Raw genomic sequence first — 48,661 nt, forward strand, 5'->3', positions numbered from 1 at the left:
AGACCCCCAACTTCCCCGGTGCAGTCGCGGCCGAAGGCCGCCCGCCACGATCTTCCTGCAGGTACCATCAAAACTGAGTCCCGACGGAGCAAGTTAACAAATACCTGGGGTATTTGTAGCTCCTCACAGGGGTGAGGAGACCACCCGGCGGCGGGTGGGCGCTGCGCTGGGCGTCGGTGGACCGGATGCGAGAGGTGGTCGCGATGGGTGCGGAGGAGGGCACTGCGGTGCCGTCGGAGGTCGGTCTGCGGCGGGCGCAGAGCGTGTCTCGGTCGCAGCGTCGGCGGCGACGGCCGAACATCACGGGCGTCAAGCACACCGTCGAGGTGGTGCTGTCGGAGGAGGAGATGGCGGTGGTGCGCAAGCGCGCCGAGGAGGCCAACTGCACGGTGCCGTGGTTTTTGGTGCAGTGCGCGACCGATCCGGAGCCGGAGCAGGGGAAGACGTTGGACGGGGCGGAGGATCGGCTGCCGCGGATGCCGTTGGCGATGTTTCGTGCGGTGGTGCGGGCGTTGATGTCGGCGACGGCCGCGCTGGACGAGGTCCGGCGCCAGGAGCTGGCGCCGCTGGGGAACAACGTCAATCAGATGACGCGCGCGGCGAACGTCACCGGGCAGTTGGCTGAGGAGGTACTCGAGACGCTGGGCGAGGTGCGAGAGGTGACGACCGAGGTCCGCGAGCGCGCCGAGCGGATCGAGCAGATGGCGGCGCGGGTGGCGCGCCGATGAGTCCGGCGGCGGGGCGGCGGCGGTGATTCCGAAGATCCGGCGGGGCCAGCGGATGACGGGCCTGCTGGTGTATCTGCTCGGCAAGGGCGACCACAACGAGCATCGCGATCGGCACATCATCGCGGGGTCGCCGACGATCATGCGGTCGGTGTTGCTGGAGCATTTCGACGGCACCAGCAAGGAGGTGACCGAGGCCGCGCGCAAGCTGGCGCTCGAGGTGGCGCACGAGATCGACATCCCGCGCCAGCTGTACGGAACTCAGGTGCGGATGCGTGCTCGCTCGGTCGCTGTCGGTGTGGGTGCGCGGGAACTTGGCATGGACGTGGTCGAGCCTGCGAGTAAGGGCGAGGCGTCGGTGATGCGGGATGCCCCGGTGTGGCATTGCGTGCTGGCGTTGACACCAGGGGAAGAGCTGGACGACGCGAAGTGGGAACAGATCGCGAACGACTTCATGGACCGGATGGGATTCACCGGGAGCCCGGACGGGAAGCGGGCACAAGCGCGGTGGGCGGCGGTACGGCACGGTCACTCCGGTGAACAGGGCGAGGGCCAGGACCACATCCACATCGCCGCCAGCTTGGTGCGTGAGGACGGCAGCAAGGTCAGCACATTCGACTACGGACCGGGGCGAGCCAAAGGGGACTGGAAGCGCGCCCAGGAGGTCGCGGGCGAGCTGGAACACGAGTACGGGCTGCAGGTGCTGGTGTCGCGCGAGCAGGGCGGCGGCCTGTCCGGGAACTCGCGCGCCGAGATCGAGCGTGCGAAGGCAACTGGGGCGCCGGAGACCGAGCGCGAGCGGCTACGGCGGATGGTGCGCGCGGTGGCGACAGCCGCTGACAGCGAAACCGAATTCGTCGAGAGCCTGCGGGAGGCCGGCATCTCGGCCGCGCCGCGGTGGGCGGCCGGTGGCCGCGAGCAGGTGACCGGGTACAAGGTCCGGATGCGTCGCGCCGGGGAGGAGGTCGGGCCGTGGGTCGGCGGCGGGACGCTCGCCGGTGATCTGTCGCTGACCGCACTGCGGGAACAGCAGTGGGACGACACCCCAGCGGGGCGCGCCGACGCCGCCGCGGCGTGGAAGCACAGCCGTCCCGGACAGGCCCGGGACGGCCGCTCGCAGCAGGGCCGCGGCGGCGTCGAGGCGTGGCGCCAGGCGGCCGCCGACGCCGGGCAGTGGCGGGCCCGGATGGCCGAGGTTCCGCACACCGACCGCGCCCAATGGGCCTGGGCGGCAGGGCAAGCCGCCGGAGTGTTCGCGGCATGGTCGGAAAGTCTCGAGGGCGACCGGCCGGGCCCGTTCGCGCGCGCCGCGCACGAGCTGACCCGGTCCGCGCAACCGCTTCGGCGCACCGATCGCTACCGGATCCAGCGCGGGCAGCGCAGTCTCGGGGCCGCCGCCCGCGTCCTGCTGGCCAGTCGATCCCGGCCCGCCACCGGGGGGCAGGCCCGGCCCGGCGCGAGCGATCCGGCCGGGGAGATCGCGGCCGCGATCCTCGCGGCGATGCTGCTGCTGTTGCTGCTGGCCATCGCGATCGCACTGGAGATCGCGCGCGCCCACCGGTCCCGCGGAGAGCTCGCTCGCGCTGTGGCACTGGAGTATTCGCTGCAGCACCACGTGGATCCGGTGCGCGCGGCATGGGAGGCGAGCCTGGAATCGCGCCGCTACCAATGGGATCGAGACGCGGCCGACGTGGTCGCGGCCGCCGCGGGCCACACCGCGCAGCGGGTAGCCGAGCAGGAGACCTCACCGGCCGAGACCCCGCGCCCGGCGTCGACGACGGCGCGGGACACGGTGGTCGCGGCCGCCAGTGGGCCGCTCACCGCGCCGACCGCGCCCAGCAGCGCACCCAAGCGGCGGCCGTACTACAGCGAGTTGTCCGCCGAGGACAAGGCCCGGGTCCGAACGATCGCTGTCGCGAACGCGGGTTTCGCGCGCTACGACATCGCGCCGCGCAGCTGGTCGGACGAGAAACTCGAGGCCGAGCTGCGGGAGCTGCGCACCGAGGTCGATCTCCTTACCCGCGACATCGACGACCGCCGGACCCACGGCGGCCCGCACGCGCGGCAGGCCGCCGCCGACAACGCCGATCTGACAGGGCGGGCGGAGAAGATTCCGGCCGCACAGAAGGCCCGGCGCGCGGCCGCGGACCTCGCGCGCCGCGAGCGGCAGCTCACCGAGCAGCGGGATCGGTTGGCACAGCAGCTCGAACAGACACCGCGCCGCCGGATGCTGGCGCGGCAGAAGCTCACCGACCAGATCGGCGAAACCACCGGGCAGCTGGGCGATATCGCGCCGCAGCTGGCGATCGCCCGCAAAGCCGAGAAGGCGGCCACCACCGCGGCCGCCATCCCGGCGGAGGACTGGGACGACACCCTGCGCGAGGCCAGCGAGGACCGTCGGCAGCGTCGGCTCGCCGCCGCCCAGGACACCGACCGGCGCGAACTCGCCGACGACACAACCCATCTCGGGCGGCTCACCCGGGATCTGGCGAAGGTCGAGGCCGAGCACACCCACCGGGCCACCCTCACCCCGGCGCAGCGCGCCGCCCGTCAACGCAGCGGCGGGAAAGCCCAGCCCGGCCCGACCACGTCGACCGCGCGCGGGACGACACCGCCCCGGGATCCGTCCCGCGGCTCCCCGCAACCCGGGCGCGGGCCCGAACGCGGTGGGGGGCCCGAACGCTGACTGCGCGAGCGGGATCCCACGCGCAACAGGTCCTGCCGCGCCAGCTCCGCTGCCTTGCCACCGAAAGATGTGGCCGCTCCGGCGGACGGCCACCCCGCGCGGCGGTGGGCTGGATTGCGTTGAGTCCTGGGCCGTCTCGCCAATCGAGGCTTCACCGCACCCTGTGACCTGCGGCGGAGAAGTTAGTACCGAGTGGGTGGAACCGCTGCAACATGTGACGCGTCATAGCCAATATGCGGGGACCTGCCGGATGGGCTCTCACACCCGGATCTGACCGGGCCCCTCATCGCTTTTCGACGCGAAAGGACCGTGCTCGATGACCACCGATCTTCATGTCGACCCCGAAGCCGTGGCCGCCTACGTGCGCACCAGCCGGACCGTGCAAGACCAGCTGACCGCTGCAGCCGTGGCCATCCGCACCGCCGCGGATGTCGACCAGATCGACCGCCTGGCGGCCGATCTCGGCAGCGTCGGCGCAACGCTGACCAGCGCAGTCGTGACAATCCTTGAGGGGCACGCCGATGTGCTCGCGGCCGCGGCCGCACGAGTCGGCCGGTACGGGGAGGGCATATCAACACTGCAGACCACCGTGGCCGAGACCGACGCCGCGCACGCCACCGAAATCGGCAGCACGGGCCCGCAGGTGCTGGCGATATGAACCGCCCCACCGCATCCCGTGACCGGGACCCGATGCCCGTCATAGTCCGCGACGGCGCCGTCCCGCCCTCGCGCTATGCCGACCCGGCCATCCCGGACCCGGCCATGTTGACCGCCTTGATGACGCCGCTGCTGACGCTGCGCGCGTCGCTGGGCACCGGCGGTGCGACGCCGCCGCCGGAGCTGACCGGCGCACTGGAAGGTGCCGCCGAGCAGATCCAGGCCAGCGACGCCGCGCACCGGAACGGGCTGGGCGCGATCGAGTCCACCACCGTCGGTGCCACCGCCGACAGCGCGGTTCCGGCCATGCGGCTCACCGGCCGCGAGGTGTCGGTGCTCGGTGACCATCCGACCACGGTGGCGGCCGTCATCGCCGACGCCTACACCAGCGCCGCAACCGCCCGCCGCCAAATCGACCGGATCATCGAGGCGTTCCACAGCGACGCACGCGCAGCGTTGGGCAGCGCGACGGCCGCGCCCGACCATGACGCCGTGATGGCGCGCGGAGCCGACGCGCTGCAGGACGTCCTCGCTGTCGTGCGGGGCGCGCAGGGTGAACTCGACGCACACGCGCGGCGGCTGGACGCGCTGGGCCCGGGGGCCCTCACCACCACAACCGCCGACACCGACGTCGCCAGCGTGGCCGCGCGACCGGCCGGACAGCCACTGCTGGACCTCGAGGGCGAGACCCGACGCACCACGGCCGAGGAGCGAGGGCGCAGCGACGACACCGACCGCGAGCACCCGAGTTCGTCGGTGCCCACGGCTCCGGCCGGATGGACGCCCTACGCGCCCGGCATCGTCGCGCCCGGATACACGCCCGGCTGGGGCCCTGCCCCGCAGTACCAAGGGTGGAACCAGCCCAGCTGGGCGGGTGTCTGGCCGTCGTCGAACAGCAACGGTCAGCAGTCGATGGACCCGGAGCGGGCCGCGCAGGTCCAAATACAGAGCGCCGCACTGCAGGCCGGGGTGCAGCTGGGTACGACCGTGCTGCAGAGCGGCGTACAGGTCGCCACCGACGTCATCGACAAGATCGCCCAGGTGGTCACGCACACGGTCGACACCGGCGCGAAAATCGGCGAGCACGCCATCGACGTCGGGCTGCCCGCCGCCTTGGGCGACCACACCGACACCACACCGAGCGGCAGCACCACCGGCGCCCCGAACTCGCACCCGCGCGGGACGTTCGACTTCGGCGGTGGCTCCGATCAGGGGCAGCACCCCGACCCGGTGCCGGCCACTCCCGCACCTGGCCCGGCTCCCGCGCCGTCGGCGGCCGCGCCGGAACCGCCCACTCCCGCACCGGCGCAGGTGATCCCGCCTCAACCCGCGCCCGCACCACCGCCACCGGCGAATCCTTCGGGCGGTGCGCCCGAGGGGACGGTGGGCGGGGGTGTGCTGCCGCCGCCGCGACCGGCCCCGCCGACCGGTGGCGGTACCGAGCGGCATCGCGGGCAGCTCGGGGTGACTGTCACCTCCACCGCGGTTGCCGACACCGCCCCGCAGGTCCCGGCAACCGCGCCCGTGCTGGCCGAGGAGGGCAGCAACCATGAGTAGCCGCGACCCGGGCCCGTTCGACGACGAGTTGCCGCTGCTGCGGGCCGGATCCGACCCTGTCGGCGACGAGGAGGAAGAGCACGGGAGTGCGCGGGTCGATCCACCACTGCCCCCGGAGCTCGACGACGAATTCGACGACGAGCGCGACGAATTCGACAAGGCCGACGAACACGGCCGCAGCGAGGACGAGGGCCAGGCCGCCGCGGGCGAGAGCGGCGGGTGGCAGCAGTGGCTCGGGACCACCGACGCGGTGCGGAAGTCGAGCACGTGGGACGACGACGGCGATTACGACGAGAACGCGCCCGCGCTGGTCGACCGCTCCGGCGGCCGACACATCACCGTACGACGTCGGCGCCGTCGCCGAAACCGTGACGCCAAGGACGGTGAGCGGCGCAGCGGCAGCAAGGTCATGCTGTCGGTGATGATCGGCGTGGGCGTGGCCTTCATCGCCGGGGTTGTCGTCGTGAATTTCGTTATGCCACACCATCGGATCATCGCGGCCCGTCCGACGCAGGCGGCCGCTACGGGCCCGCTCACCCCCGCCGGATCGTCGACGCCGGTCTCCGCGCCGCCGACCACGGCGGCCGAGGTCGCGACGGTGGCCACGGCCGGGTGCGAGCAATCCAGCGGTGTCGACACCGCCTCGGGTACCGGGCCCGGCAACACCGACACCGCGGCTGACGCGATCATGGCGTTCGAGCACGCCTACTACGCACAAAGGTCCGGCGTCGCGGTGCGGGCGGTGGTGGCACCCGACGCCAGCGTGCCGCAGACCGCCAAAATCCAGGCCGGGATCGATCAGCTTCCAGCCGCCTTGCGCTACTGCGTGAAGGTGTCGAAGGTGCCCGCGGGTGGGGGCGCGTTGTGGGCGGTGACTCTCACCGAGCAGTGGCCCGACGAAGCGGCACCGGTGGTCTACCACCAGACCGTGACCACATCCCACCTCGGTGGCCGATATCTGATCAGCGCTGTATCCGAGGCGTAGACCGCCCAGCCTGTCCGGCAAACTATTCCGTTCAGAACCAAGGGGGATTTCTTCGATGACAGACCAGGCGAGCACGTCGTTCGCGGTGGTCCCGGCGGCCGTGCAGGACGCGGGCCGGTTCGTGCAGGCCACGGCCGAGGCGCTCGTGTCGGGAATCCACAGCGCCGACCGCGAGATCCAGGGCCTGATGGGCACGTGGCGGGGCCAAGCGGCCTCGGCCTATATGGCGGGGTGGGAGGAGACCCGCAAGGGCGCGCTCGAGGTGCTGGAGGCCCTGGACAGGATGGCCGAACTCCTGGGGGTTACCGCCGTGACGTTCACCGATACCGATCAGTCCGGCGCTACCGGCATGGCCAGCACCGGACTACTCGACATGCAATGAAAACCGGAGGGGCACAACCGCTATGACCGATGAGGGATACCAGGTCGATCTCGAGCACCTGGACACCGTGACCGCGAAAATCGCTGGCCTGCATGCCTTTGTGCAGGATTCGCTAGAGGGCGTGGACACCCGTGTAGCCGCTGCGCACCAGAGCTGGACCGGCGAGGCCGCCACCACACACGCCGAGGTGCACCGGCAATGGCGCGAGGCCGCCGAGGAGGCACGCAAGGGCATCGCGGCCATGCAGGCCGCCGCCGCTGCGGCGCACAGCCAATACTCCGACGCCCTCGCCACGAACCTGCGCATCCTGCGCAGCGGTGGCCGATGACACGACTAGCGGTGCGGCCCAACGTCTACTACGACGCCGCGACCACCCTGCACAACGCCGCCGCCAGCCTGTTTTCCGAGGTCGATGGCCGCTGGAACGCCTTGAGCGAATCGCACATGGCGGGCACCTACGACGAGGCCAAGGCGTGGGCCGCCAGCTACGACGACAAGGTGCTCGAGGTATCGAACCTCGTGGTCACCACGGCCATGACCCTCGACTCCTACGCGGCCGTGTTGCGCACCCTCGGGCACAACCACGCGATCGCCGAACACAATGCGACCATGGGCAACAACGGCCCGCCGCCGGACGCCCCGCCCGCGCCGCCGCCCGCCGTCTACACCTGCCGCATCCCGATCCCGTCGGCGGGCGGCCCGAGCAACGGGCTCGACGACGCCGTGAATTTGGCCGCGAAGATCGGGATCATCGTCCCCAACGGCGACACCGGCAAACTGTCCTCGGTCGGGGATGTGTGGGACCAACTCGCCAAGGTCGCGGCCGTCACCGCGTTGCCGGGCGATATCGAGCGGGTGGTGAACGAATTCGCCGCCGTCATCGACTCGCCCGAAACCGAGTACATCGCCGCGGATCTGGCCCAGCTCAAGGGCGCGGCCGAGGACATCGGCGCGGTGTTCGGCGCGCTGGCGGCCGCGTGCCACGACCACGCCGCTGGCTTGCATGAACTCCGTGAACAGCTGAAACAGCAGCTCGAGGAGCTGGGCAAGGAACTGCTCAAAGAGATCGCGATCACGGCCGTGATCGGCGTGGCCACCTCGGTGATCACGTTCGGGATCGGGGCGGCGGTCGCGTCGGCGCGGGTGGCCACGATCGTCGCACGTTACGCGCGGCCCATCCGCGACATTATCGACGCCTGGAAAACCCGGAAGAACATCCGCGCGGGCGTCAAAATCGAGCGCGATATCGCCAAGCGCGAGAAAGAATTACAGGATCTGGCGAAGCGCAGCGACAACACGGCGAAACGCGATTCATGGGGCAACGAATACGGTCTGACCGACGATGAGCGGTGGATACTGAATCGCGGCCCGACCGACCGCAACGGTAAGGATCTCGTCTCGGCCATTCGCGAAAACCGGCTCACCCCCCAGCAGAAAGAAGATCTCGACCTCTGGCGGCGGAGCATGGACAAGCTCCCCGCACACGAAGGCAACGTGGTGCGGCATACGACCCTCACCCCGGAGCAGCTCGCGCGGTACGAGCCGAATAAACCTTATGTCGAAGATGCCCCCCTGTTCACCTCGAAAAACCCTGCGGGCTCTCACGACGGGCTCAACGTCGGGACCTCCGACGTCGAATATCAAATCGTCAGCAAGACCGGCCGCGAAACCGAGAATTACGGCGGCATGAAAGAAGAAGTGACTTTCAAAGATCACACGCCGTTTTTCGTGCACGAGAAATACTGGGATCCGGTGAAAAAGCGGACCATCATCGTCATGGACGAAATGTAGGAGGAATCATGCCGGAACGATTCGCCGGGAAAACGTTTTACACCCGAGAAGAGGCAGAAGCACTCGGTATGAAGGTGCCGCGCGCGCTGACCGCCGAGGAACTGGCCGCCCGGCGCGCGAAATGGGCCGAATGGGAGGCCACCACCCCGCCGCCGCCCGAAGGCACCCCGGACTACCGCACGAGCAAGAACTACCGCGACGACCTGGTAGGCACCGAATTTGCGGGCTGGACCCAGGACCCCGCCACAGGCGAATGGCGCGACAAGCACGGCCGACCCGCCTACGACGCGACCGGGCAACGCATCCGATACGAGTACGAGGAGGAAGAAAGCGGCGACCACGGCGCGCAGTAGCGCCGACCAGGGGACACGCCCACAACTCCGGACGCGACGGAGCGCGGGCACAACTCAAAAGGGGCAGAACAGAATTGAGCAACAACAGCAACAACACCGATCAGACATCCGGTAGTGACGACAAGAAGCGGCGGGGCGGCATCGGTGCCGACATGACCGCGATGGATGCCGCCGGGGTGGCCATGATGAGCGGCGCCACCGCCGTGGGGGCCGAGCTCGAGGCCGTACACGCGATGATCACCGACCTGTTGACCGACTGGACCGGCCCGCAGGCCGAGGCCCTGGCCGCCGACTGGGAGACCACCTCCACCGCGGGCACCGGCTGGACCACGCACATGCACACCCTCGGCGGAATCCTGCGCCAGGGTGCCGCCGAAATGCGCCAGGTCGAAGACCAAGCGACCGCGGCGTTCCAGTCGTCGGCCGCCGATATGCGCAAGCTGCGCGCCGATTTCGCCGCCACCCGCGAGGCCCGCAAGGCCCGGAACCAGGACCCGGAGGCGACCCGATGAGCAGCCCCGACCAACTGACCGCCACCGCCGCCCGCCTCGGCCAGCTCGCCGCCGTGCTCGACACCCAGGCCAAGCACATCACCGAATGCGTCGCCGCCGCCCGCGAACACTGGGTAGGCGCGGCGGCCGACGCATTCGCCCGCCACGCCGACGCCCTCGATGACCGCACCGCGCGACTCCGAGACCAGATCACCGCACTACAGGACCGACTCACCGCGGTAAGCATCTGCTAGGAGGGGGCATCGTTCGGCAAATCAGCGCGGCGGGTACCACCCACCCGCCGCGCTGACATGATCGTAAGGAGTCCGAGTTGCTGGAGGTGGCAGTGCTGTTCGTGGATCCGCTGATGATCTATGCCGCAGGTATGGATTTCGTCGCGCTCGAGCCGGACGGGGGCTGCGCATTCGCCCGCCGCGATCCTGGACAACCGCTGTCGGTAGCGGTGGCCCAATACGTCCCGGAATGTTGCGCGGGCGCGCTGGGTGCACGGCTGCAAGTATGGTTCTCCCTCGGCGCAGCACAGTTGCCGCGAAATCCGTTGGCGGACGAGGTAATCGGCCAGCTGGGCTACCAGCACCCAGCCCCGCAGTGGCGCGGCCCGGTCGCTATTTCGATGGCCGCCGTCGGTAGCGGTGGCGACACCCCACCGATCCCGGACGAGGTGATGGCGACCCTGGTGGAGCTGACCCGCGCGGCCGCCCCGGTCGTCGGCCGGGTGTGAGAGCCTGATTCGCAGCGGGGTCACAGAGGAGCGAATGTGGACGTAGGACAGTCGACCGCGACGGATTTGCTAGGGCGGGCCCATGCGGGCACGTTCCGTATGGAACCGGGCAAGGGCCGAGAAGTGGCCGACATCTATATCCGATTCGCCGATTTTGTGGCGGACCAAATCGACGAGGCGAAGCGCTTGCATGCATTGACGGGGTTCGGTGGATTCGCCAGCGCCGGGGAACTGTCGAAGGGATTCGAGGGCAAGGCGGTAGAGATGACGGCCGCGCTGACCTCGATGCGGATTGCCGCGTTGCGCATGGCGGAGGCCTACCTGATTGCGGGCGGCATGGTGGAGGCGGCCGACGACCTGAATCGCCGCGTAATCAACGCGACCGCCAACGCCACCGGAGGGGACCGCCGACCATGACCAGGACCCAGGTATCGGGTATCGCCGCCGTGGCGCTGGCCGTGGCGCTGGCCGGATGTAGCACCGGCTCGACTCCCAGCCCCGCCACCACGCCCACGTCCGCCGCGGCCACGTCGGCGGCCCGGCCGACGCTCACCGCCGCTGCGTTGCAACCCCCCTCGCAGGACGCGACCGCGGCGACCCGGGGCGGGCGGCCGAAGGTCACCTTCGACCCGTGCACGTGGATACCCGACGACGTGATCGCCCGCGCGGGCTACGACCCCGCCTCGCGAAAGCGGGGCCGCGACATGTTGGCCGAATACACCTTCCTGACCTGCAATTTCAAATCGCCGAATCGGACGCTGCAAGTGGATTCGGGCAACGTGACCTGGTCGGAGGATCGCCAAAAATACACGGCCGCAACACTATTGAGCATCAACGGCCGAGATGCGCTGTGGACCAACGACCGCACGTACCCGGACATGTGCGAGATCCACCTGCGTACCACGGCGGGATTCGTGCGTGTCGCGGCTATCTTGACGGACAAAGTCAGTGTCACCGAGGTGAATCCGTGTGACGGCCTGCAGGACACTGCCACCGCGATAGAGCCGACCATCGGCCCGGATGCCTGAGTCCGACGAGGACACCCGCGCGACGCTGACAAATCGGACACCATGCCGCGTGCCCGGATACGATGACGGTGTCTAGTGCGGTTCGGTGAGCGACTCCCGTCCGGGTGCAACGCCGTGGTGGGTGTCCGTTGTCGGGACATCCCGCCCGGTAGGTGAGGGAGTGACCATGGAATCATCGGCCGAGATCAGCCAAGCAGAGCGGGACGGGGCCAGCGTATTCAGCCCGGGCATGCTGGCGCTGTACGACATGCGAGTGCTCTGGGGGTACTGCTCTCTCGTATGGCGTTGTCCCCCAACGCATACGCTGGCCCTGTACAACGCCAACGTGTCCGGTGACCACCTGGATATCGGGTCCGGGAGCGGCTGGCATCTGCGCCACGCCACCTACCCCGTGGATCGTCCCCAAATATCGCTGGTGGATCTCAATCCGAACTCGCTGCGGATGACCAGTCAGCGCCTGCGGCGCCGCGGCATCGACCCGGAGACGCGGATCGGGTCCGTGCTGGCGCCGTTGCCCGTCACTCGGGGCCGGTTCCGATCGGTGTCGGCCACCTATTTGATGCATTGCGTACCGGGCGGCTGGGACACCAAAGGCGCTGCGTTCCAGCACATTGCGGATGTCATGGCCCCTGATGGCGTGTTCTTCGGGGCCACGGTGCTGGCGGCGGGTGTCCCACATACCGCGCTGAGTCGCGTGCAAATGCGGCGGCTACGCGCCCAGCACATTTTCCACAACGAGGCCGATGATCTGACGGGCCTAGTGGCCGCGCTGGAACGAGCGTTCGAGTCGGTCCAGGTGAACACCCGCGGGGCCGCCGCGTTGTGGACCGCCCGCGCACCGCGACCTCGGCCGGCCGAGGACACCACGGCCCCGCAGTAGATCACTATGGAGCGGACCGGGGCGTCGTCGGCACGAGCAGCACGGTGATCAGTGTGCCGGATCGCACGGGGCCGGTGGGCGAGGCGAAAATCGCCGCCCGGAATCGGTCCCCCTCGATCGATATCATCTGCTCCACAGGGTCATTGGTGGGTGCGGCATCGATCAGCCGCGGCATGTCGAGCTGCGCGAGCACGCGGGCCATGCGGCGCTCGTCGGTCAGCAACATGTCCGCCAGATCTCCGGACGCATTCATAACCACCTGGTTGAGGGGGTCGACCATGACCAGGGTGGCCCCGGTGTAGCGAACGAGGTTGCCTAACGGTGTATCGAGGTCGCGGTGTGGGATCTGCACGGTGAGGCCGTAGACGGCGCGCTTCCGCCCCGGCGCGCCGACATTGGTTGTCGCGGCCCACATGTGGACCCATTTGTCGGCGGGCCGCATCGACCAATAGGTACCGACCAGAGCCCCCTCGGGCTCGTGCTCGGCGCCGTGGATCAGGGTGGTGAATCGCGGGGAGTCGTCCGGGGCCATGTATTGCAGCGCCTTCATGAGGGGCCGGTACTCCCCTCTCTTGCGGCCGGTGCCGTACAACTCGAGATCGTCGCCACCACCCGCGGCCGACAGGGCCTGAAGGTCGAGCATCCATGTGTTGTAGACCGGCCGCGCCGCGACCGGCGGGGGCGCGAGCCACACGACCAGCCCGACCGGGGTGTCGTCCATCGCCGTGACCCAGTGGGTTCGGCATTCGATCCCGGCTTCCCTTCGCACATGGTCGATTTGGGGTCCGGCCATGACATCGGAGACGACACCGCGAAACAATGCCTCGCCCCGGCCGTCGAACCCCAGCTTGGGCGCGACGCGCCCCAACCGCCGCGCCACCCGCCGCCCGCCAGCGGAATGGACGACGATCTCCCCGTGCAATTCCGTGCCGATGATGTCGATGCCGATCCACGCTCTCGGGAGGTCCATGACGCAGCATGCTAGTTCCGAGAAGAACGATCGAAGAACGGTTTTCGGGGCATTCGGTCGGTTGGTGGTGTTAAACTCGCCACGCGCCAGCTGGTGAGCCGATTCCCATTGCTGGAAGCGAAATCCCGTTCGCGGGACAGCGCTTTCGCTTTGTGATGGGAGGGATCACCAGCAATGCCACAGCAAGTAGAGCACCGTGCATCTGAGGCACGGTTTGCCAGCGCCACCATCCCCTGTCTCGTCGCCTCGTATCCGGCGGCACACAATCGGTACGGCCTGCCCGAAATTATTCAGCACTACGGCGTCGACGCTGTACGGACGCGGATCACGCAACTCCACGCGGCAGGCTGCCACGCGACGGCCGATTGCATTGCCGCAGAGTTGCGCACGCTAGATCCGGCCGGTGATATCCGGCGTTCGCGACTAGAATCCTTTCTCCGGCGGTTTGCTCACTGGTGGTGGGAATCGACTTCCACCGATCGGGGGGACGGGCATGCGCCGCGCGGTGCCCGGCACCGGTCGTCCAGGGTGAATCGCCAACGGTAACCACCAACGCGTCGGAGAACCGTCATGAACGACCGTTCCACGATCGTCGGTGCTACCAGCGGCACGGTTCGACCGGCCGCGGCCTGCGCGCTGCCACTGATGCCGTGTCCGCACTGGTGTGACCGACCGGCGAGGCACGACTGGAGCGACGGCGTGTGCGAGCCGCTGCGGTGTCACTGGCACACGGTCCCGGTCGCGGGTACCGCCGGCGGAAACCTGCTGCTGGTCGTCACCGATTCCCTCAGCGGCGGCGAAGGAGTGCAGCGCTCGGCCGTCAACTATGTCGTCACCCCGGGGGGTGAGGACGGCGCATTAACGGTGGACGGCATGAGGGGTCTGGCCGTCGCAGTGGCCACCGCGCTGGCACTCACCGATCAGCCGCCGCTCGAGAAGGGAGATTCTGCGGGCCTTTCTCGGTGCGGTGGCACGGAAATACGCGAAGACCCCGCCGGGCGGGACATGTCCGGCGGGGTCAAGTTGAAAGGGCAACATAAATGGTAGTCGGTAGTGCCTTTCCGCGCGACGACGCGGGAAGCTGGGTGGATAGAGCGCATTGCGCGCAAACCTATCCGGACGAGTTTTATCCCGAGCGCGGTGATTCCGTTCGGATGAGTAAGAAGATTTGCCATCGGTGCGAGGTTCGGAGTGAATGCCTCGGCTACGCGCTGGCCCGCGATGAACGCGCGGGAATCTGGGGCGGTCTGTCGGAACGGGAACGGCGACAACTGCGCCGCGGCATATCCGCGCGGGTGGCGTGATGACGATCCCGACTCCCGGCAGGATCGTGCGCAGCGAGATCATGATGGCCGCGATAGTCGCGCTCGCGGCGGTGGGCCTGGTCGTGACGCTGGTGACCGCATGATGCCCCCGTCCCGGATGACCCCGGAACAGTGCGACCGGCTGTTGTACCGCGCCGAAACCGCGTTGCGCGCCGTCGATCTCGGCCTGACCGGTGACACGGGGAACGCGCCCTTGATCGGGCAACAGATCGCGACGGCCCGATCGGCGGTGGTGATCGCGCGGGCGCTGTGCGCCGCCGACCGGGCCCGCGCCGCCCTGGCCGCACCCGTCGACTCCGAACTATTCGGGTGGCCCGGATGCGACCCCGCCGAGGCGGACGTACTGACACTCCTGGCCTGCTACGCCGACGATCCGATGTGCGGGATCAACGGGTTCGACCTCGACGACCCGGGCGAAGGAGGTGACGATCAGGCGCGGCCATGAAGCCGACGCCATACGTTTCGGCGCGTCCCGTTCCGCCCTATCAAGGTCGGGCGAGCGCGCTATCGTCCACGTGGACAACCGATTTCGTGAGAACAGGTGGTCACCATGTCAGAAGCTAACAACGTAGTAGTGAATGGTCTTGCGCTGCATCACGTCTCAATCAACGTGACCGACCTCGATCGGGCGTTGGAGTTCTATACCGGCGTGCTGGGGTTGACTCGGCGCACCGACCGTCCCGAGGTAATCGCCGGTATCAAGGGTGCCTGGTTGGACGCGGGCGGCAGCCAGCAAATCCACCTCATGGAAGCCACCGACGTGCCGCCCGCCCTCGGTCAGCATTTCGCCCTCCTGGTCGACGCCGCCGCCGACCTCGGGGACGTGGTGGCCGCGCTGCGGGCGCAGGGGCTGACCGCGGGCGATCCCTTCTCGGTAGCGCCGGGGCGGCTGCAATCAATGGTGCCTGACCCGGATGGCAACGTGGTCGAGCTACACCAGATATTGCCGTAGCACCGGGCGCGGCGGCCCGCGAGACGGCCGGACCTACGCTACCTACGCTGTGAGTGCCGTTCGATCGTCTCGAGCAGCACCCCGAAATATCAAGGCCGGGAGGCACTTCCGCTCCCGGCCTTCACTCTGCCCCCATAGCAGGGGTACCAGGTGAACATGGGGAACACCGCAAAACTTCCTTCCTGCCCTACGGTTTTGGAGTGCCGTTAAGGATCGTGTCACCAGGTACATGAAGCTGTCCTTAGTGTTGGCGACGATCAGTTCTCGCTGGAGTTCGGCGAGCACGGACAGCATCCTGGCTACATCGATGAACACCGACACTGGCGACTCTCGGCGACATGGCTGGCCCGCCCCCACCAACGTCTGCCACTCCGTGTCCGACGTTGCAGCCGTCGAGGGCTCTACTTCACGGCCGAGGACATGCTCATCAAGAACGACACGCCGCAAGCCCGGGTTGCCATGCCAGACCACGCCTCGACGGATCGGCAGAGTCTCCAATTCTGGATCCTGAGCTGGGGAAACCACGCAAGTGGTGGCGGATCGACCACAAGATCCTGCACTCCGTGGAACTGTTCGCCGGTGCAGGAGGTATTCCGTTCGGCTCTCTCCGGGCGCAACTTCGGAACGGCCCTATACCCGAATTCCGCAGCTCAGGAACCGAATCCACGTCCGCGAATTCCACAGCCGAGCCGAATTCCACAGTGAACTGCCCCACCGGTACATGCCCGAGCCGTGGCACGTTTCGGGCAGGGGTGCCGAGTAGAGTCTCTTGCTGTTCGACGTTGCCGGAGATGATCTTTCGGTCATCTCTCCAACTTGCAACTGGTCGCCCTCCGCAGCGGGGGCCCTAGATGTCCAGTGCGATCGCGGCTCCCAGAGCAGCTCCGCTTCGGTGGGGCTGTTGTGGGAGCCGCGATCGGCGGACTCGCCGCCCTCCGGGGTGGCACTTCACATCCAGTTGCGAGAAGAGAGGGCGCCCTTATGACAGAGGGCCTCCGGGAACAACCGGACAACCCCACGCCCCGACCCAAGGGTCGGAGCAAACCCGTTCCGTGGCAGGAGTATTCGGCCTGGCTACGGACCTCGGTGAATGCCGTGATGCTGGTGACGAGGTGGCGCATGTCGCACCACGAAACCGGAACCGCCAACCCGGCGGGCACGAGCCTCACCGAGTTGGCGGTCGGGGTACTGCACACGATCCTGCGCCACTTGCAGTAAGCCGGATCGAAGCAGTTGCTACACGGACTGGGCTCGGCGCCGCTGCTTCCAACAGCGGATGTCGGGCCCTTTCCGCTTCCCAGGATCTCTCCTGGCGATCTCGGGAACACGTGCGCACGACTGTCGGAAATCAAATCCGTGCGCACCGTTTTCCGACGGTAACTGTACCTCGAATCAGTAACTCAGTAGACCCCGACGCCCGCATTGCCCACAGGTAGCCCGAGGTGAATGCCGCAGGTCACAGGGTGTACGGCAGGCTCTTGTCCGCCCGGGACTCCGCCCGGACGTTCGCGCGAACAGGCGAAGTACAGGCGAATCGCAGGCGAATCGCAGGCGAAGCACACTTATATCCGAGCTACCCGGACTCCGGGGTCGGGGCGACGACGACCAAGTCGTCCTGTAGCTCCCATGTCCACCGGCCGCCCGGCCACCACACCACCAGCCAATCCAGCTTTCTCTGGGGGATCTGCCCCTGTGGCGTGATGTCGTGTCGGGGACACTCCGGCCGGGTTTTGCAACGGTTCTCTGGGGTGTGTAGCTCTGTGGCTCCGTGTCGTTCGACCAGCTGAGAACGGAGTGGTGGTGCGAGCATTTCCTGTGCGGATGCCCTCGGGCGGCCAGTACTGGACAGTGATTGACGAGAACTATGCGGTGGAGCCGGTCGCTGACCGGTGGCTGCGAGAGCTGCGGTTCGGCCGGGACCGGGCCGAGTCCACAACGAAGGCGTACGCGGAGAGTGTGGCTCTCTATCTGCGCTGGTGTGCTGGCACCGGGCGGGAATGGCGCACGGCAGCAAGGGATTTCGGCCTGTTCACGGTGTGGCTGAAGTTCACCCCGTCCCGCGGTGGCCGCGTGGTGATAGGGCCGGGAACCGACCCGGTCCGCAAGGAGAAACGGATCAACCGAGTCTTGGTGGCCACGCGCGGCTTCCTGACGTTCGCGGTGGCGGCCAAGGAGGCGCCGGGCTGGGTGATCACTCAGCTCTACGAGATCGGCGACAACCGGGACCTTCCAATCGCCGCACAGGGCGAATCGACCGAGCTGCAGTATCGGCTACGGGCCCGCCACAGCTTGCGCGAACCCGAGTCCAGAGTCGATCGCGCTAGCGACGCCGAGATCATCGCTGTGTTCCATGTCTGCTACTCGGCGCGGGACAGGTTGATCGTGTTGCTGCTGGCCCGGGTCGGGCTGCGCCGTGGTGAGGCGACGGGCTTGCGGCGCAGCGATCTGCATCTGTTGCCGGACAACGCTGTCCACGACTGTCGGATCGAGGGGGCACATCTGCATGTGGTCCGCCGGGAGAACCCGAATGGCGCTTGGGCGAAGTCGCGCTACACCCGCGCGGTTCCGCTGGACTTCTTGACCGTTCGCGCGATCGACCTCTATCTGCTCGAACGCGATGAACTGCCAGCGGCGGCGGCCTGCGACTTCCTGTTGGTCAACATGTTCCGGGAGCCGCTGGGGGCTCCGATGACGCCGGATGCTCTGAACGAACTGTTCGAAGCGCTGTGTCGGCGCGCGGGTCTGTCTCGGTCGATTTCGCCGCATCAGGGGCGACACGGCTTCGCCAGCAACCTCGCCGACTCCGGCGCGATGCTCGACGAGATTCAGGCCCTACTCGGTCACGCCGAACCGTCATCATCTCAGCCCTATCTTCATCCGTCGGCGGATCGATTGCGATCGGCTGTCGACCGAATCCCGTCCCCGCGCGAGCTGGCGGAGGAGCTGCGGTGAGCCCAATCGACGTTGCCGTCGCTCAGTGTGCGCCCGCCCTAGACGAGGCTGACAGGCTCTGGGCGGAGATCCCGGACGAGTTCCTGGCAGTTCTCGGCTGGTCGCCGGACCATCGTGTGATCACGTTTCCGCAGGACCATCCGTTGCTCGGCTGGAAGGTCTGCGAGGTGACCAACTGCGACATGCCGGCGTCGGGGGTCAAGAGGTTGTGCGGCACCTGCCAGAAACGCTGGTCCGCGGCCGGTGAACCTTCCATCGAGCGATTCACGGTCGTCGCTCGGCCGCAACATCGTGACCTGCATGTCGGGAACTGCGTTGTCCGGCACTGTCAAAGGCCTTGGCGCACAGCGAAACAAGGGTTGTGTCACGCACATCTGCGCCAGCGGAAGAGGCTGACACCCCGACCAACGCTGGACGCCTTCCTGGCTCGCAGTGACGTTCGCGGGCTTCCGGCTCACGGTCCCTGCGAAGTTGTTTCGTGTCATCGGGATCGCGATATCAGGAAGAACCCGTACTGCCGCGTTCACGCCAACCGCTGGACCAACGTCCGACGGACAGTCGGCGATGAGGCCGACGAAATGCGTTGGCGCCGCAAAGCGGCGGGCATCGGGGTTGGGGCGGTGGTCAGCCTGCGCGGCCTGCCGGACCGGGTTGTCGCAGAGCTGCTATTCGGCCTGCACGCTCGGGTCCTGCATGGATGTCGCACCATCCCGATATCAATCCGTTCGCTGGCCGACCAAGCACGAACAGATGGTGTCGATTCCTTGGAGCACTTGGATCGATCGGTCTTCGGGGTCGATGTCGGCAAGGTCTTCAGCGGCATGGTCAAGGCCCTTTCGCGCCGCAGCCTCACGCCGGAAACCGAACGGTTGAAGGATGTTTGGGACATTGTCGTGTTCGGTCACCACGGTCTGCTGCACTTCACCGGCATCTCGCAGCGCTGGTTGCGGGAGGCCACGAAGATCTGGGCCTACAACGACATTCCCCGTCGACGCGGAACCAAGGTCGCCGACGTCGTCCAGGCACAGATCCACCAGGTCGCGATGCTGTCGGACAGCCTGCGTCTCCAGCGGCAGGACGAAGGAACCGATCCAGCCCGATTGGGTCGTGTCGACATCTCCGCATTCCTGAATCGGGCCGCATTCCTTCACGAGCAAGGAGTCATCAGCTTCAAACGAAGACTGGCCATGGTTCGTGACCTGCGCCGAATGTTCAGCGCGATGCGCGGACTCGGCCTGACACGGCCGGGTCAGCCGCTGCACGGGCTACCGGACGACTTCGAATTGATGCAGCAGGACATTCCCTCTGAACCGGAGGAGAACGACGACAACGTCGGGCGCGATCTCCCGATCGAGGTCATGCGCCATCTATGCCTGCATCTGGATGTCCTCGAGCAGCAGAGCACCCGCGAGATCCGGGTGACGGTCGAGTTGCTGATCGACACGGGTCGGCGCCCGGACGAAATCTGCCAACTGCCGTTGGATTGCCTCGAGCGCGACGGCGACGGCAAACCGCTTCTGGTATTTGACAATTGGAAGAACAACCGGCCTGGGCGGCGGCTGCCCATCCAGCTAGGCACCGCCGCGCTGGTCGAGGGGCAGCAGCAGCGCGTCCGGACGCGGTTCCCGAACGAACCCGTCAGTGCATTGAAGCTGCTGCCGACTTCTGCGCGGAACCCGCACGGCAGGCGCGCGATCAGCGACGAGTGGGTGAGTGAACGTCACCGTGGCTGGGTCAACAGTCTGCCCGACGTCCTGGTCCCGCTCGCCGTCGAGGTCGACGGCGCCCTCGTGACGAAGATGCTGCCGTTCGACAAACGGAAGATCTTCCCCTATGCCTATCGGCACACCTACGCCCAGCGTCACGCGGACGCCGGCGTCGATATCGATGTTCTTCGCGAACTCATGGATCACCGGCTCTTGTCGACAACGCAGGGGTATTACCGGGTCGGAGCAGACCGCCGCCGGGCAGCTGTCGATCGGGTGACGACTATGCAGTTCGATAGGCACGGAAACCGAATCTGGCGTGCGGCGAAGGCCCTGTTGGACTCCGAGCATCTGCGTCGAGCCGTCGGCGAGATCGCGGTTCCTTACGGCAGTTGCAGCGAGCCCACCAACGTCGCCGCCAATGGACAGGATTGTCCGGTCCGGTTCAGATGCGTTGGCTGCGCCCACTTCTCCACCGACGTCTCCTACCTTCCAGATCTGGAGGCATACCTGTCGGACCTGCTGCGCAGCCGCGAATGGCTGCGCATCGCGTTCTCCGCAGCCGACGAATGGGCCAAGGCCGAAGCGATGCCGTCCGACGACGAAATAGCCCGCATCCGACGCCTGATCTCCAGCATCAAGGCCGATGTCGACGAACTGTCGGACGAGGACCGAGCCCACATCGACGACGCGGTCAGTGTCGTCCGCCGAGCCCGCAACAGCGTCGTCGGACTCGGTCTGCCGAGGATCCGGCAACCGCTTCCCGACGTCCGACCAGACAGGACCGCCTGACCATGACCAACACGATGATCCAAGGACGACAGGCCGACTCAGCCCGCCGTCGGCAGCGAGTCATCAAGGCACTCAACGCTGCCCGCAAAGACGGCAGCGAGCTCAGCGTCTCAGCGATCGCCCGCGCCGCGGGCGTCGATCGCACATTCCTCTACCGCCACCCCGACCTACTCGCCCAGGTCCACACCGCCCAAACCACCCCGACATCGGACGGAAGCATCGGCGCTCCCGTGACCATGGCGTCGCTTCGAGCCGACCTCGCGAACGCTCAGGCCCGCATCGCGCGCTTGGCCGGCCACAACAAGCAGTTGGAGACGAAGCTGTCGGGACTGCTCGGCGAGCAAGTCTGGCGGGAATCCGGACTCGGCGCACCGGCCGACGTCGATCAGCTGCAGCGGCAGATCGTCATTCTCGAGCAGCAGATTGTCGAACTGCAGGCCACCTTGGGGGAACGTGAGCAGGAACTCGACGCGGCCCGCGCCGCGAACCGGGAACTGTTCGCCAGCATGAACAAACGACACTGAACCTGGACGGTCGGCAGCGTTGCCTACCGGGAAGCGCAGGTAGGCAACGCCAGTCGAATGTCAGTGGCCTGTGCTGATGAGGTTGTCGTCGATCAGGTGCAAGCGGCGGGCGAGGTCAGAGACGAAAATCCGTTCGGGGTCGATATCGTCGCGGATGCGACGCCATTCCTTCAGCCGCGGGTACATGGCGCGGATCGTCTCGGGGGTGGTGCGGGAGTCCTTGGCGAAGTACAGGCGGCCACCAGCGTCGAGGACCCGTTGGTCGAGTTCGGCGCAGAACTCGTTCAGTCCCGGTGCAATCGGGAAGTCCAGGCTCAGCATGAACCCCGGATGCGGCCAGGACAGCGGCGCCCGGTTCCCAGGGCCCATGCGCTTGAACACGTTGAGAAACGACCGGTGCCCCGAATGCGCGATCGACCGTACCGCGTCGGCGAGCTGCTGTTCGGCACCGAACGGCATTGAGAACTGGTACTGCAGGAAACCGCGGCGGCCGTAGGCGCGATTCCACTCGCCGACCACATCGAGCGGGTGCAGGAACTGGGTGATGTTCTGGATCAGGCCACGCCCCTGTTTGCCGAACACTCGGTAGGTGACCTCGCCGCCGATCCGGGTGGTGAGGTTGTTGACCATCCCGCTGGGGAAGATATCGGGCACCGTGAGCAGTTGCGGCGCAGCGAAGTGCAGAGGGTTGCGTCGCAGCCTGGCGGGTAGCTCGTCGCGCTTAGCGAGATTTCCTCGGCTGAACATCGCTCGACCGAGTTTCGCGCCGGTGTTGATCGTGTCCGGCACCGCCACCGAGTACTCGTAGCCTTCGTCGGATCCGTCGGCCAGCAGCGCCATCGTCTCGTCGAGAGTGCTGGTGCGGTCGCAGTCGACGAGGAAGTACGCGGTCTCGGTGCGCTTCAACTGGATCCGGGCGCGCACGACGATTCCGGTCAACCCCATGCCACCGACGGTGGCCCAGAACAGGTCCGCGTCGGCACCGTCCGGGGTGAGCGTGCGGAGTGTGCCGTCGGCGGTGAGCAGATCCATCGACAGCACGTGGTTGCCGAAACTGCCCTGGGAGTGATGGTTTTTGCCGTGAACGTCGGAGGCGATCGCCCCGCCGATGGTGACCTGCCGGGTGCCCGGCAGCACTCGAACCCACAGCCCGTACGGCAGGACCGCGCGCATCAGCGCGTCGAGGCTGACGCCACCGTCGACATCGACGACACCGTTGTCCGGGTCGATCGAATGGATGCGGTCGAACGCGGTCATGTCGACGACCAGGCCGCCGCCGTTCTGTGCCGGGTCGCCGTAACTGCGGCCGAGCCCGCGAGCAATGACCCCGCGTGGTCCCGCCGTGCGGACCGCTCGGGCAACCGTGTCGAGGTCACAGGTGGAAACCACCTGCGCCACAGACGATGCAGTACGGCCCCACCCCGACAACGGGCGCTGGTCGATCATCGGTCCCCTTTGGATGAAATTCACCTCGCCACGGTAACCGCGTGCTACAGAGCCCTGCCAACACGAACCAGGAAACGAGGCCATCATCGCCTCGAACAGCCCGCACAGCGGCATAGAAAGACGTCAGTGTGGTCAATGCCTGAAGGTCCATTGCTGTTCGGGCTTCAGCAATTTCGGTCGTTTGGGTCGGACCAGGTGGGCCAAGGACGGGCTCTGGCACATAACAGTTCGCGGACAGAGCTAGGCATCGACACGGCCCCGCCGGTTCTTCCACCACACCTGTCGTGATCTGCTACGATCTTCGCGAAAGTCGCTGAGCTGCACAAACTTCCTGAGCCTCTCGCCTCACCACTCTGGGTGCCCCTAGAGAATCAGCTCCTGATCAGGCGGTGTGGCTGAACGGATTTCGACCAGCTCACCGAGCGCGTGGTCGAAATCCCAACGGACGGTGGCGGTGTAGCCGGGTGGAGCTACGTACCCAGCGGGGCTGTCGGCCGGGCGGTCACGGCGACGAACCTGGGTGCGAGCGGGTACCGGCATCGGGTCAGCTCCACGGATTTCGGCAGTGCTCGCAGGGGCACTGCGGCTGATCGAAGGGAGGCGTATAGACAACCGCACCACATTCCCGGCATTCATCCGTCCGGTGACCCGACCTGGGAGTTCCGTCCGGACCGGTGCCGATACACGGTGACCACCCAACGAGCACCCGCCCGGGCCCGAACGGGTGCCCGTTGACGCACGCGACCGGGGCGGGCTCCACCCAACCGCCGGCGCGGCGCACCAAGACGTCCGGCGACACCACCCGGTTCCCGACCATGTACTGCGGTCGATAGTTCCGCTCGCGATCGGTGGCCATGCCCTCCACTGTATCGAACACCTGTTCGGGTATTGTGACCGCGTGATCGAAATCGGTGAACTCGTCAAAACCGCACAGGGCGGCGTTTCGATCTTCCAGGTAGTCGAGATCGAAGACGACGAACACGTGCGGATCGAATCCGTCCAGGACGCACCGGGCAAGTACCCGTTCTCGTTCCCGGTGCGGTACCTCGTGCCCGTCGACTGATGGGGCCGAACAGGTTTCGACCTGATCGAGCGACTGTGCGGGTGACAATGGCAGGGTGGATGGTGAGGACCTTGTGCGGTATCGGGACATCGAGATCGAGTACGCCCTCGAGCCTGAGTGCCGGTACGGGGCGTACATGGAGTACGACGGCATCGTCGACATCGAGGAGACCTCGGTGAGCGAGCGCTGGCACACCAACCCGAACCACGGCAAGACCTACCGCCAGCTGACCCGCGAACTGCTCGAGGTTGCCACCGAGGGCCGCAAGCGGCGGGTCAACCGCAACGACACCGAGGATCAGTGGTTCCGGGCCTACTACCTGCGTGATGCCCGCGCCCAGCTCAGCTGACTGGCCCCTGCTCCTGTCCTCTGCCAGGGTCGGTGTGCCCGCTGTCGCGCGATCGGGTCAGTAGCTGGTCGTAGACCGCGACATCGGGCAGCGGGCGGGTATCGGCAGGCAGCTGCGTACGGGCTTGCCGCTGGGCGGCGCGGTCGATCCGGTCGGCCAGGTCGTCGGCGCTGGGGGTGAAAGCGCCACGGCGGGCGTCGATGTCGTCGAGGCGGCGGTGCGCGCCGTCCTTGGTGGGGTGCAGGTAGCGCTGCAGGGTGCGGCGGTCCTCGTGCCCGGACAGCAGCATCAGGTCGGCCTCGGTCGCGCCGTCCTCCCCGGCGTGGGTGAGCCGAGAATGCCTGAGGTCGTGCGGATCCCAGCCCCCAGAAGCGGCGTCGAGGCGACGCTCGACGGTCCGGTACCCCATCCGCCTGCGGCCGGTGGCCGGGTCGATATCGCGGGTGTCGACGGTGCCGTCGCGGACGACGCGGACCGACAGGAACACCGGTCCGCTGCGGCGGCCCGCGAGCAGCTGGCCGAGCAACCGGGCGGTGCGGATGTCGTACATCAGCTCATCGGCCTTGCCGCCCTTGCGGATCACGCGGGCGCGGCGGTTGGGCCGATCCAGATCCGCGATATCGAGCTGGAGGACTTCCTCGGCGCGGGCGGCGGTGGCGTAGAGCATCGCCCACAGGGTGCGGTCCTCGAGGCGGTGGCGGCGGTCGCCGATCAGGGCGTCGATCTGCTCGCGCGGCCGCACCCGCAACCCGTCCGGCTTCGGCTGCGGCTCCCGATCGAGTCCGGTCAGCACGGCGTCGGCGTCGTCGATCCAGCCTTGGTCCTCGAAGTAGGCGAGCGCCGAGGCGACCGCGGCGCGGCGCGCGTTGAACGTCGACGGCGCCCCGCCGGCCCACGCGGTGCGGACATTCAGCCGGACCCGTTCGCGGCCGACGGTGTCGTCGAGTTCGTCGAGGACACCGATTCCGGCGAAGGCGGTCGGCAGCGCCGAGGTGTAGGCGCGCACGGTCTGCGGTGAGGTGATCCGGCCCGACCGGCCGCGCTTGCCCTGCAGCCACACCAGGAACTGGGCGATGCCCACCGCCGGGGAGATCGCGCCGACCTCGTCGCCGAAAACATTCAGATGCCGGACTGTGCTCATCGGGTGAGAACCCCTCGAATGTCAGATAACACGCGGAATGTGGGGACGGGCGGCCGTCTTCCGGTGAAGGTCATCGGGCGGCGAGTCCGGGCCGGGATCCCGTCGTTGTCAGATAATACGCTGTTATCTGACATCGACGCTGCGCCGGTCAACATGTCTGGTAGCGCGACAGAAGAAGTTCGACTCCGTTCGTCACAGCGCCCCCCGAAACCGCATCTCTGTGTCAGTGGAGGAGATCCACGCGGCACCCGGATCGCCTCGCCGACCAAGGCCCGCCGCGGCGGGGCCCGCGTGACGGTCCGAGGGATGGAGAACCCGCTTCCTACTGTCGCCGTCGGCTTCATTCCACTACCGACAGGACACGTACCGTGATCGACCTCTTCTCCGGTGCAGGCGGACCGTTGGTCAAGGTGCTCGGCGGCGGGAGCCTGGTGGGCCTGATCCTGACCGCGCTCTGGGTCGTGGGCGTTCAGGCTCGCGAGCTCGCGCGCCTGGCCCTGGATCGCGACCGGCTCGCCCGATACCTCGCCGCCCGTACCGCGATGAGAACCGACGACCCGGCCAAGCGCCGCGCCGCGCTCACGGTGCTCGACAAGACCCAGCCCCCACCCGAGGATCACCCCGACTCACCGGCCGGTCTCTGATGCGCCGCCGTTACTCTTCCCGGCCTCGGGCTGCGAGACCGCCGACGATCAGCACGTACATCAGCAGCACGGAGTGCAGCAGACTGACGATCGCGAACGAGTCCAGCTCGCGGGTCCGGTCGGTGACGCGGGGTGAACGACCGTTGAGCGCGTCGGTGAGGATCTGCTTGGCCAGCGGCAACTGTGCGTACCGGTGCGGGTCTGGAGTGCTGACATGCATGTGCTCGAACGGGTCCAGCTCGCGCACGTCCCAGTCGAACACCCCGGGTCCGAAGTCGGGGTAACGGGCGGCGACGATCTCGGCGGCAACATTGACCAGGTGCTCGACTACGCCGGGCCCGAATCCGGCGGAGATGAGCTCCACCACGGTTTCCGGCGCGAGTACAGCCTCCAGGTTCATCGGCGTGCCCGGCGCCATCTCGGCCCGCTCCATGATCGTGCGGATCTTGTCCAGGATGTCGCCGAGGTTGAGCGCGACCGAGTCGCCCTCGCGCAGCACCACGGCGTTCTCGTCGTAGGGATCGATGAATCGGGCTATCTGCTCGGCCGTCGGCTTCGGTGTGCGTTTGCGTTTGGACACTTTGCGTTTGGACACGGTGGAGCTCTCCTTCCCCTGTGGCTGTCACGACCCTTGAGGCCTGCGCTGGTGGGTGGGGTCAAAACGGCTGTTTCCCCGTCTACTCCGCCGCGCTTGCCGCGGCGGCTTCGGTCGCGGGCATCGGTGACCCCAGCGGCGGTATTGGGCGGGGTTCGGGCGGCCGGGGCGACAGCACGAAGGTTGCGGCCATGATGGTCGACAGGACCAGGCAGAGCCCGGGTACGCCGTTGACGAGCACCGCGACGGCGGGGTGCAGCTGGTGCGGGTAGCCGCCGGAATACAATCCGTTGCCGAGCATCGCGAGGATAAACCCTGCCCCGGCAACGGTATTGAACAGCCAGCGGGCCTCGCTCGGGTACCAGCCGGGCACGAGCCGCACCCGGCTGTAGAGAGCCTGCGAGGTGGTGGCCGTGACAGCGATGGGCCACACCGCCGCCTCCCAGGCCGATGCGCCCGCCAGCCGGGCCCACTCGATCCCGAACGTCGCGAACGCGGCGTACGCGCTGACGCCGGTGAGGGCGAATACCACCCTCACCGGGAGTCCCGAGGTGAACTGGCGGATCATCTGTCGCCGGGCGTCCTCGCCCCGTCGACGGCGGTCTTTCAACAACTCTGCCGAGTAGTCGGTCATGTCGAATGCTCCTGGGTCCGATGGGATTTCGGACCAGTGTGGACAACAGCACCGACACCTACCGACGCCCTCGAACGCCGACCATGACGCCAGGCGTCACCAGGTAACGGCTCACCGTCATGGTCACAAACTTTTTCCCGACAACGCCGCCGGTAGTCGCGCTGACGACAGCGCGGCGAGCAGTGACGGGCATCAGCACGCAGATTCTCCCCGCCCGGATAGATCCGCCACCCACACCCCGGGCAGACGATCCCCACCTCCGGCTCCTCACCGACGACTAGGCGCCGCCCCGCGGTCACCATGCGCTCGAATACCGTCGCCGAGCGCTTGCGGGCCCGGTACGCGCGAGCCACACACGCCGGCGAACAGTAGCGGCGACGCGGATGCGCATCGACGGGAAGGGCCGTCCGGCAGGACGGACACCGACGGCGGGCAGGTCGGCGGCCCATACCCGCGATTGTCCGCGAACCTTATTGCACACACAGCGTTTTCGGATCCCGGCCGCGCTGAAAGGATCCCGCGACTCGACGCCGAAGAGATCCTTCGGCAGCTGGGATCTGACGTCATACCTATCTTCAACACCACCAATCGAGCCGGACCCATTCCCTGACCGCCGGGTTCGTTCACTTACCGGCGGTCAGGGCGTGGGTCCGGCTCTGAGTCGAGAAAACCTATCGATTCAGCGCAGGGTTGGTCAGTTCAATCGCCGTACTTGGACGGCTCGGCTCATACCGACGACAATCATCTTTCCGTTCGAGATCTCGGCCTTGGGCGTATGGGCGTAGTGGTACTCGTAGAAGTACTCGTCCTGCTGCCACTCCGAACCGTCCGAGAGTCGAACGGTCGTCTCACCGTCCCACCCCGACCATTCGCCGTCTACGTAGAGCCTCACTCGGAACTCTCCTGTCTCGATGGGAAAAGGCAGATCCTCCTCCTACCCACCGACAACGAGGAATGTCGGTGCCTCGTGCCACGATCCAACCGACCACACACCGCCGGCCGGGAGGACATATGGCCGACACCGACAGGCCCGAAGTGCGACTCGTTGCCCACTGTCGCCGCTGCCATGGCTGGCTGGTGTCGGCGGCCTCGGTCGCGCAGGGCATCGGACCCACCTGCGCCGAGCGTGAACGCGCCGACCGACGCGCGGCCGCCGCGACGCTGACCCTGTTCGACGTCGACGCCGCATGAGCGGGGATATAGTCGCTGGCATGAGCGACAAGACCTCGGCGCGAGCAGCTGAGCACAGCGAGGCGTTCCTCGAGCGCGCCCGGGCTGCGGGTCTTGCACGTCTGGCCGAGGCCCAGAACGATGCCACCGCAGTGGAATGGGCCGAGCGGACCGCCGACATGCTCGAACGTCGGCTCCGGGATCGGCAGGCCTCGTAGCCGGTGTTCGGTTACGTCTTCGACGACACCACGCTGGTGTCGCTGGGCGCCGGTGACCCCGAACCCAGCGCTCTCCTCGCCTCCCTGCACAACCGCGATATCCGGGTGTCGGTGCCCGCGGTCACCCTCGCGTACGCCTTCGCCGAACTCTCGGCCGATCAGTGCGCCGAGCTGCTGGGCATCCTCGACGCCATGAGCAACGTGGCCGTGCAGCCGCTCGGCGACAGCATCGCAGCGCTGGAACTGTCCGAGATCACCGGACTGATCCCGGACGACCCGGCGGCCGCGCACGCCGTGACCGCCGCGCGGACCCACGACCTGGAGATCCTCACCGTCGACCGGGCTCGCTGGCGGCCAGTGGAGGAGCGGTTGCCGTTCCGTGTTCCGCTGGTCGAACTGAGCAACGATTAGCGGGACGAATCCTCGGGACGCATGGTCCTGGGGACGGTGACCCGAGCCACGCAATCGGACGATAACGACCAACAAAGATCGCGATGCTGTTCCTGGGTACGCTCACACGGAGTTCAGGAGGCAGGGGAGATGGGGGACAGCATTTCTCAGCAGGTGCTTCTACGCGAGTACGACAACATCGCGGCACTGCTGCGTGATCGGGGCGAGGATGCCGCGGCCGGGCGAGTAGAGATCCTGCGCAGGGCGTATGAACAGTCACTGCGAGACAGCGAGGAAATACGCGAGGTGATCAGCGGCCAATCGCACTCGTAACGCGCCGAGCTCCTCGACCGGTAAGAGCCTCTCGCTTCCCGCAGCCGGAAATTCGGAGCAGAAGTTCACCACGCCGAAGACTCTCGCCGCCGTACCCTGGTCTGTTCGACAGGTACGGGAGGGAGGGTTCGCGGTGCGGTACCCGTGCACGAATTGGTGGTGCCTGGACAGCTGGCACTACACCCCGCGCTGCCCGCGGCGGTATCCGTCCGACGGGGTCCCGGCCCGTCGGCATTTCACGGCGACCGAGATGGCCTGGGCGCGTAAGCGCCGCGAGGCGCAGGAAGCAGGCGATTTCGATCTGCGCCGGACCCCGGTCTATATGCGGGAGCGGCGCGAGGCCGAGGACGCGCAGGGCCGACCCGGGCACGGATGGCTGGTGGTGTTCGTGCCGGTCGCGGCCGTCGTGGCGCTGACGATGCTGATACTGATCCTCTACACGTGATTCCGGACCCAGATCCTGCAGCGGCCCCGGGGGTTTCCCTCCGGGGCCGCTGCACGAAATGGGTTCTAGTCGTTGGTGTCCAGCACGAGCGGGTATTGATCGCCGGTCGCGCGCTGGTACCGCGCCCACATCGCGGGTATCTGCGCGACCCGGAACCGGATGCCGTGGGAGTGGCCGATCTGGTGGCCGCTGTGCCCCTCAAGGTCGGGATGCGGAAAGTCCACGATCCAGGTGAGGCGGCGCCCGTCGCGCAACCAGGGGAAGACCTCCCACCACAACCCGTCCAGCTCGATCACCACCACGTCGCCGCTGGCGAGGTGCGGGATGTCGCGCAGCACGAGCTCTGCGCACAGCAGCGCCGCCCGCAGCCTGCGCAGGTGCACGAGCTCCGCGACGAGAGCCCGTCTGCGCCTGGCGACCTCAGTACGGCTCATCATCGGTCGATCGCCTCGACTCGGATGACCGCCTCGGCGAACCAGCGCACCGCACCGGCCGCGGTCACCCGCTCGCGCCAGCCGCTGACGCGGGTGTACCCGTCGGCGGTGAGCGCGGCGTCGAGGGCATCGAGGGTGACCGGTGCGCCGGGATCGGTGACCACCGACTCCCCCCATCCCTCGAGGATGCGTCCGGCCGGGTGGCCGTCGACAGCGTCGTAACAGGGATCGCTGACGTAGAGATCGGCTACCGCGCAATCGGATTCGATGCGGGCGATCACGTGCAGGTCCACGGTCTCGACTTCGGTCATCACCGCTCGACCTCCTCGGTGTGCAGCTGTCGGCGCCCGGCAGCAGCGGTCCGGGATGCAGCCGCGGTCCGGTCCCGGTCCGGGCTCGGAGCACATACGCGCGCCGGGCCCGGGGTGCGTCCGGCGTCGGCGGCCTGGCGTTGCGCGATCGCGTCGTCGCGGGCGGCCGCGTAGCCGTCGATCTTGGCCGTCCATTCCTCGCGCCGCTCGGCAGCGGCACGACCCAGCCCGGCAGCGTCGCGGGTCCGCTCGTCGACGGTCGCGCGGACCTGGGCGCGGACCTCGGTGCCTATGCCCGCCTCGGTGAGGGCCCGCTCGAGGCGGCCGCGTCGGTCGACGTACTCCTTGCGGTCGGCATCCACACCGGACGACGACCCGCGCCCCACGCTGTGGATCGTGCTGCCCAGCGAGTTCAGCTGGAACTTGATGTGCCCGGCCGCACGAGATCGGTCGTCGACACCGGCGGCGTCGACGAGCTGGGTCACCGCCTCCCGGGTCGCCGTGGCCAGCCGGGCCGCGGGTTCGCTGGTCCGCAGGTAGTCGATGTCGCCCTTGCTTCGCTCATCGGCCCACACCAGCTCAGGCAGCTGAGCGTGGCCCAGAATTCGGCCGGCATCGATATCACCGACCGTGACCGCGATCTGCGCCCGCTCCACCGACGCCAAGCCCTTGCCCTCACGGGCCTGGGTGAGCAGATCCTCCCGCGCCTCAGCCATCCGCGCGATGCGGGCGCCGACGTCGTCGGAGATGCCCCAGAGCTCGGGATTGTCCACGCCCTCGGCTATCGCCTCGGGCAAGTAGTCGGCGTCGCGGCGCAGTTCCTCGGCATCGTCGGCGTAGTCGATCAGGTCGTCGCCGAGCGCATAGCGTCCGACGTAGCCCGGCCACAGGTCGTAATCGACCTTCTGACCGGCCGCGATCGCGGTCCCGGCGTCGCTGACCAGCTTATGATCGGCGACGCTCATGACCGAGATCTCCCGGGCCACCAGCTTGGCCGCGCGAGGGTTCTCGGCGAAGGTCTCCAACAGCGCCGGGACCCGCGACCGTACTTCCTCACCCGGGTCGACGAACACCGGCGAGGCCAGCAGGTCGACCTTCGAGACGTCGCCCCGCAGATAGTCGACGACAAACTCGACACGGGCCCGATCGGCGTCGCCGAGATCCGGCGCCACGCCGAGGTTGCCGCCGAGCAGTTCTCGCCGCTGGTGGGCTTCGTGCAGGTAGGCGCCCGGGTCGGTCGGGTCGATCGCGGTGTCGTTGTACCAGGCCGCGATCGATGCCGACACCCGAGCCTTCGCGGTGTCGGTCATCGCCATCGCCGACACGATGTCGACGGCAGCGGCTTCCCGCGCCCGCAGGGCCGCTGCCTCGGTGTAGTCCTGGGCCGAGACCGGGTCGAACTCCCGATCTACGGTGACGGTGAGGCCGTCAGCGTCGACGACCACACCCCAGCCCTGGGCGTAGGCGGTAGTGATCTCGGCCAGACGGGTCGCGGCGATCTCGGACTTGTTCTGCCACACCAGCGCATCGGCCAAGGGTGCGACGCTGGCCGGGCCGAGCTGTTGCGTGCTGGCCTGCAGGCGTTCCTCGGCCTGCTCTTGAGCCCCCTCCATGTGGAGGCCGTGCACTTCGGCCGCCTCGGGGCCACCGCCTTCGGCCTGGGCGGCGGCCGTGAGGCGGTCTATCCGGTCGCGGGCCTGGTGGACCGCGACCGTCGCCAACAAGTAGGCGGTGCGCTGGCCGTGCCCGATCGGGTCGGGCTGCTCGTAGGCCGCGGCGATCTGCGCGGCGATCTCCTCCCGCGCCGCGATCCTCTCGTCGGCGTAGTCCAGGCCCGCGTAATGGCTGTTCCAGTGCGAATCGTTGCCCAGCTCGCCGCGATACTCGCGCAGATGCTTCTCGAGCTCTTCCTGGGCCCGCACCACCTTCCCGGCGGCCTCGGGCCGGGAGTCCGGCCACACGGGTGCGGACCGCTGCGCTTCCTCGAGCATGCGTTCCAGCTCGGCAGCGCGATTGTGGATCTCCCCCGGCTCGTCCATGGCGGGGGCAGCGGATTCGTTGGTGGACATAGGGTTTTCCTCCTGGTGAGTGGTGGTGGGTTGCGGGGTGTGCCATCCCGGGCCCGGGTCGCTGACGGCGGCCAGGTCCTCGCGGCTGTATCCACGGCGTTCAGCGGCGCGGAGCTGGTGCGCGTGCACCGCTTTTCGTGCCGCCTCGAGCTGCGCCTCGGACGGGACTCGTTTCGGGCCTGCCCTCGTCTTGTCGAACAGGCGGGCCCACCTGTGGCCGGGCTTCTCCGGGCGCAGCCACGCGGCCACGCCTTGACGGTTCGGGCCCAGGCCCGCCGCCCGGAGCTGGCGGCGGGTCAGGTAGTGCGCGGGAGCGAGCCGCCAGTCGAAAACCGGGACATCGCCTGCGCCCGTGCCGGTTTCGTGTTGTGTGTCCTCGACGGTCATGGCTTAAGACACCTCACCGGCCGAGGCCGGGCTCGCCCTTGCCGCGGTGGTTGATGCGGTGCACGCCTTGGCCCGGGGTAGTGGTGCGGTGCGGGCGTCCCGGGGTCTCGCCCGGGGTGTGGCGCACCGCCGCGGAGAGCGGGCGGGCGCGTCCGGCGTCGGCGGCCATGCGCTGGGCGATCTCGTCGGGATCCAGGCCCGCCGATTCCAGTCCGGCCTGCAGGTCGGTGCGGCGCTCGGCACTGTCGTAGGCCGCGACCGCCGGGGCCCGACCGGCGGCCACCAGCTCCCGCCGATCCGCCCACCGGGCGGCGATACGTGCGGCTTGTTTGCCCGTGATCGCGCTGTCGGAAATCGCTTCGTCCAGGTGGTTTCGGACCCGGTTGCGCATCGGTTCCGACACCCCCGCCGCGGAGAGCTTCGCCAGCAGGTGATCGTCGGCGCCGCTGCGCTCGTAGTCGCCGAGGCTGATGCGACCGGCCGCCAGCGACGTCTCGTGCCCGACCAGGGCGGCGACTTCCTCGCGGGCCGCGCGCGCGGCTTCGGCCGGGACCGCACTGCTGGACAGGATTTCCTCGAGTTGGCGGCGGTGACCGGCGGCGACGCTGCGCCCGATCTCATCGGCGCGGTCGCGGTCGATGGCGGCGGCGCTGCGGTCATCGGCCCACAGCATGTCCGGGACCACCGAGTCCCCGGCCTCCACCGCCGCGATCACGGCCCGGATCTGGTCTTTCTCGAGGCGATGCAGGCCCTTGCCCTTGGTGAGGGCCTTGTCGATGTCGGCGCCCAGTTTGATCGTGCGCTCGCGCTGGCTGGTGCTCCACGCGGCATCGACGCCGTCGTCCTGGGTGATGCGGGCCTCGACCTGCGGCGCGAGGCTGGCGTACATGCGGATCTTCTCGCCCAACTCGTCGCGGTCGACGTGATCGGGCCAGAGCGGCTTGAACTCGGCGGCGGGGTTGCGGCGGATTGCGGTACCGCGGGCCCGGGCGATCTCACGGTCCTCGTCGGTCATCACCGCCACGGCTTCGGCGAGCTGGTCCTGCACGGTGCGGGTGTCCACGCCGTGGCGCAGCCGATCCTGATACCGCTGCAACATCGCATCGACGCGCGGCTTGCACTCCTCCGCTGGATCCACCAGCGGCTCACCCAGACGCCGCAACTCGGCCACCGGGGTCACCAGCGCGGTCGCGGCCCGGTCGGCGACCGGCACTTCCGTGCCGTCGGGGGTGCCGAGATAGACCCCAACGAACCGGATCTTGGTGCGGGTCTTCTCCGGCACCCCCGCCGCTTCCATCTTCTTGGTCAGCTCGCCGAGGTTGTGCCCGGACGGGTTGCGCTGCCAGGTCGAAATGTCCGCGTAGAGAGCGGCTTTCTTGCTTTCGTCGATGTCTTCCGCGCCGACCATTTCGACCATGCGGTCCTGCGCAGTGCGCACCCTCGCGGCGGCCGCGCGGTCCTTCTCGATGGCCGCGAGCTGCCCGACCAGGTCCGGGGTGTCCACGGTGACGTGCCCGCTGGTCGGGTCGATGTGCACGCCGTAGCGACCGCGGATATGCCCGGCCAGTTCGCCGACCATCCGTTTGGCCGTCTCGCTCTGCTCGGACCAGCTGGCGGCGTCGCGCAGCGCGGACGCGATTTCGCTGCGCGAGAGGCGATCCCAGCCGTGCTCGCGCAGTTTCGACAGCCGGATCTCGGTCGCCTTGCGCTCGGCGGCCTGTGCGGCCTCGAACTCGCGTTGGGCTTGCTCGGACTCCCGGCGGGCCTCCTCGGCCTGGCGGCGGCGCTCATCGGCCAGCCGCATCGCGAGCTGCATGATTTCCTGCATCAGCGCGCGCACGACCTGAGAAAACTGCGAGCCGAGATGATCGACGGTGTCGTCGTGGTGGGTTGGGCCGTCGACGTTGTGCCAGCTGGTGGCCATGGTGGGTCCTCCATCAGGGGTGTTGGTGAGCTCGGGTGAGGGGCCCGCGACCGGAGAGACCACACCCGCCGAGGCAGCGACCTGGTCCAGGGTGTTCGCGGGTGCGGTAGTCAGAAGGCCGGGCGTGGCCGGATCCAGAAACGGGATCGGCGTGAGTTCGTCGACGCCGTGGCCTGCGTCGAAATGCTCGGTCAGGTCCTTGCCGGTCGCGGCCTGCACGACCCGGATCCGGCCCACGTGCCCGGCCAGCGAGGTCAGGATCCGATCGGCACGCCGATAGCCGGGGGCGTCGCGGTCGCAGACGATGACCACTTCGGCCGCGCCGTAGAGCCAGCGCGAATGCTCGTCCGTCCAGTTGAGGGCGCCCCCGGCATTGGTCGTCGCGACCAGCCCCGCCCGGGCGGCCGCGGTGTCGGCGTCCTTCTCCCCTTCGGCGATGTAGACGGTCCGGCCTGCCGCGACAGCGTCCATCACGCCCGGGAGGTTGTACGGGATCGCCTCGAAACCACCGTCGACCATCCGGCCCGTCTGAGGGTCCCAATGGTGCTGGTGGAACCGCTTTTTGCGGCCATGCTCGAAAGCCGCTTCGCGGCGGACGACCTCCCCGGCGACTGTGCCGTCCGCGCGGACATAGCTGTAGGCCGCGACCTTCCGCCAGCCAGAACGCTGCTGTCCCAGATCCTTTGCCGGTTTCGTCAGCGGCAGGCCCGCCGCGTCGATCGCCCGGTCCGCCCGCGTGACCTGCCGCGGTTGTGGCCGTCGCACCACTTGGCGCTGGTAGTCGCGGCGGCGCCGGACAGGGTTGTCGTAGAGGTCGCGGACTTCCAGGTCGAGACGCGCCAGGATCTCGCGGTCGTCGCATCCGGCGCGGCAGGAGATTTTGGTGCGGCCGACGTCGGCGAAGTGCCGCACGATCAGCGACGGATCGTGACGGCCGGGCTCGGCCTCATGGACCGGGCAGTTGTACTTGACCCAGGCCCCGGCCGGACGGCCCTCCCCCACAACCTTTTCCAGAGCGGCGGTCACCCGCTCGAAGCTGCCCACCCCGTGATCGGCGGCGGGCCGATGCCGCGCCGCCGGGGTCATCCGGGAAACTCAGCGATCTTGCGGCGCCGGGCCGGAGCCGACGGCACGATCAGCCCGGAGGCGTGGGCATCGTGGTAGTCGCCGTCGCGCTGAACCAGCTGCGCGGCGGCGGGCACCACCGGCAGCGGCGGCAGCTTCGCGTGATGCCCCTCCGCGACGCTGCAGTACATGAACGGGCCCTCGGGGTCGAGGATCGCGCGCATCTGCGGGTCGAAGTGCACCAGCCACCACTCGTTCGGCTCGGTGGTGGCACCCAGGCGCAGATGCTCGAACGCCTGGTGCATCGCCTCCATCCGCGCCCACACCTCACCGTGGGCGTGCCAGCGCGGACACCAGCGCAACTGCCGCTGCGAACCGCGCGCGGTGACCTCACGCCGGTACATCTGGATCACGTAGCTCTCGACGAACTCGACGACGTCGGCGTACTTCGGCTCGCGCTGCGGTTCCTCCTCGGCCGCGGCCTCGGTGGTGTCGTCCTCGAGGTCCGGCACCGGCGCCGGGTTGAGCGCCAACTCGGTTTCGTGGATGGCGGTTTCGGTCATCGCGGCCCGCACCTCGTCGGTGAGCATCTGCGCGACCACGCCGTCGGCGATGTCCTTGGCGGCGGCGTCGATGCGTGAGCCGACCGCCTTGCGGATCGCGCCGGTCAGCAATTCACCGAGATCGGTCTGCGAGACCTGCAGCAGGGCCTCCAGATCCAGGCCCGCCTCGTGCCCGTTCACGCCGGGGCTGCTGGTCGGGGTGGAGTTGTCGCTCATGCGGATTTGCCTTTCTGATCAGTGACTCGGGGTACGACGCGCAGGTGCCGACCTTTGGCACGCGCGCGGTTGACGCGCTCGACGTCCTTGAGCGCGTCGGAGATCTGCTGGGCATAGGGGCGGACCATCCACGGCACGGCGGCCGCCAGCGTCGGGGGATGTCCGGCGGCGAACACGACCATCCGGCCCCTCGGCAAATTGGCGAGATCGCTGGCGTGCATGGTGATTTCGCTGGTGCGGTTGGTCGACACCGACCGCGACCCGTCCCTGCCGCGCGTGACCGAGTTGACGAGCTCGTAGTGCGGGCCGATCAGCTCGGAGCGGTCACGCAGGAACGCCGCACCATCCAGACCGGAGCCGAGAACCTTGACCGTCGACGCGGACCACAGGGCCTCCATGCCGTCAGCGCCCCAGCACCGCACGCCCTGGGCCCACGACTGCAGGACCGTCATCACGACGATGCCCCGAGACCCGAAATGGCTGTACTGCTTGGGCAATTCACGCCACCGCACGATGTTCGCGGCCTCATCCAGCGCGATCAACAGCGGCACCGGCAGCCGCCCGCCACAGCGGATACCCTCACGCTTGCCCGCATCGGCCACCGCCGCAGCGAACGCGGTGATCAGCGGGCCCGCGGACCCCTTGGCCTCCTCCGACAGGCAATACAAGGTGTCGCTGCTGGTGACGAACGCGTCCACGTCGAACGCGCGCCGCGGCCGCTCACCCTTCGCGGGCGGGGTCACCCACGGCCGGACCCGCTGGAATTTGAGGCAGTTCGTCATCTTCTTCGCGGTGCCGAAAACGCCGCTGCGCTGCTTCTCGGGGGCGTAGTACTGCGCCGACAGCGCCGCGGACACCAGATCGAATCCGCCGTCGTCGAGGATCTGGATCGGCTCGCGGTCATCGGTGTTGGTCACCCACGCGAACGCTTGGGTGATGGGCCTGCGCGACAGCGCGCACGCCAGGAACAGCCCGGACAGCAAGTCCTCACCCTCAGGCTCGAAAAACGCGTCGCTGCGGCTGTTCTCGTCGCCGTCGGCGAAATGGCCAGCCAGCTCCGCAGCCCGCTCCTGAGCGCCGTCTCCGTCGGTGCCCCATACCCACGCGATCGGATCCCAGAACCACGTACACGGTTCCTCGGCCACGCCCTGCGGATCGAATACGTGCACGTCGCCGCGCTGGGCGCGCGCGGCGCGGGTGGCGTCGACGACATCGCGCTTGTTCGAGGTCGTCGCCACCGGGCCGGGGGCCTCCATGATGGCGGGGATCACCCGGGAGGTGGATTTGCCCTGGCGCGGGCCCCAAATGTCGAGGTGCAGATCCTCGTACGAGGCGTAGAGGGCTTGGCCGCCCGCCACCGCCCGCCCGATCATCACACCGGGCTGCGCGCCCTCCTCGAGGCGGACTTTCAGCTGAGAGGCTTTGCGGGCCACCGCCTTACGCGACAACCCCGCCAGCTGCTTGCCCCGGCCCATGTAGCGGGCCTGCTTGTCCACCGCCTCCCGCCGGATCCGGCGACGCCCGGCCAAACCCTTACGGCAGTGATCGCACACGGACTTGAGCGCCCACACCGACCCGGCCAACCCGACCGCACCGGCCGCGAGGGTCACCGCACCGGCGGTCGCCGGACCCGACCACACCACCTCGTGCGTGGCCAGCTCAATCGCGAGATTCAACGGCTGCCAGGTGATTCCGGGCTGGTGCGGGGCACCGTAAAGGGCCTCACCCAGCCGCAACGACGCACTCGCACCCTCGGCAAGACCCGCCACGGCACCGGCAGTAATCCACCAGCCCCACTCCGACAGATCGAGATCGGACTGCCGGGGAGCTTTCACATTGCGGTCCATCAGGCCACCGCCTCACCGACGCGGCTCCTGACCGGGGACCGCCGACGACGGCTGCCCGACCACACCGGCTGCCCCGTACGCGCCACCCGTTCGAGCTCGGCGCGGGCCCGATCCCACTTCGCCTTCGACAACGGGAACGCGGGCATCAACACCGACGCGAACACTCCGTAAGTCGGCAGCTTCCGCATCGCCAACGTCCGCTGCGCACACGCCCTCAGCAGTGGGCAATGCACACACACCAGCCGGGCCTCCACCACCCCGGCCTGGTCGCTGGGGAAGAAGTCGACGTCGACCACGGCACACGCGGGAACAGAACGGCTCATCGGACACCTCCGGGAGTCACGGGAGAAGCGGAAACGGTTGCGGCACAGAACGGCGCGCAGCTGCCATGCACGATCGGGGGCTGCCGATCGGCGGGAGCGCCGTGGAACGTGCACGACACGGCCACACAGGCGGCCACCGCGATCACGATGGCCAGGCCGAGAATGGCGAGGACCGCGCCGATGGCGGGAAGGCTGAATACGACGAAATCGACCTGGTGCTCGTCACGCGGCGCCATCGAACCCACCCCCGAGCAACAGTTCGAACAGTCTCAGATCGGTGAGACGGCTCGCCCGAATCGTCTTGGTGCCCTGGGGCGTCCGCTCCTTGCCGACCGTTCGGCCCGCATATTGGCTATGACGCGTCACTCGTCGCGGCGGTTCCACCCACTCGGTACTAACTTCTCCACCGCAGGCCACAGGGTGCGGTGAAGCTGCGGGTAGCCGCGTGACGGATTCCGGTGCGACGTCGTTCCGCGTGCGGTCGACGCGGTCGGGCCGGGCTTCGCGGGCGGTGAGGCCCAACTGGGCTGCCCACCGGTCCACGTCCAGCCGCTCCGGAGCTACCGCGATCCGCATAGCCGCGGTCGCCTGCTGACGGTCGAACTGACGCCCAGGAAGCCAGTCGACGACCCACAGGTCCTGTCCGACGTAGTCCGCATGATGTGCTGTCGCGTCGGCCACCAGGTGACCGTCGACCTCACGAATCCGAGGGATCGCCGGGGCAGCAGCCCGCGCCCACACCTCACGCGTCCAGATCTCCGGCAGCCTCATCGCGACCACACCGCCCACTCAGCGGCGGTGGTCGGCCACTCCGACTGCTCGCAGCGAATCACTGCCTCAAGAGGGTCCAACCCAAGCGGTTTCGCCTGGGCGCCGATCAGCTTCCAGACGACCGCGACGTTCGCGTCGTCCTCCCACAGCAGCGCATTCCAGTCGGCAGCGATCTCGGCCACCGTGAGGCCGGCCACCGCCTGCGCGCCCGTCACAAGGCGCTCCGGGGCAAGTGACAGGCGAAACCACCCCCGCTCGACCTCGTACGCGACGTGTGCTGAACGCGTTGCGACCAGCCACCGCTCTTCCCGCTGAACAGTCATCTCGTCCTCCCTGATGAGTCCACGAACTCATTCAAGTGAATCAGAGTCACCTAGATGAGTCAATGGAGATGTCTAGCTGACGTAGATGACTCAGCGCGACCTACTCTTGTGGCGTGAGCAAACCTCGATACCAGCTGATCGCAAATGAGCTTCGTGCTCAGATCGCGAGCGGCGAATACGCCCCGGGCGACCGGCTACCGACCAAGCCTGAGCTGATGCAGCGCTTCGGTGTCGCCCTCGCAACCCTCAACCAGGGCCTGCAGGTACTCCGGGATGAGGGCCTGGTCGAGACCTTCCAGGGCGTCGGCACATTCGTGCAGGAGCGCCCGGCGGAACGTGTCTCGATCGAGGCGGAGATCGCCGAGCTGAAGGACCGCATCGCGCGGCTCGAGACGCAGATGATGGATGTCTACAGCAATCTGGCGATACCCGACCCCACCGAGGACGGGCGGGTGGAGGAGGCAGGGTGAACGTGAGACGGTTTCCTCAGCAGGGAAACGTCACCGGGCTCCACACACGTGGATCCAGCTACCACCCCGATTTCGCGGTGGTCGCGCGCAACCGGGTCGCGATGGCACGCGCCGCTGCAGGCTTGTCACCGACCGAGTTCGCTGACGCGCTCAGCGCTCTCGTCGGCCGACCGGTCGACGCCCGGCACGTCACCGCATGGGAAACCCGCACGACGCCCCCTGGAGACGTACTCCTCGCTGCCGCAGCCCTGGCTCCCACCTCCGGTTCCAGACTCGGCGTGCGCTCCCACAAGTTCATTGCGGCTCACCTCGGGCACCAGTGCACCGACCAGCTCCGCGAGCAGCTGGACCTAGCAGAGACCGCCGGTCAGCTCGGCAAGGCATCGTGCTGGGTCGGGTCTATAGACGGTCCGGGCGACCGGAATCGTCTGACAGCCTGGCCCTGGGGAACCGTCATCATCCATGTCGTCGACGAGCTCGATCTCGCCGACGTCACCACCCTCGCCATGTGGCGCTACCAGTCCTATCCGGAAAACCTCGAGTGGGCTGGCGGTTACCTCCGCAGCCTTACCGGAGAGGAAAGCGTCTCTGCCGCTTACGTACTCAGCCTCTACTGGGTGCACACGGTGCCCTGGCTAGGTGCCACGTTGGACGCCGGTCTGCGGTTGATCTGTGCACCCCGCGCCCTAGTCGATCGAGAATTCAGCGACGTCGCAGAGACCCAGGCCAACGCGGAACGAGTCGAGCAGGAACTACTTGCGGCGGGCTATCGCCCTACCGAAATGCGCAGTTTCGGCGTCCCCGGCGTTTCGAGCGGGTGGGCGAGCTGGTCCGGCGTGGTCTACTACGCGCACGATCCCTTACGCGCGCTTCCCGAAGACGATCTCGTCGCGCATGAGCTTGGACTGCAATCAATCTGGGCCTACACCGGATGGATCGGCGAGCAAATCGAGAGTGGCGGTACCCCGCAGATCCACCCGCGCTACGGCTATCCGTTCCTACGTTCGGTCAGATCGCTGCTGCTTTCGGCACGTCCGCAGGAAACTGGACAGCACCGGCAGATGCGGGACGCGATTGTCTCAACCAGCGGCCTGCCCGATCAGTTGGGCCTGGCCATGGATGCCGTCAAGGAGGCCGGAATATGACCCTCAACCTGGCAAAAGCCGCGCTTCTCGTTGTCGACGTGCAAAACGGATTCGTCAATGCCGGCTCGGCTCCCGTGGTGCCCGTAGTCGTGGATCTCACCGAGAGGTGGGCCGCATCCGGACGACCGATCATCCTCACCCGATACCTGAACTACACCGGGAGCCCGTATGAGCGACTGATCGGATGGCGCGCCCTCTACGACTCCCCCGACACAGATCTCGTCGACGAACTGCTGCCCTACACCGAGCATCCCAACGCGAGTGTGCTCGACAAGACCGTCTACACAGCTCTTACACACGAGGGTGTCGAGCTGCTGCGTGAGTTGAACGTGACCGATCTTGTGATCTGCGGAATTGCTACCGACGCATGCGTTCTCAAGACCGCACTGGATGCGTTCGAAATGGACTTCACCCCCTGGGTGATCCGGGATGCGGTGGCATCCAACGCGACTCGGCACCCCGCGCGGGAAATCCACGAATCGGCCCTGCTTCTCATCTCACGACTCGTCGGTGCCGGACAAGTCATTGACGCCGATACGGTCCGAAATGCGTTGGCAGGAGCCACTGCAGCCTGAGATGGCCAGAGCAGCACGGCTATAGCCCACACGCGGTAGTGGTTGCGGGACAGACGTATCCAGGCAGATCAACTTCCGACCGGTAACGCCGGAAACTCGGATGACCACCTTTCAGCGTGTCGCCCCGTGATCTCCGAAATGCTCTGCAAAGATCCCCCTATGGGGCGACGAGGACCTGACCCACTGCCGTACCGAAGAATTCCAGTCACGCTGAAACTGCATCGCAACGTTGATGCGCTGCTAGATCAGCTGGCGGGCGAAGAAGGCGTAGCGCGAAGCGCCTACGTCACGGCCGTCCTTGCGGAAAAGGCCGGTGTCACAGTCGATTCACTGCTCGTGCCCGACAACGACGACCAGGAGGTACTGCGCTCCGCCTGATGCGGAGCAGCTGAACAACCCTGCACGGCACAAGAACTGAATACCTGACCTCAGTGTTGTGAGGGTTCCCCACACGCACGAACGCTCCCGGCGGACAGGCCGAGAGCGTCGCGTTTGAAGTTGTGGGGGGCGAGCGCCAACTCGCCCCAGTGGACTCTCCCAGCACTCCCACTCTGCTAAGGACGGGAACTCTTGCTTCAAGGGTCCGGGTCTGAGGATACCCCGCGCCGCGAATACGGCTCAATCCGAACGCCGCGTGTCTGGAATCTCAGCCCTACAAAAACAAGTTCGTTCCACGGAAGAGGCTGTACCGCCTCCCCTGTTCGCCGTCGAAGCCCAGCCATGCCAGCTGTGGCCGCGCTGTTCCCGCTCCCCCCTGTGCGCCTGGCGCTGCCCGCCGACGCCTACGCCGATGTACCGGCCTGCTGGTGGAGTCGAAACCGGTGGATCGCGCACAACCTGGCACTTTACGACCAGCACTACGCGATGCTGCGCCGAAATCGCATGGTGGACTCTGTCAGCCGAAAGACGTTCCAGGCCTACCTCATCGCGGAATCCTCTGGAGCCGACTTCACCACCGGCCGCGGCACCCGGATGACCATCGCCCAGCTGGAGAAGGCCGTAGGGATGTCGGAGTCCACCATGCATCGCTGCCGCCGGGTGGTGAACAAATTCGGGACACGCACGGTCGTGTTCCGGGGCCGTCAGCGCACCCGCGAGGAACGGCTGGCTTCCTGGAAGCGCAACGACCGTTCCCGCGGCTGGGCCGCGGTCGCCGCATTGCACGAATCCGTAGTCATGCCTGTGGATAACGCGATCATGGAAACACAGCTCGAACAGGGCTTTGGCACCCCACCGGAGCATAGCGAGGGTTCTTTTGAACTCTCACCCCAGCAAAAAACTTCTTCACCCCAGAACATGACCGAAAGACGCGCTCCGCGCGGCCATGACAAGAAGGGTCGTATGCGGCGGCAGCGGCCCGCATACGACCAGAAAGCGGTGAGACTGGCTGCCAGCATCCGCAGAGACGACCGTCTACCGCTGTGGGTGCGACAGATTCGTCCTGGCCATATGGCGGCCACAGTGACCCGTAAGGCTGTCGCGGGCTGGCTGGTCGATGACATATTCGGCGCATTCGAAGAGTTCCGGATCTCCGGGAAAGCCCTCATCGAACGGCCGACGAACCCCCCCGGCTATTTGCGGTACATCCTCAACCAGATTCCCGACGACGTTCCGCCGGCGCTCCTCGATCGGGCTCGGACCGCTGCGCTCGAGGAAACCGAGCGGGCCGAGCGGGCCCGGCAGCGGGAAGTGATCCGCGCGGCGGTGACGGCCGCGGCCGGCCCGAACTCTCTCGCCTACCAAGAGGCACGAAAGGTAGTCGCCGAAATCTCAGCGCGAACTACCGGGCGATCGCGCGCCCGCATCCGCGAGAGCGACGAGGCCCGGCGTGAACTGGCCCGGCAGGCACAGAAGAAATGACTCTCTATCGGGGTGCCGGTAGCATCTGCCGAATTTTGGGCGGATGCTACCGGCACCCCCATTCCGAAACGTCCAGGTCAGAAGCTCGCACTGTGAACACACTCCTCGGATTAACCACCCAAGGCCCCCGCATCTGACGTTCGTTGACCTTGTCTCCCATGGGAGACAAAACGATGGATCACGAAATCTCGAGAGCGTTCTGGATCCGGCGGGCGTGTTCGATGAGCGCGTCCGCGAATGCCGCAGCTTCGTTCGGATGCTTCCGGGCGCGTTTCACCGCTCTGTCAGCCAGAGTTGCGACCCGACCCGTTTCAGCCTCGAACCACGATTGAGACTCGCCAGGGGTGTCGTCGGTCACTGGGTCGCCGGGCGCCTTGAGCACGGTTCGCACGGCCTGCAAGACGATGTCGGAGTCCCACGGGGTGCCGGGCGGCAAGGCGGCGAGCGCCGCGGCGACTGTCTTGTGTACCAAGTCGGCGGTAATTTTGGGGGCGCTGCCGTTGGCGTTGAAGATTTCGCGGGCCAGGGCCAGATACAGATCGACTGCCGCCGCACCACCACGGTTGTCGGCCAGCGGCAGCAGTTCCCGCACCTGTCGTTCGTTGACTTTGTCTCCCATGGGAGACAAAGCGATGGGCTCCCCGATCACCGCGGCGTCCATGAGCCGGTATGCCTGAGCCCGTCTCATCTGCCAACGATCGAAGACGTACGCCTCGAAAGTCTCGTGTGTCTCCCGGTAGAGGCGCGCAGCGGAGATGACTCGCAGCGCTTTACCCGCCCGCCAGAACGCGACGCGCAGCACGTCCAGCGCGGCCTCGCAGGAAGCGAGATGACCGCGTTCGACTGTGGTGAGTTCGCCGGTCGCATCCGGCTGTTCGTAGGGCTCGGGGATTTCCACCGGCGGTACCGGGCGATTCTGCTTCTCTACAACGGGGGAGTGCTCCCCGACTCCGCCGGCCAATTCCGCAAGATTCGTACGCTTTCCTGCCATCAGCGACCGCCCCCGACCTGCAGCTCGAGTGCGAGCTTGTAGAAGTCCTCGCGGGCCTGCATCGCGACCCTGTTGGCCGGATATTCGGTGACGGTCAACCCATCCGCCGACGCGCGAGCGTGGATCTTGTAGCGACGGATCACCGTATTCGCCAACGGCCATTTCTTGGCCTGCACGAACTCCTTCGTCTGATCCAGGTCCGCAGTCCCGTCGCGCGGATCCCAGTTATTGATCACCACGACGTAGGGCAGGCCCCGCGGCTCGAGAATTCTCCGGATCGTTTGCGCAGTCGGATCGAACGACAACGGCTCAGTCGTCATGGGCACGACCACGAAATCCACGACATCCAGCACCGAGCGCAATGCTTCCGCAGCCTCACCACGGCCGAGTGGATCCCCAGAATCACCATCGTTGGACAGGTCAATCCAGCCCGGGGTATCGACGTACACGTGGTCGATGCCCGGCAGCTGCCCCAGCTTCCGCAGCCTGGCGAGATCGTCGTGTGCTTGGACGATATAGAACGGCAGCGTATTCAACCGGTCAGCCCACCACACCGCCGATCCCTGCGGGTCGATCGAAACCGCCGCGACCGTCGACTTCGAATCCTCGGAATTCGCAGAGCCCCCACCCAGCACATCAGCGGTCACCGCTGCCAGGTTCACAGTGATCGTCGACTTCCCGACGCCACCCTTTTGGTTCATTACAGCCAGAACGCGACCCAACTCAACACCTCCGTGTGCTTCGCCCCGAATTGCCCGGGACTACTTCGGAATCCGTCGCAGCATACGACCAGGCCACGCCGATCGTGCGACGAAACACCGACTGTCCAGGACACTCGTCCGGCTGACGCACCGACTGGCCTGTAACCCATGTAATCGTCAAGATTTCTTGTCGATTTTGTGTCAAGAAATCTTGTCGTCAAGTAAACTTGTCGCATGGGAACGTACGAATACTTCGAGACCACCACGAACGGTTGCTTCCCAGCGGGAACCGACATCGCGCAGGTACTCGCCGACGGAGACGAACGAGAGCTGTTCGCGGTGTGGAACACCTACTTCCACAACGAGCTCACCCGGAAGGGCCTGGCTCATGCCGATACCGCCGGCCGCGAAGCGCTGCAGAACGACCTCACGCAGCACGCCGAGGTCACTGCCGTACAGGCGTTGGAGGCGAATCGCCGGTTGGTCCGTATGCTCACCGGCCGTCGCTGGATGACGATGCGGGACGCCCGCGAGGCGGGCGACAGCTGGACCACCATCGGTGCCGCGCTCGGTGTGAGCAAGCAGGGCGCGGTCGACTGGTACAAGCGCAAGATCGCCGATCAGGAGAAATACGTCGGCGACTTTCACGACTCGGACCGGGCCCGTGCGGTCGTCACCGAGTAGCGCTCGGCCGGGACACATCGCCCGGGCCCGCCTCCCTTACCTGTCCATACACGTCCCTTACACCCCCATACCCGCGTATAGGCACACCACTGGTGTGTATGTAGATGCGGGCCAGCCATCCAGCCGCGATGATGGCGCCCGCCAGCCCGCCTCCCTTCTGGACGGAGTTCGCCGATGAAAAACCGCATCCGACTGAAATCCCGCAGCATGCCGACCGATCCGGCCGACGCGCTGCTGACCGGTGCTCTGCCGGATCGGGCGCAGGTTGCGCGCGACCGGATGGAGCACCAGCTCGAGCCCGCTCTGACAGAAGCCCTGTCCGAGCGGGAAATCGCCGAGAACCGCGGGCTGGCCGAGCGGATCCGCGACTACCAGCGCAACGAGCAGCTGGCGCGTATCCAGGAAGCCGAGGATATGGGCGAGCGGGTGCGACGCACCGCCGCCAAGCTCGCCGAGCGTGAGGCCGCGGACCTACTGCGCGCCGGGAAGGCGCTCGCCGAACAGCGCCGCGCTGCGTCTCCGCACGCGAAGATCGCTCGGCTGCACCGCCGTAAGTCGCTCGTGCTGGGCATCCTGACCGCCGCCGTCGTGTTCGCAATGCTGTTCAGCGCGGTCACGGTGCAGCACAACATCGTTCCCGATGGCGGGCCCGCAAACCTGATGTGGTGGATGGCCTACGGGCTGGAAGCGCTCATTAGCGGCATGCTCATCGCCCTGATGCTGTCCACGTCCGACACCGTCGAATGGAACGTCATCGAGGATCCGCGGGCGGTGTACGCGATCGAGGGCGTGCTGCTGGCCCTGACCGTCGGGTTGAACATCTACCCGTACGCGAAGGCCGGCGACTGGTTCCAGACCGGCGTGCACGTCATCGCGCCGATCACCGTCGGCACCGCGCTGGCCACGCACAGCGTCGTGTCCCGCCGGTACGGCGCGGCGATCGCGGCCGCCAGCGCCCAGGCCCCGGCCGCCGAAGACCTCAACGCTCGGCTGCTGGCGCTCACCCAGATCAGCGCGGGCCTGCACCCTGCTCCGCTCAACGGCATTGCGGAGCACCCTGCGGAGCAGCGGAGCACCCACCGCCCAACGGAGCAGATCCGGAGCACCGTCGTTGCGGAGCACCCGCAGACTGCTCTGCCCAGCCCCGTGCGGAGCACCGAGGCTACGGAGCAGCCGGACGACGACGGCCGCGAACAGAGCACCCCCGCGTCGGCTGCGGAGCACCCCGGCGACACCGAGCCGGGTGAGCAGAGCCCGGAGTCCGGCGATGTGGCCCACCACTCGGTCCCGGTGTCGGGTCAGGTAGCCGAGGCCTTCGGAGCAGCGAAGCCCGAGCCCAGCCCGGCCTCCCGGTCCGAGACGGTCGACATCGCGGACCCTGCTCCGGTAGCCGACACCGGCCGGATGGAGCAGGGGAGCAGTGCTGCGGAGCAGGCGGCCCCGGCCCCTGTTGCGGAGCAGTCGAGCACCGCTGCGGAGCGCGCCGCAGAGCAGCAGCTCAGCGCCCCGGTTTCTGCGGAGCACCCTACGGAGCAGCTGCCGCGCCAGATACTGGAGCAGCAGAGCACCCGCCGCGCTACGGAGCACGTTGCGGAGCAGCCGTCAGCAATGGGGGAGCTGGCGAGTGAGGTCCGGCGGGTCACCCGGTCGCGGTTGCCGATCGAGCGGATTGTCGAAGTGCTCAGCCAGCACGACGCCACCGGCGACGGCGCCGCCCGCATCGCACGGGATCTCGGCATGGGTTTCGAGACCGTCGATCGCCTGCTGACCGCAGCGGCGAAGATCCGCGCCGACCGCGGCGGCCGCGTCATCGCTCTCCGACAAAGCTGACCAGGAGCCCTTTAGAACGTCAGCCCCGGCGGCTCGTATCCGCCGGGGCTGACGCGTATCCGGACCCTACTCGTGCCGTGGCAAGCCTCCACCGGAGGCGCGGCAGCCCCACCTCAATCAACCCGCGACCACCGCATCGCACGACGCCAACAGACCCCCAACTTCCCCGGTGCAGTCGCGGCCGAAGGCCGCCCGCCACGATCTTCCTGCAGGTACCATCAAAACTGAGTCCCGACGGAGCAAGTT

The 48,661-nt window shown here is 67.5% G+C and carries 55 protein-coding genes and 1 pseudogene; 38 read left to right on the forward strand and 18 right to left on the reverse strand.

Features of this window, described 5'->3' with window-relative positions; translation table 11 throughout:
• Positions 1–131: 131 nt before the first annotated feature.
• The 15 genes from ACIA76_RS41965 (at position 132) to ACIA76_RS42035 (ending at position 12,277) form a co-directional block, all read left to right on the forward strand.
• The gene (locus tag ACIA76_RS41965; RefSeq protein ID WP_397160905.1) at positions 132–728 is read left to right on the forward strand and encodes a MobC family plasmid mobilization relaxosome protein; all 597 of its coding nucleotides are present in this window, start codon (positions 132–134) and stop codon (positions 726–728) included.
• A gap of 22 nt (positions 729–750) precedes the next feature.
• Positions 751–3,411: a relaxase/mobilization nuclease domain-containing protein gene (locus tag ACIA76_RS41970; protein ID WP_397160907.1), complete on the forward strand. Its 2,661-nt coding sequence runs from the start codon at positions 751–753 to the stop codon at positions 3,409–3,411.
• A 316-nt stretch (positions 3,412–3,727) separates the two neighbouring features.
• Positions 3,728–4,069, forward strand: a complete 342-nt coding sequence (locus ACIA76_RS41975; protein ID WP_397160909.1) for a hypothetical protein — start codon at positions 3,728–3,730, stop codon at positions 4,067–4,069.
• Entirely contained in the window at positions 4,066–5,625 is a 1,560-nt protein-coding gene (locus ACIA76_RS41980; RefSeq protein WP_397160911.1) for a hypothetical protein, read from the forward strand. Before ACIA76_RS41975 ends, ACIA76_RS41980 begins: the two co-directional genes overlap by 4 nt.
• A complete protein-coding gene (locus ACIA76_RS41985; protein WP_397160913.1) occupies positions 5,618–6,610 on the forward strand; it encodes a hypothetical protein in 993 nt (330 codons plus the stop codon). The genes ACIA76_RS41980 and ACIA76_RS41985 overlap by 8 nt, the downstream gene beginning before the upstream one ends.
• A 55-nt stretch (positions 6,611–6,665) precedes the next feature.
• A complete protein-coding gene (locus ACIA76_RS41990; protein WP_397160915.1) occupies positions 6,666–6,992 on the forward strand; it encodes a WXG100 family type VII secretion target in 327 nt (108 codons plus the stop codon).
• Positions 6,993–7,014: 22 nt separating this feature from the next.
• On the forward strand, positions 7,015–7,320 hold the full coding sequence (locus tag ACIA76_RS41995; protein ID WP_397160917.1) for a WXG100 family type VII secretion target: 306 nt from the start codon (positions 7,015–7,017) through the stop codon (positions 7,318–7,320).
• Positions 7,321–7,331: 11 nt separating this feature from the next.
• Positions 7,332–8,783, forward strand: coding sequence for a hypothetical protein (locus ACIA76_RS42000; protein ID WP_397160919.1), 1,452 nt, complete (start codon positions 7,332–7,334; stop codon positions 8,781–8,783).
• Positions 8,784–8,791: 8 nt separating this feature from the next.
• Entirely contained in the window at positions 8,792–9,136 is a 345-nt protein-coding gene (locus ACIA76_RS42005; protein ID WP_397160921.1) for a hypothetical protein, read from the forward strand.
• A gap of 74 nt (positions 9,137–9,210) precedes the next feature.
• A complete protein-coding gene (locus ACIA76_RS42010) occupies positions 9,211–9,648 on the forward strand; it encodes a WXG100 family type VII secretion target (RefSeq protein ID WP_397160923.1) in 438 nt (145 codons plus the stop codon).
• Positions 9,645–9,881: a WXG100 family type VII secretion target gene (locus tag ACIA76_RS42015; RefSeq protein ID WP_397160925.1), complete on the forward strand. Its 237-nt coding sequence runs from the start codon at positions 9,645–9,647 to the stop codon at positions 9,879–9,881. The genes ACIA76_RS42010 and ACIA76_RS42015 overlap by 4 nt, the downstream gene beginning before the upstream one ends.
• 77 nt (positions 9,882–9,958) lie before the next feature.
• Positions 9,959–10,369, forward strand: coding sequence for a hypothetical protein (locus ACIA76_RS42020; RefSeq protein WP_397160927.1), 411 nt, complete (start codon positions 9,959–9,961; stop codon positions 10,367–10,369).
• A gap of 36 nt (positions 10,370–10,405) precedes the next feature.
• Positions 10,406–10,786 carry a hypothetical protein gene (locus ACIA76_RS42025; protein WP_397160929.1) on the forward strand — a complete coding sequence of 127 codons (381 nt, stop codon included), beginning with the start codon at positions 10,406–10,408 and terminating at the stop codon, positions 10,784–10,786.
• The gene (locus ACIA76_RS42030; RefSeq protein ID WP_397160931.1) at positions 10,783–11,397 is read left to right on the forward strand and encodes a DUF3558 domain-containing protein; all 615 of its coding nucleotides are present in this window, start codon (positions 10,783–10,785) and stop codon (positions 11,395–11,397) included. Before ACIA76_RS42025 ends, ACIA76_RS42030 begins: the two co-directional genes overlap by 4 nt.
• 166 nt (positions 11,398–11,563) lie before the next feature.
• Positions 11,564–12,277, forward strand: a complete 714-nt coding sequence (locus ACIA76_RS42035) for a class I SAM-dependent methyltransferase (RefSeq protein WP_397160933.1) — start codon at positions 11,564–11,566, stop codon at positions 12,275–12,277.
• A gap of 4 nt (positions 12,278–12,281) precedes the next feature.
• Here the strand turns inward: ACIA76_RS42035 and ACIA76_RS42040 are convergent, their stop codons facing one another.
• Positions 12,282–13,247 (reverse strand): hypothetical protein, encoded by a 966-nt coding sequence (locus tag ACIA76_RS42040; RefSeq protein ID WP_397160935.1) that lies wholly within the window; start codon positions 13,245–13,247, stop codon positions 12,282–12,284.
• Positions 13,248–13,817: 570 nt separating this feature from the next.
• On the opposite strand from ACIA76_RS42040, the gene ACIA76_RS42045 reads away from it, so the two are divergent.
• The 8 genes and pseudogenes from ACIA76_RS42045 (at position 13,818) to ACIA76_RS42080 (ending at position 21,498) form a co-directional block, all read left to right on the forward strand.
• Positions 13,818–14,294 carry a hypothetical protein gene (locus ACIA76_RS42045; RefSeq protein ID WP_397160937.1) on the forward strand — a complete coding sequence of 159 codons (477 nt, stop codon included), beginning with the start codon at positions 13,818–13,820 and terminating at the stop codon, positions 14,292–14,294.
• Between the two features lie 35 nt (positions 14,295–14,329).
• A pseudogene (locus ACIA76_RS42050) lies at positions 14,330–14,551 on the forward strand (WhiB family transcriptional regulator); the annotation flags it as partial.
• A 100-nt stretch (positions 14,552–14,651) separates the two neighbouring features.
• Positions 14,652–15,017 (forward strand): hypothetical protein, encoded by a 366-nt coding sequence (locus ACIA76_RS42055; RefSeq protein ID WP_397160938.1) that lies wholly within the window; start codon positions 14,652–14,654, stop codon positions 15,015–15,017.
• 105 nt (positions 15,018–15,122) lie between these two features.
• The gene (locus ACIA76_RS42060; RefSeq protein WP_397160940.1) at positions 15,123–15,524 is read left to right on the forward strand and encodes a VOC family protein; all 402 of its coding nucleotides are present in this window, start codon (positions 15,123–15,125) and stop codon (positions 15,522–15,524) included.
• A gap of 981 nt (positions 15,525–16,505) precedes the next feature.
• A complete protein-coding gene (locus ACIA76_RS42065) occupies positions 16,506–16,742 on the forward strand; it encodes a hypothetical protein (RefSeq protein WP_397160942.1) in 237 nt (78 codons plus the stop codon).
• Between the two features lie 582 nt (positions 16,743–17,324).
• The gene (locus ACIA76_RS42070; RefSeq protein ID WP_397160943.1) at positions 17,325–18,476 is read left to right on the forward strand and encodes a tyrosine-type recombinase/integrase; all 1,152 of its coding nucleotides are present in this window, start codon (positions 17,325–17,327) and stop codon (positions 18,474–18,476) included.
• Entirely contained in the window at positions 18,473–20,974 is a 2,502-nt protein-coding gene (locus ACIA76_RS42075; protein ID WP_397160945.1) for a site-specific integrase, read from the forward strand. Before ACIA76_RS42070 ends, ACIA76_RS42075 begins: the two co-directional genes overlap by 4 nt.
• Before the next feature lie 2 nt (positions 20,975–20,976).
• Positions 20,977–21,498, forward strand: coding sequence for a DUF6262 family protein (locus ACIA76_RS42080; RefSeq protein WP_397160947.1), 522 nt, complete (start codon positions 20,977–20,979; stop codon positions 21,496–21,498).
• A 60-nt stretch (positions 21,499–21,558) separates the two neighbouring features.
• Here the strand turns inward: ACIA76_RS42080 and ACIA76_RS42085 are convergent, their stop codons facing one another.
• Positions 21,559–22,944, reverse strand: a complete 1,386-nt coding sequence (locus tag ACIA76_RS42085) for an FAD-binding protein (protein ID WP_397160949.1) — start codon at positions 22,942–22,944, stop codon at positions 21,559–21,561.
• A gap of 898 nt (positions 22,945–23,842) precedes the next feature.
• Here ACIA76_RS42085 and ACIA76_RS42090 point away from each other — a divergent pair.
• Positions 23,843–24,007 (forward strand): hypothetical protein, encoded by a 165-nt coding sequence (locus ACIA76_RS42090; RefSeq protein ID WP_397160951.1) that lies wholly within the window; start codon positions 23,843–23,845, stop codon positions 24,005–24,007.
• Positions 24,008–24,062: 55 nt separating this feature from the next.
• Complete coding sequence (locus tag ACIA76_RS42095; protein WP_397160953.1) at positions 24,063–24,356, forward strand: hypothetical protein; 294 nt, start codon at positions 24,063–24,065, stop codon at positions 24,354–24,356.
• Here ACIA76_RS42095 and ACIA76_RS42100 read toward each other — a convergent pair.
• Positions 24,349–25,497, reverse strand: coding sequence for a tyrosine-type recombinase/integrase (locus tag ACIA76_RS42100; RefSeq protein ID WP_397160955.1), 1,149 nt, complete (start codon positions 25,495–25,497; stop codon positions 24,349–24,351). The two genes, ACIA76_RS42095 and ACIA76_RS42100, sit on opposite strands and share 8 nt — an antisense overlap.
• Positions 25,498–25,865: 368 nt before the next feature.
• Here ACIA76_RS42100 and ACIA76_RS42105 point away from each other — a divergent pair, with 368 nt between their 5' ends.
• The gene (locus tag ACIA76_RS42105) at positions 25,866–26,141 is read left to right on the forward strand and encodes a hypothetical protein (RefSeq protein WP_397160957.1); all 276 of its coding nucleotides are present in this window, start codon (positions 25,866–25,868) and stop codon (positions 26,139–26,141) included.
• Between the two features lie 10 nt (positions 26,142–26,151).
• Here ACIA76_RS42105 and ACIA76_RS42110 read toward each other — a convergent pair whose 3' ends face one another.
• The 3 genes from ACIA76_RS42110 to ACIA76_RS42120 form a co-directional block, all read right to left on the reverse strand.
• Complete coding sequence (locus ACIA76_RS42110) at positions 26,152–26,736, reverse strand: hypothetical protein (protein ID WP_397160959.1); 585 nt, start codon at positions 26,734–26,736, stop codon at positions 26,152–26,154.
• 82 nt (positions 26,737–26,818) lie between these two features.
• A complete protein-coding gene (locus tag ACIA76_RS42115) occupies positions 26,819–27,370 on the reverse strand; it encodes a hypothetical protein (protein WP_397160961.1) in 552 nt (183 codons plus the stop codon).
• A gap of 694 nt (positions 27,371–28,064) precedes the next feature.
• Positions 28,065–28,262: a hypothetical protein gene (locus ACIA76_RS42120; protein ID WP_397160963.1), complete on the reverse strand. Its 198-nt coding sequence runs from the start codon at positions 28,260–28,262 to the stop codon at positions 28,065–28,067.
• 119 nt (positions 28,263–28,381) lie between these two features.
• Between ACIA76_RS42120 and ACIA76_RS42125 the strand changes: the two genes are divergently transcribed.
• The 5 genes from ACIA76_RS42125 to ACIA76_RS42145 all read left to right on the forward strand — a co-directional run bounded on the left by ACIA76_RS42125 (position 28,382) and on the right by ACIA76_RS42145 (position 29,926).
• Positions 28,382–28,561 (forward strand): DUF6011 domain-containing protein, encoded by a 180-nt coding sequence (locus tag ACIA76_RS42125; protein ID WP_397160965.1) that lies wholly within the window; start codon positions 28,382–28,384, stop codon positions 28,559–28,561.
• A gap of 20 nt (positions 28,562–28,581) precedes the next feature.
• The gene (locus ACIA76_RS42130; protein ID WP_397160966.1) at positions 28,582–28,758 is read left to right on the forward strand and encodes a hypothetical protein; all 177 of its coding nucleotides are present in this window, start codon (positions 28,582–28,584) and stop codon (positions 28,756–28,758) included.
• Between the two features lie 3 nt (positions 28,759–28,761).
• Positions 28,762–29,169, forward strand: a complete 408-nt coding sequence (locus ACIA76_RS42135; RefSeq protein ID WP_397160968.1) for a hypothetical protein — start codon at positions 28,762–28,764, stop codon at positions 29,167–29,169.
• Positions 29,170–29,298: 129 nt separating this feature from the next.
• Positions 29,299–29,481: a hypothetical protein gene (locus ACIA76_RS42140; RefSeq protein WP_397160969.1), complete on the forward strand. Its 183-nt coding sequence runs from the start codon at positions 29,299–29,301 to the stop codon at positions 29,479–29,481.
• Between the two features lie 133 nt (positions 29,482–29,614).
• On the forward strand, positions 29,615–29,926 hold the full coding sequence (locus tag ACIA76_RS42145; RefSeq protein ID WP_397160971.1) for a hypothetical protein: 312 nt from the start codon (positions 29,615–29,617) through the stop codon (positions 29,924–29,926).
• A gap of 65 nt (positions 29,927–29,991) precedes the next feature.
• Here ACIA76_RS42145 and ACIA76_RS42150 read toward each other — a convergent pair whose 3' ends face one another.
• The 10 genes from ACIA76_RS42150 to ACIA76_RS42195 are packed head-to-tail and all read right to left on the reverse strand — an operon-like array spanning position 29,992 to position 40,159.
• Positions 29,992–30,363, reverse strand: coding sequence for a hypothetical protein (locus ACIA76_RS42150; RefSeq protein ID WP_397160973.1), 372 nt, complete (start codon positions 30,361–30,363; stop codon positions 29,992–29,994).
• Positions 30,360–30,671 (reverse strand): hypothetical protein, encoded by a 312-nt coding sequence (locus ACIA76_RS42155; protein ID WP_397160975.1) that lies wholly within the window; start codon positions 30,669–30,671, stop codon positions 30,360–30,362. Before ACIA76_RS42155 ends, ACIA76_RS42150 begins: the two co-directional genes overlap by 4 nt.
• A complete protein-coding gene (locus tag ACIA76_RS42160) occupies positions 30,671–33,127 on the reverse strand; it encodes a hypothetical protein (RefSeq protein WP_397160977.1) in 2,457 nt (818 codons plus the stop codon). Before ACIA76_RS42160 ends, ACIA76_RS42155 begins: the two co-directional genes overlap by 1 nt.
• A 13-nt stretch (positions 33,128–33,140) precedes the next feature.
• Positions 33,141–36,137 (reverse strand): hypothetical protein, encoded by a 2,997-nt coding sequence (locus ACIA76_RS42165; protein ID WP_397160979.1) that lies wholly within the window; start codon positions 36,135–36,137, stop codon positions 33,141–33,143.
• Positions 36,134–36,895, reverse strand: a complete 762-nt coding sequence (locus ACIA76_RS42170; protein ID WP_397160981.1) for a DUF4913 domain-containing protein — start codon at positions 36,893–36,895, stop codon at positions 36,134–36,136. Before ACIA76_RS42170 ends, ACIA76_RS42165 begins: the two co-directional genes overlap by 4 nt.
• Positions 36,892–38,742: a type IV secretory system conjugative DNA transfer family protein gene (locus ACIA76_RS42175; protein ID WP_397160982.1), complete on the reverse strand. Its 1,851-nt coding sequence runs from the start codon at positions 38,740–38,742 to the stop codon at positions 36,892–36,894. Before ACIA76_RS42175 ends, ACIA76_RS42170 begins: the two co-directional genes overlap by 4 nt.
• Entirely contained in the window at positions 38,742–39,065 is a 324-nt protein-coding gene (locus ACIA76_RS42180; protein WP_397160984.1) for a WhiB family transcriptional regulator, read from the reverse strand. The genes ACIA76_RS42175 and ACIA76_RS42180 overlap by 1 nt, the downstream gene beginning before the upstream one ends.
• Positions 39,062–39,301 carry a hypothetical protein gene (locus ACIA76_RS42185; RefSeq protein WP_397160985.1) on the reverse strand — a complete coding sequence of 80 codons (240 nt, stop codon included), beginning with the start codon at positions 39,299–39,301 and terminating at the stop codon, positions 39,062–39,064. Before ACIA76_RS42185 ends, ACIA76_RS42180 begins: the two co-directional genes overlap by 4 nt.
• Positions 39,288–39,836 carry a hypothetical protein gene (locus ACIA76_RS42190; RefSeq protein ID WP_397160987.1) on the reverse strand — a complete coding sequence of 183 codons (549 nt, stop codon included), beginning with the start codon at positions 39,834–39,836 and terminating at the stop codon, positions 39,288–39,290. Before ACIA76_RS42190 ends, ACIA76_RS42185 begins: the two co-directional genes overlap by 14 nt.
• Complete coding sequence (locus ACIA76_RS42195; protein WP_397160989.1) at positions 39,833–40,159, reverse strand: hypothetical protein; 327 nt, start codon at positions 40,157–40,159, stop codon at positions 39,833–39,835. Before ACIA76_RS42195 ends, ACIA76_RS42190 begins: the two co-directional genes overlap by 4 nt.
• A gap of 113 nt (positions 40,160–40,272) precedes the next feature.
• Here ACIA76_RS42195 and ACIA76_RS42200 point away from each other — a divergent pair, with 113 nt between their 5' ends.
• The 5 genes from ACIA76_RS42200 (at position 40,273) to ACIA76_RS42220 (ending at position 44,209) form a co-directional block, all read left to right on the forward strand.
• Positions 40,273–40,629 carry a GntR family transcriptional regulator gene (locus ACIA76_RS42200; RefSeq protein ID WP_397160992.1) on the forward strand — a complete coding sequence of 119 codons (357 nt, stop codon included), beginning with the start codon at positions 40,273–40,275 and terminating at the stop codon, positions 40,627–40,629.
• On the forward strand, positions 40,626–41,774 hold the full coding sequence (locus tag ACIA76_RS42205) for a hypothetical protein (RefSeq protein ID WP_397160994.1): 1,149 nt from the start codon (positions 40,626–40,628) through the stop codon (positions 41,772–41,774). Before ACIA76_RS42200 ends, ACIA76_RS42205 begins: the two co-directional genes overlap by 4 nt.
• Complete coding sequence (locus ACIA76_RS42210) at positions 41,771–42,349, forward strand: isochorismatase family cysteine hydrolase (protein ID WP_397160996.1); 579 nt, start codon at positions 41,771–41,773, stop codon at positions 42,347–42,349. The genes ACIA76_RS42205 and ACIA76_RS42210 overlap by 4 nt, the downstream gene beginning before the upstream one ends.
• Positions 42,350–42,475: 126 nt before the next feature.
• Entirely contained in the window at positions 42,476–42,727 is a 252-nt protein-coding gene (locus ACIA76_RS42215) for a hypothetical protein (protein WP_397160998.1), read from the forward strand.
• 351 nt (positions 42,728–43,078) lie between these two features.
• Positions 43,079–44,209 carry a hypothetical protein gene (locus tag ACIA76_RS42220; protein WP_397161000.1) on the forward strand — a complete coding sequence of 377 codons (1,131 nt, stop codon included), beginning with the start codon at positions 43,079–43,081 and terminating at the stop codon, positions 44,207–44,209.
• A 178-nt stretch (positions 44,210–44,387) separates the two neighbouring features.
• On the opposite strand, the gene ACIA76_RS42225 is transcribed toward ACIA76_RS42220, so the two are convergent.
• Both ACIA76_RS42225 and ACIA76_RS42230 read right to left on the reverse strand, forming a co-directional pair.
• Positions 44,388–45,107, reverse strand: coding sequence for a hypothetical protein (locus tag ACIA76_RS42225; RefSeq protein ID WP_397161002.1), 720 nt, complete (start codon positions 45,105–45,107; stop codon positions 44,388–44,390).
• A 92-nt stretch (positions 45,108–45,199) separates the two neighbouring features.
• Positions 45,200–45,901, reverse strand: coding sequence for a ParA family protein (locus ACIA76_RS42230; RefSeq protein ID WP_397161004.1), 702 nt, complete (start codon positions 45,899–45,901; stop codon positions 45,200–45,202).
• A 234-nt stretch (positions 45,902–46,135) separates the two neighbouring features.
• On the opposite strand from ACIA76_RS42230, the gene ACIA76_RS42235 reads away from it, so the two are divergent.
• Positions 46,136–46,585, forward strand: coding sequence for a hypothetical protein (locus tag ACIA76_RS42235; protein WP_397161007.1), 450 nt, complete (start codon positions 46,136–46,138; stop codon positions 46,583–46,585).
• 174 nt (positions 46,586–46,759) lie between these two features.
• On the forward strand, positions 46,760–48,415 hold the full coding sequence (locus ACIA76_RS42240; protein ID WP_397161009.1) for a hypothetical protein: 1,656 nt from the start codon (positions 46,760–46,762) through the stop codon (positions 48,413–48,415).
• Positions 48,416–48,661 lie beyond the last annotated feature (246 nt).

The sequence above is a fragment of the Nocardia sp. NPDC051570 genome (genome assembly GCF_044454005.1).
GTDB lineage: Bacteria > Actinomycetota > Actinomycetes > Mycobacteriales > Mycobacteriaceae > Nocardia.

What these genes read in the sequence shown, in the direction of transcription:
- ACIA76_RS41990 (WP_397160915.1), top strand. Translation starts at nt 6,666, where the DNA reads ATGACAGACCAGGCGAGCACGTCGTTCGCGGTGGTCCCGGCGGCCGTG.
- ACIA76_RS41995 (WP_397160917.1), top strand. Translation starts at nt 7,015, where the DNA reads ATGACCGATGAGGGATACCAGGTCGATCTCGAGCACCTGGACACCGTG.
- ACIA76_RS42015 (WP_397160925.1), top strand. Translation starts at nt 9,645, where the DNA reads ATGAGCAGCCCCGACCAACTGACCGCCACCGCCGCCCGCCTCGGCCAG.
- ACIA76_RS42125 (WP_397160965.1), top strand. Translation starts at nt 28,382, where the DNA reads ATGGCCGACACCGACAGGCCCGAAGTGCGACTCGTTGCCCACTGTCGC.
- ACIA76_RS42155 (WP_397160975.1), bottom strand. Translation starts at nt 30,671, where the DNA reads ATGACCGAAGTCGAGACCGTGGACCTGCACGTGATCGCCCGCATCGAA.
- ACIA76_RS42065 (WP_397160942.1), top strand. Translation starts at nt 16,506, where the DNA reads ATGACAGAGGGCCTCCGGGAACAACCGGACAACCCCACGCCCCGACCC.
- ACIA76_RS41975 (WP_397160909.1), top strand. Translation starts at nt 3,728, where the DNA reads ATGACCACCGATCTTCATGTCGACCCCGAAGCCGTGGCCGCCTACGTG.
- ACIA76_RS42175 (WP_397160982.1), bottom strand. Translation starts at nt 38,742, where the DNA reads ATGGACCGCAATGTGAAAGCTCCCCGGCAGTCCGATCTCGATCTGTCG.
- ACIA76_RS42185 (WP_397160985.1), bottom strand. Translation starts at nt 39,301, where the DNA reads ATGGCGCCGCGTGACGAGCACCAGGTCGATTTCGTCGTATTCAGCCTT.
- ACIA76_RS42150 (WP_397160973.1), bottom strand. Translation starts at nt 30,363, where the DNA reads ATGATGAGCCGTACTGAGGTCGCCAGGCGCAGACGGGCTCTCGTCGCG.
- ACIA76_RS42210 (WP_397160996.1), top strand. Translation starts at nt 41,771, where the DNA reads ATGACCCTCAACCTGGCAAAAGCCGCGCTTCTCGTTGTCGACGTGCAA.
- ACIA76_RS42130 (WP_397160966.1), top strand. Translation starts at nt 28,582, where the DNA reads ATGAGCGACAAGACCTCGGCGCGAGCAGCTGAGCACAGCGAGGCGTTC.
- ACIA76_RS41980 (WP_397160911.1), top strand. Translation starts at nt 4,066, where the DNA reads ATGAACCGCCCCACCGCATCCCGTGACCGGGACCCGATGCCCGTCATA.
- ACIA76_RS42045 (WP_397160937.1), top strand. Translation starts at nt 13,818, where the DNA reads ATGAACGACCGTTCCACGATCGTCGGTGCTACCAGCGGCACGGTTCGA.
- ACIA76_RS42190 (WP_397160987.1), bottom strand. Translation starts at nt 39,836, where the DNA reads ATGAGGCTGCCGGAGATCTGGACGCGTGAGGTGTGGGCGCGGGCTGCT.
- ACIA76_RS42040 (WP_397160935.1), bottom strand. Translation starts at nt 13,247, where the DNA reads ATGGACCTCCCGAGAGCGTGGATCGGCATCGACATCATCGGCACGGAA.
- ACIA76_RS42060 (WP_397160940.1), top strand. Translation starts at nt 15,123, where the DNA reads ATGTCAGAAGCTAACAACGTAGTAGTGAATGGTCTTGCGCTGCATCAC.
- ACIA76_RS42085 (WP_397160949.1), bottom strand. Translation starts at nt 22,944, where the DNA reads ATGATCGACCAGCGCCCGTTGTCGGGGTGGGGCCGTACTGCATCGTCT.
- ACIA76_RS42180 (WP_397160984.1), bottom strand. Translation starts at nt 39,065, where the DNA reads ATGAGCCGTTCTGTTCCCGCGTGTGCCGTGGTCGACGTCGACTTCTTC.
- ACIA76_RS42005 (WP_397160921.1), top strand. Translation starts at nt 8,792, where the DNA reads ATGCCGGAACGATTCGCCGGGAAAACGTTTTACACCCGAGAAGAGGCA.
- ACIA76_RS42160 (WP_397160977.1), bottom strand. Translation starts at nt 33,127, where the DNA reads ATGACCGTCGAGGACACACAACACGAAACCGGCACGGGCGCAGGCGAT.
- ACIA76_RS42030 (WP_397160931.1), top strand. Translation starts at nt 10,783, where the DNA reads ATGACCAGGACCCAGGTATCGGGTATCGCCGCCGTGGCGCTGGCCGTG.
- ACIA76_RS42230 (WP_397161004.1), bottom strand. Translation starts at nt 45,901, where the DNA reads ATGAACCAAAAGGGTGGCGTCGGGAAGTCGACGATCACTGTGAACCTG.
- ACIA76_RS41985 (WP_397160913.1), top strand. Translation starts at nt 5,618, where the DNA reads ATGAGTAGCCGCGACCCGGGCCCGTTCGACGACGAGTTGCCGCTGCTG.
- ACIA76_RS42100 (WP_397160955.1), bottom strand. Translation starts at nt 25,497, where the DNA reads ATGAGCACAGTCCGGCATCTGAATGTTTTCGGCGACGAGGTCGGCGCG.
- ACIA76_RS42240 (WP_397161009.1), top strand. Translation starts at nt 46,760, where the DNA reads ATGAAAAACCGCATCCGACTGAAATCCCGCAGCATGCCGACCGATCCG.
- ACIA76_RS42055 (WP_397160938.1), top strand. Translation starts at nt 14,652, where the DNA reads ATGATGCCCCCGTCCCGGATGACCCCGGAACAGTGCGACCGGCTGTTG.
- ACIA76_RS42035 (WP_397160933.1), top strand. Translation starts at nt 11,564, where the DNA reads ATGGAATCATCGGCCGAGATCAGCCAAGCAGAGCGGGACGGGGCCAGC.
- ACIA76_RS42235 (WP_397161007.1), top strand. Translation starts at nt 46,136, where the DNA reads ATGGGAACGTACGAATACTTCGAGACCACCACGAACGGTTGCTTCCCA.
- ACIA76_RS42195 (WP_397160989.1), bottom strand. Translation starts at nt 40,159, where the DNA reads ATGACTGTTCAGCGGGAAGAGCGGTGGCTGGTCGCAACGCGTTCAGCA.
- ACIA76_RS42170 (WP_397160981.1), bottom strand. Translation starts at nt 36,895, where the DNA reads ATGAGCGACAACTCCACCCCGACCAGCAGCCCCGGCGTGAACGGGCAC.
- ACIA76_RS42165 (WP_397160979.1), bottom strand. Translation starts at nt 36,137, where the DNA reads ATGACCCCGGCGGCGCGGCATCGGCCCGCCGCCGATCACGGGGTGGGC.
- ACIA76_RS42115 (WP_397160961.1), bottom strand. Translation starts at nt 27,370, where the DNA reads ATGACCGACTACTCGGCAGAGTTGTTGAAAGACCGCCGTCGACGGGGC.
- ACIA76_RS42140 (WP_397160969.1), top strand. Translation starts at nt 29,299, where the DNA reads ATGGGGGACAGCATTTCTCAGCAGGTGCTTCTACGCGAGTACGACAAC.
- ACIA76_RS42080 (WP_397160947.1), top strand. Translation starts at nt 20,977, where the DNA reads ATGACCAACACGATGATCCAAGGACGACAGGCCGACTCAGCCCGCCGT.